53 protein-coding genes and 1 tRNA gene are annotated in these 45802 nt (G+C 68.1%); 25 read left to right on the plus strand and 29 right to left on the minus strand.

Going from position 1 to position 45802, the window contains the following annotated elements; all coding sequences use genetic code 11:
• Positions 1 to 283 precede the first annotated feature (283 nt).
• The 3 genes from FHD68_RS03195 to FHD68_RS03205 are packed head-to-tail and all read left to right on the plus strand — an operon-like array spanning position 284 to position 1871.
• Positions 284 to 529, plus strand: coding sequence for a hypothetical protein (locus tag FHD68_RS03195; protein ID WP_042246064.1), 246 nt, complete (start codon positions 284 to 286; stop codon positions 527 to 529).
• A 56-nt stretch (positions 530 to 585) separates the two neighbouring features.
• Positions 586 to 1158, plus strand: a complete 573-nt coding sequence (locus FHD68_RS03200; protein ID WP_127898921.1) for a nitroreductase family protein — start codon at positions 586 to 588, stop codon at positions 1156 to 1158.
• Positions 1155 to 1871, plus strand: a complete 717-nt coding sequence (locus FHD68_RS03205; protein ID WP_240542440.1) for an EI24 domain-containing protein — start codon at positions 1155 to 1157, stop codon at positions 1869 to 1871. Before FHD68_RS03200 ends, FHD68_RS03205 begins: the two co-directional genes overlap by 4 nt.
• On the opposite strand, the gene FHD68_RS03210 is transcribed toward FHD68_RS03205, so the two are convergent.
• Both FHD68_RS03210 and mce read right to left on the minus strand, forming a co-directional pair.
• Positions 1828 to 2097 carry a DUF1467 family protein gene (locus tag FHD68_RS03210; RefSeq protein WP_127898922.1) on the minus strand — a complete coding sequence of 90 codons (270 nt, stop codon included), beginning with the start codon at positions 2095 to 2097 and terminating at the stop codon, positions 1828 to 1830. The genes FHD68_RS03205 and FHD68_RS03210 overlap by 44 nt on opposite strands.
• Positions 2097 to 2501 carry a methylmalonyl-CoA epimerase gene (mce, locus tag FHD68_RS03215; protein ID WP_042246072.1) on the minus strand — a complete coding sequence of 135 codons (405 nt, stop codon included), beginning with the start codon at positions 2499 to 2501 and terminating at the stop codon, positions 2097 to 2099. The genes FHD68_RS03210 and mce overlap by 1 nt, the downstream gene beginning before the upstream one ends.
• A gap of 129 nt (positions 2502 to 2630) precedes the next feature.
• Here mce and FHD68_RS03220 point away from each other — a divergent pair, with 129 nt between their 5' ends.
• Entirely contained in the window at positions 2631 to 3365 is a 735-nt protein-coding gene (locus FHD68_RS03220; RefSeq protein ID WP_127898923.1) for a response regulator, read from the plus strand.
• A gap of 2 nt (positions 3366 to 3367) precedes the next feature.
• Here FHD68_RS03220 and FHD68_RS03225 read toward each other — a convergent pair whose 3' ends face one another.
• From FHD68_RS03225 to FHD68_RS03250, 6 genes are all read right to left on the minus strand, one after another.
• Positions 3368 to 4543, minus strand: a complete 1176-nt coding sequence (locus FHD68_RS03225; RefSeq protein WP_127898924.1) for a DUF1501 domain-containing protein — start codon at positions 4541 to 4543, stop codon at positions 3368 to 3370.
• Positions 4544 to 4547: 4 nt separating this feature from the next.
• Positions 4548 to 5915 carry a DUF1800 domain-containing protein gene (locus tag FHD68_RS03230; RefSeq protein WP_127898925.1) on the minus strand — a complete coding sequence of 456 codons (1368 nt, stop codon included), beginning with the start codon at positions 5913 to 5915 and terminating at the stop codon, positions 4548 to 4550.
• 65 nt (positions 5916 to 5980) lie between these two features.
• Positions 5981 to 7756, minus strand: coding sequence for an aspartate--tRNA ligase (gene aspS / locus FHD68_RS03235; protein WP_127898926.1), 1776 nt, complete (start codon positions 7754 to 7756; stop codon positions 5981 to 5983).
• 75 nt (positions 7757 to 7831) lie between these two features.
• Positions 7832 to 8494, minus strand: a complete 663-nt coding sequence (locus tag FHD68_RS03240; protein ID WP_127898927.1) for a CPBP family intramembrane glutamic endopeptidase — start codon at positions 8492 to 8494, stop codon at positions 7832 to 7834.
• Complete coding sequence (locus tag FHD68_RS03245; RefSeq protein ID WP_127898928.1) at positions 8467 to 9273, minus strand: glycoside hydrolase family 25 protein; 807 nt, start codon at positions 9271 to 9273, stop codon at positions 8467 to 8469. Before FHD68_RS03245 ends, FHD68_RS03240 begins: the two co-directional genes overlap by 28 nt.
• Positions 9274 to 9448: 175 nt before the next feature.
• The gene (locus FHD68_RS03250) at positions 9449 to 9757 is read right to left on the minus strand and encodes a tripartite tricarboxylate transporter TctB family protein (RefSeq protein ID WP_127898929.1); all 309 of its coding nucleotides are present in this window, start codon (positions 9755 to 9757) and stop codon (positions 9449 to 9451) included.
• 127 nt (positions 9758 to 9884) lie between these two features.
• Here FHD68_RS03250 and FHD68_RS03255 point away from each other — a divergent pair, with 127 nt between their 5' ends.
• Both FHD68_RS03255 and FHD68_RS03260 read left to right on the plus strand, forming a co-directional pair.
• Positions 9885 to 10733: a glycosyl transferase gene (locus tag FHD68_RS03255; RefSeq protein WP_127898930.1), complete on the plus strand. Its 849-nt coding sequence runs from the start codon at positions 9885 to 9887 to the stop codon at positions 10731 to 10733.
• Positions 10733 to 11545: an NAD-dependent epimerase/dehydratase family protein gene (locus FHD68_RS03260; protein WP_127899408.1), complete on the plus strand. Its 813-nt coding sequence runs from the start codon at positions 10733 to 10735 to the stop codon at positions 11543 to 11545. Before FHD68_RS03255 ends, FHD68_RS03260 begins: the two co-directional genes overlap by 1 nt.
• 65 nt (positions 11546 to 11610) lie before the next feature.
• Here FHD68_RS03260 and cobT read toward each other — a convergent pair whose 3' ends face one another.
• Both cobT and cobS read right to left on the minus strand, forming a co-directional pair.
• Complete coding sequence (gene cobT / locus FHD68_RS03265; protein ID WP_127898931.1) at positions 11611 to 13479, minus strand: cobaltochelatase subunit CobT; 1869 nt, start codon at positions 13477 to 13479, stop codon at positions 11611 to 11613.
• Between the two features lie 30 nt (positions 13480 to 13509).
• On the minus strand, positions 13510 to 14481 hold the full coding sequence (gene cobS / locus FHD68_RS03270) for a cobaltochelatase subunit CobS (RefSeq protein ID WP_045981614.1): 972 nt from the start codon (positions 14479 to 14481) through the stop codon (positions 13510 to 13512).
• A 154-nt stretch (positions 14482 to 14635) separates the two neighbouring features.
• Here cobS and FHD68_RS03275 point away from each other — a divergent pair, with 154 nt between their 5' ends.
• The 10 genes from FHD68_RS03275 (at position 14636) to FHD68_RS03320 (ending at position 23443) form a co-directional block, all read left to right on the plus strand.
• Positions 14636 to 15190, plus strand: coding sequence for a sigma-70 family RNA polymerase sigma factor (locus tag FHD68_RS03275; protein WP_045981615.1), 555 nt, complete (start codon positions 14636 to 14638; stop codon positions 15188 to 15190).
• Positions 15187 to 15891: an anti-sigma factor gene (locus FHD68_RS03280; protein ID WP_127898932.1), complete on the plus strand. Its 705-nt coding sequence runs from the start codon at positions 15187 to 15189 to the stop codon at positions 15889 to 15891. The genes FHD68_RS03275 and FHD68_RS03280 overlap by 4 nt, the downstream gene beginning before the upstream one ends.
• A 102-nt stretch (positions 15892 to 15993) precedes the next feature.
• Positions 15994 to 16560 carry a fasciclin domain-containing protein gene (locus FHD68_RS03285; protein ID WP_139085154.1) on the plus strand — a complete coding sequence of 189 codons (567 nt, stop codon included), beginning with the start codon at positions 15994 to 15996 and terminating at the stop codon, positions 16558 to 16560.
• Positions 16561 to 16744: 184 nt separating this feature from the next.
• Positions 16745 to 17746, plus strand: a complete 1002-nt coding sequence (locus FHD68_RS03290) for a DUF808 domain-containing protein (RefSeq protein WP_127898934.1) — start codon at positions 16745 to 16747, stop codon at positions 17744 to 17746.
• 107 nt (positions 17747 to 17853) lie between these two features.
• Positions 17854 to 19167, plus strand: a complete 1314-nt coding sequence (ugpB, locus tag FHD68_RS03295; RefSeq protein WP_127898935.1) for a sn-glycerol-3-phosphate ABC transporter substrate-binding protein UgpB — start codon at positions 17854 to 17856, stop codon at positions 19165 to 19167.
• 78 nt (positions 19168 to 19245) lie between these two features.
• Positions 19246 to 20124, plus strand: a complete 879-nt coding sequence (gene ugpA / locus FHD68_RS03300; RefSeq protein WP_045981620.1) for a sn-glycerol-3-phosphate ABC transporter permease UgpA — start codon at positions 19246 to 19248, stop codon at positions 20122 to 20124.
• Entirely contained in the window at positions 20124 to 20972 is an 849-nt protein-coding gene (gene ugpE / locus FHD68_RS03305; protein WP_046000989.1) for a sn-glycerol-3-phosphate ABC transporter permease UgpE, read from the plus strand. Before ugpA ends, ugpE begins: the two co-directional genes overlap by 1 nt.
• A gap of 1 nt (position 20973) precedes the next feature.
• The gene (locus tag FHD68_RS03310; RefSeq protein ID WP_045981622.1) at positions 20974 to 21981 is read left to right on the plus strand and encodes a sn-glycerol-3-phosphate import ATP-binding protein UgpC; all 1008 of its coding nucleotides are present in this window, start codon (positions 20974 to 20976) and stop codon (positions 21979 to 21981) included.
• A gap of 84 nt (positions 21982 to 22065) precedes the next feature.
• Entirely contained in the window at positions 22066 to 23136 is a 1071-nt protein-coding gene (locus tag FHD68_RS03315) for a M4 family metallopeptidase (protein ID WP_127898936.1), read from the plus strand.
• A gap of 28 nt (positions 23137 to 23164) precedes the next feature.
• Entirely contained in the window at positions 23165 to 23443 is a 279-nt protein-coding gene (locus FHD68_RS03320) for a protealysin inhibitor emfourin (RefSeq protein WP_045981624.1), read from the plus strand.
• On the opposite strand, the gene FHD68_RS03325 is transcribed toward FHD68_RS03320, so the two are convergent.
• The 6 genes from FHD68_RS03325 to FHD68_RS03350 form a co-directional block, all read right to left on the minus strand.
• Entirely contained in the window at positions 23440 to 24402 is a 963-nt protein-coding gene (locus tag FHD68_RS03325) for a magnesium transporter CorA family protein (RefSeq protein ID WP_045981625.1), read from the minus strand. The genes FHD68_RS03320 and FHD68_RS03325 overlap by 4 nt on opposite strands.
• Before the next feature lie 115 nt (positions 24403 to 24517).
• Entirely contained in the window at positions 24518 to 24715 is a 198-nt protein-coding gene (locus FHD68_RS03330; RefSeq protein WP_139085158.1) for a CsbD family protein, read from the minus strand.
• A gap of 59 nt (positions 24716 to 24774) precedes the next feature.
• A complete protein-coding gene (locus tag FHD68_RS03335; RefSeq protein ID WP_139085161.1) occupies positions 24775 to 25722 on the minus strand; it encodes a 2-hydroxyacid dehydrogenase in 948 nt (315 codons plus the stop codon).
• Positions 25719 to 26048 carry a tRNA-binding protein gene (locus FHD68_RS03340; protein ID WP_127898939.1) on the minus strand — a complete coding sequence of 110 codons (330 nt, stop codon included), beginning with the start codon at positions 26046 to 26048 and terminating at the stop codon, positions 25719 to 25721. The genes FHD68_RS03335 and FHD68_RS03340 overlap by 4 nt, the downstream gene beginning before the upstream one ends.
• A complete protein-coding gene (proC, locus tag FHD68_RS03345) occupies positions 26045 to 26854 on the minus strand; it encodes a pyrroline-5-carboxylate reductase (RefSeq protein ID WP_127898940.1) in 810 nt (269 codons plus the stop codon). Before proC ends, FHD68_RS03340 begins: the two co-directional genes overlap by 4 nt.
• Position 26855: 1 nt before the next feature.
• Positions 26856 to 27359, minus strand: a complete 504-nt coding sequence (locus tag FHD68_RS03350) for a type III secretion system chaperone family protein (RefSeq protein ID WP_046000997.1) — start codon at positions 27357 to 27359, stop codon at positions 26856 to 26858.
• 178 nt (positions 27360 to 27537) lie between these two features.
• On the opposite strand from FHD68_RS03350, the gene cobD reads away from it, so the two are divergent.
• On the plus strand, positions 27538 to 28500 hold the full coding sequence (gene cobD / locus FHD68_RS03355) for a threonine-phosphate decarboxylase CobD (RefSeq protein ID WP_127898941.1): 963 nt from the start codon (positions 27538 to 27540) through the stop codon (positions 28498 to 28500).
• Here the strand turns inward: cobD and FHD68_RS03360 are convergent.
• On the minus strand, positions 28497 to 28793 hold the full coding sequence (locus FHD68_RS03360; RefSeq protein ID WP_045981632.1) for an alkylphosphonate utilization protein: 297 nt from the start codon (positions 28791 to 28793) through the stop codon (positions 28497 to 28499). The genes cobD and FHD68_RS03360 overlap by 4 nt on opposite strands.
• 130 nt (positions 28794 to 28923) lie before the next feature.
• On the opposite strand from FHD68_RS03360, the gene FHD68_RS03365 reads away from it, so the two are divergent.
• From FHD68_RS03365 to FHD68_RS03385, 5 genes are read left to right on the plus strand one after another with little or no spacing between them, the layout of a single operon-like run.
• A complete protein-coding gene (locus FHD68_RS03365; RefSeq protein WP_205963150.1) occupies positions 28924 to 29391 on the plus strand; it encodes a hypothetical protein in 468 nt (155 codons plus the stop codon).
• A gap of 54 nt (positions 29392 to 29445) precedes the next feature.
• Positions 29446 to 30348 (plus strand): polyphosphate kinase 2, encoded by a 903-nt coding sequence (gene ppk2, locus FHD68_RS03370; RefSeq protein WP_045981633.1) that lies wholly within the window; start codon positions 29446 to 29448, stop codon positions 30346 to 30348.
• 12 nt (positions 30349 to 30360) lie between these two features.
• Positions 30361 to 31218, plus strand: a complete 858-nt coding sequence (locus FHD68_RS03375; RefSeq protein ID WP_127899409.1) for a PhzF family phenazine biosynthesis protein — start codon at positions 30361 to 30363, stop codon at positions 31216 to 31218.
• Complete coding sequence (locus tag FHD68_RS03380; RefSeq protein WP_127898942.1) at positions 31215 to 31508, plus strand: DUF1330 domain-containing protein; 294 nt, start codon at positions 31215 to 31217, stop codon at positions 31506 to 31508. The genes FHD68_RS03375 and FHD68_RS03380 overlap by 4 nt, the downstream gene beginning before the upstream one ends.
• Positions 31509 to 31540: 32 nt before the next feature.
• Positions 31541 to 31990, plus strand: coding sequence for a tellurite resistance TerB family protein (locus tag FHD68_RS03385; RefSeq protein WP_139085164.1), 450 nt, complete (start codon positions 31541 to 31543; stop codon positions 31988 to 31990).
• Here FHD68_RS03385 and FHD68_RS03390 read toward each other — a convergent pair.
• From FHD68_RS03390 to FHD68_RS03400, 3 genes are read right to left on the minus strand one after another with little or no spacing between them, the layout of a single operon-like run.
• Positions 31979 to 33274 (minus strand): NAD(P)/FAD-dependent oxidoreductase, encoded by a 1296-nt coding sequence (locus tag FHD68_RS03390; protein ID WP_127898943.1) that lies wholly within the window; start codon positions 33272 to 33274, stop codon positions 31979 to 31981. The two genes, FHD68_RS03385 and FHD68_RS03390, sit on opposite strands and share 12 nt — an antisense overlap.
• The gene (locus FHD68_RS03395; protein WP_127898944.1) at positions 33271 to 34626 is read right to left on the minus strand and encodes a glutamine synthetase family protein; all 1356 of its coding nucleotides are present in this window, start codon (positions 34624 to 34626) and stop codon (positions 33271 to 33273) included. The genes FHD68_RS03390 and FHD68_RS03395 overlap by 4 nt, the downstream gene beginning before the upstream one ends.
• On the minus strand, positions 34623 to 35330 hold the full coding sequence (locus FHD68_RS03400) for a type 1 glutamine amidotransferase (RefSeq protein WP_045981638.1): 708 nt from the start codon (positions 35328 to 35330) through the stop codon (positions 34623 to 34625). Before FHD68_RS03400 ends, FHD68_RS03395 begins: the two co-directional genes overlap by 4 nt.
• A 139-nt stretch (positions 35331 to 35469) precedes the next feature.
• Here FHD68_RS03400 and FHD68_RS03405 point away from each other — a divergent pair, with 139 nt between their 5' ends.
• Positions 35470 to 36609 carry an aminotransferase class V-fold PLP-dependent enzyme gene (locus FHD68_RS03405; RefSeq protein WP_127898945.1) on the plus strand — a complete coding sequence of 380 codons (1140 nt, stop codon included), beginning with the start codon at positions 35470 to 35472 and terminating at the stop codon, positions 36607 to 36609.
• Between the two features lie 66 nt (positions 36610 to 36675).
• Positions 36676 to 37137, plus strand: a complete 462-nt coding sequence (locus FHD68_RS03410) for a GNAT family N-acetyltransferase (RefSeq protein ID WP_046001007.1) — start codon at positions 36676 to 36678, stop codon at positions 37135 to 37137.
• Between the two features lie 51 nt (positions 37138 to 37188).
• On the opposite strand, the gene FHD68_RS03415 is transcribed toward FHD68_RS03410, so the two are convergent.
• On the minus strand, positions 37189 to 37485 hold the full coding sequence (locus FHD68_RS03415) for a hypothetical protein (RefSeq protein ID WP_045981641.1): 297 nt from the start codon (positions 37483 to 37485) through the stop codon (positions 37189 to 37191).
• A gap of 152 nt (positions 37486 to 37637) precedes the next feature.
• Between FHD68_RS03415 and FHD68_RS03420 the strand changes: the two genes are divergently transcribed.
• Positions 37638 to 37714: transfer RNA gene (locus tag FHD68_RS03420), tRNA-Arg, on the plus strand.
• A 169-nt stretch (positions 37715 to 37883) separates the two neighbouring features.
• On the opposite strand, the gene FHD68_RS03425 is transcribed toward FHD68_RS03420, so the two are convergent.
• The 8 genes from FHD68_RS03425 to FHD68_RS18885 form a co-directional block, all read right to left on the minus strand.
• The gene (locus tag FHD68_RS03425; protein WP_127898946.1) at positions 37884 to 39275 is read right to left on the minus strand and encodes a M20 family metallopeptidase; all 1392 of its coding nucleotides are present in this window, start codon (positions 39273 to 39275) and stop codon (positions 37884 to 37886) included.
• Complete coding sequence (locus FHD68_RS03430; RefSeq protein ID WP_127898947.1) at positions 39272 to 40033, minus strand: ABC transporter ATP-binding protein; 762 nt, start codon at positions 40031 to 40033, stop codon at positions 39272 to 39274. The genes FHD68_RS03425 and FHD68_RS03430 overlap by 4 nt, the downstream gene beginning before the upstream one ends.
• Position 40034: 1 nt before the next feature.
• Positions 40035 to 40889, minus strand: coding sequence for an ABC transporter ATP-binding protein (locus FHD68_RS03435; protein WP_046001011.1), 855 nt, complete (start codon positions 40887 to 40889; stop codon positions 40035 to 40037).
• The gene (gene nikC / locus FHD68_RS03440) at positions 40886 to 41794 is read right to left on the minus strand and encodes a nickel transporter permease (RefSeq protein WP_127898948.1); all 909 of its coding nucleotides are present in this window, start codon (positions 41792 to 41794) and stop codon (positions 40886 to 40888) included. Before nikC ends, FHD68_RS03435 begins: the two co-directional genes overlap by 4 nt.
• Positions 41791 to 42861 carry an ABC transporter permease gene (locus FHD68_RS03445; RefSeq protein WP_127898949.1) on the minus strand — a complete coding sequence of 357 codons (1071 nt, stop codon included), beginning with the start codon at positions 42859 to 42861 and terminating at the stop codon, positions 41791 to 41793. Before FHD68_RS03445 ends, nikC begins: the two co-directional genes overlap by 4 nt.
• Positions 42862 to 44460: an ABC transporter substrate-binding protein gene (locus FHD68_RS03450; protein WP_244297748.1), complete on the minus strand. Its 1599-nt coding sequence runs from the start codon at positions 44458 to 44460 to the stop codon at positions 42862 to 42864.
• A 117-nt stretch (positions 44461 to 44577) separates the two neighbouring features.
• The gene (locus FHD68_RS03455) at positions 44578 to 45552 is read right to left on the minus strand and encodes a diguanylate cyclase (protein WP_205963151.1); all 975 of its coding nucleotides are present in this window, start codon (positions 45550 to 45552) and stop codon (positions 44578 to 44580) included.
• Between the two features lie 2 nt (positions 45553 to 45554).
• Positions 45555 to 45802 (minus strand): hypothetical protein (locus FHD68_RS18885; protein WP_167550354.1); only part of this gene is annotated, 248 nt, incomplete at its 5' end.

Raw genomic sequence — 45802 nt, forward strand, 5'->3', positions numbered from 1 at the left:
CCGACGGGGCCGGCAGGACCGGGACCTGCGGGACGGGCGCGGGCATGGGGGCGGTGCCGGGTGCGGGCAGCGGCGCACAGCCCGCGACGGCCACTGCCGCGATCAACCCTGCCAGCCAGCTGCGCGCCATCATCTGTCCCATCGTCCCTGCCCTGTTGCGCCGCCCCGGCGTCGGCGCGATCCTGTCGGCGCAGAATACCCCCTGCCCGTCCGGCGTAAACCCCGACCGCTTGCCGCAGCCCCCCTTTCACGCGATTGTCGGGCCTTTCCCAAGGAGATTCGGATGTTCACTATCGAACACGACTTCGACGCGACCGTGATCACCCTGATCGACGAGGCCGAGGCCCAGACACGCCCGCTGAACGAGGACGTCGTCATCCTGGGCTTTGACGACCGGGTGATTCTGGAACAGATGAGCGATGACGGCGAAGAGGTCGTGCGCATCACCCTGTCCATGCATCAGCTGACCGAACTGCGCCTTGCGCTGAACCTGCCCGAGGGCAATTACCGCATCGAGAAGGAAGGCTGACCGCCCGCCCGCGGCCAGCCTCTCGGCTACCGCCCCTGATCTTACAGGAGATCCGCATGGACCACCGCAACGACGCCGCCCTGCAGTTTCTGGCCACCCGCCGGTCCCACCCGCCCAAGATGATGACCGGTCCGGGCCCGGACCCTGACCAGCTGGCCGATCTGCTGACCCTGGCGGCCCGCGTTCCCGATCATGGCAAGCTGGAGCCGTGGCGCTTTGTCGTGCTGGGCCGCCAAACCCTGGATGCGATGGCGCCGCGGCTGCGCGACGCGGTCCTGGCCGCGGGGCAGGATCAGACGGCGGCGGACAAGGCGGCCTCGGCCATGGCGTCGCCGGTGATCGTGGCGGTGGTCTTCTCCCCGGTCGACAGCCCCAAGGTTCCCGAATGGGAGCAGGTCCTGTCGACGGGCGCGCTGTGCCTGGGGCTGGTCAACGCGGCGCTGGCATCCGGTTGGGGCGCCGCCTGGCTCACGGGCTTTGCGGCGCTGGACCAATCCTTTGCGCAGGCGCATCTGGGCATCGCGGCGCATGAGCGCGTCGCGGGGCTGATCCATATCGGCACCCGCGGCGCGCAGCCCCCGGAACGCCCGCGCCCCGACATCGCCGCCAAGACCGAGTGGCGTCCATGATGCCCATTCGCGCGCTGCTGCGGGGTTGGGCCGACCTGCTGCGCCCATCGGTACTGCGGCTGGTGCTGCTGGGCATCGGGCTGACGCTGGTGCTGTTCGTGGCCCTGCAGGCGGCGATCTTCTGGACGCTGCGGCTGTGGCTGCCGGGCGGGGTCACCCTGCCCTGGCTGGGCCAGATCGAGTTCGGTCAGGTGCTGTCCTGGGGATCGCTGGCGCTGTTTCCGGTAATGGGGATCTTCCTGATGGCCCCGGTCGCCGCCGGTTTTGCGGGCCTCTTCGCGGAAACCGTTGCCGAAAAGGTCGAGGCGATCCATTACCCGGACCGCCGCGGCACGTCGCTGGACTTCTTCGACGGGCTGCTGGAATCCGTGGCGGTCGTGCTGGCGGTCCTGGGGGTGCTGGTGATCAGCCTGATCCTGACGCCCTTCATCGGCCCCTTTGCGCCCCTGCTGTTCCTGGGCGCGAACGGCTGGCTGCTGGGACGCGAGTTCTTTCAGATGGCCGCCCGTCGCCACCTGGACGAAGGCCCGGCCAGCGACCTGCGCCGCGCCCATTCGGCGCGCGTGACCCTGACGGGCGTGCTGGTCGCGGTGGGCCTGGTCATCCCCGTGGTCAACATCGCCGTGCCGCTGCTGGCGGCGGCGGCCTTCACCCACCTGTTCCAGATGATCAGCGGATCCACTGGTCCAGGTTCGAGATATCCGCGCGCGTGATCACGCCGCCCAGGACGATCCACGCCAGTACGGCCCAGATGGCGCTGGTGATGGCCGTGGTCCAGATCAGCTTGCGCCGCCAGTTCACGCCCGACGGCGCGCCCGCATGGGTGCCGGGAATGACCTCTCCGGCATCGGCCTGACTGCGCTGCCCGATGGGCATGACGCAGAACAGGGTCAGGAACCACAGCGAGGCGAACAGAACGATACCGCCGGTCAGGTTCATCAGATTTGCTCCAGTTCGATCAGGCAGCCGTTGAAATCCTTGGGGTGCAGGAACAGCACGGGCTTGCCATGGGCGCCGATCTTCGGCTCTCCGGTGCCCAGCACGCGGGCGCCTTGTGTCTTCATGTGGTCGCGCGCGGCGATGATGTCATCCACCTCGAAGCACATGTGATGGATGCCGCCCGACGGGTTCTTGTCCAGGAACCCGCGGATCGGGCTGTCGTCGCCCAGAGGGTACAAAAGCTCGATCTTGGTGTTCGGCAGTTCGATGAACACCACGGTCACGCCGTGGTCGGGTTCGTCCTGGGGCGGACCGACGGTGGCCCCCAGGGTGGTCTGGTACTGTGCCGCCGCCGCCTGCAGGTCGGGGACGGCAATGGCGACATGGTTCAGGCGACCGATCATCGTCACATCCTCCGTTTCAGGCGGTTCTAAGCCCTGGGCGCGCCGCGGGAAAGGAAAAGCATCGCCGTTAACCGGTTCTTAGCGAATCGGGGCTTAACTGGGCGTGAAGACGTGGATGGGGACACAGACATGCTGACGGATATCACGGCCGACACGCCCAAGCCCTTGCCGCAATGGCGTTTGTCGCTGCCCAACAGACCGCTGACAGGCCTGACGGTGCTGGTGATCGAGGATTCGCGCTTTGCCAGCGAGGCCGTGCGGCTGCTGTGTCTCAAGTCCGGTGCGCGGATTCGCCGCGCGGATTGCCTGCGGTCCGCGGCGCGTCATCTGCGCAGCTATCGTCCGGCGGTGGTGGTGATCGACCTGGGCCTGCCCGATGGCGACGGGGTCGCGCTGATCGCCGAACTGCATGCCGCCGAACTGCGGGTGCCGGTGATCCTGGCGATGTCCGGCGATCCCGACCGCGCGTCCGAGGCGCTGGCGGCGGGTGCGGACGGGTTCCTGCCCAAGCCGGTCGAGAGCCTGGCGGTGTTCCAGCAGGCGATCCTGCGGGTGCTGCCCGCCGATACCGGGGCGATGACGCTGCGGGCGCTGCCCGACGACATGATCCAGCCCGACCCCTCGGGCCTGCGCGACGACCTGGCCCACGTGGCGGAGGTGCTGTCCAGCGCCCATGACACGACCGAGATCGACTATATCGCCCGCTTCCTGGCCGGGGTGGCACGGTCCGCCCACGACCCCGCGCTGGAGGCTGCGGCCACGGCGCTGGCGCGCGACTACAACGCCGGGCACGCGCTGGCGACGGACCTGGCGCGTATCAGCGGCATGGTCCAGGACCGCCTGTCCCGCGTGGCCGAGATGTAGGATTAGGCGGTCATCCGCGGATCGGACCCCATGTCCAGTCCGGGAAAGACAGACCCCTCCAGGGTGGCACGATCGATGCCGAACTTGGCGTGCATCGCCCAGGCCGCATAGGCGCGAATGTCGCGCAGCGGCATCAGGTCGCGCCCGTCGTACAGATCGCCCTCTGCCAGACCCGGCCAATCGCCCATCATCCGCCCGCCGCGCACGGCGCCCCCCGCCACCAGCAGCGTGCCCCCGGTGCCGTGATCGGTCCCCGCCGATCCGTTCTCGCGGACGGTGCGTCCGAACTCTGTCATCGCCATGACGGTGGTGCGGTCCCAGTTCGCGCCCAGATCCGCCTTCAGCGTCAGAATCGTGTCGGCCAGCCGCCCCAGCATCCGCAGCAGCGACCCCGCCTGCCCCGCATGGGTGTCCCACCCGCCGATGGAAAAGCTGGCGATCCGCGTCTGGCCGTTCAGGCGGTCCGCGGCAAAACGCGCGATCTCCAGGTGGTCCTGTCCCGGCTTGCCGGTGGCAAGGTCCGGCGACAGGCTGGCCACGATCTCCATCGCCTGCGCACTGGCGTCGCGGAACAGCGGGTCATCGTGATAGATGCGCGTCAGCAGCTGCTCGGCCTGCGGGCTGAGGTCCATCTGCGCCTTGGGGGTCCAGCTTTTGGCCGGGGCCTGCCCCTGCAGGATGCGCATCTGCGAGACCCCTACAGAATAGGCGGTCTCCGACGCCTGCCCCGGCATCGCCTGCAGCAGCCGGTTCAGCCAGCCGTCCTGCTGGGCATCCAGGTCCAGGTCGGTGCCGGTGCCGGCCTCCAGCATGGTCTGGCCGTCGAAATGGCTGCGCTTGTCGCGATAGGGCGTCGAGACCGCGGGCGCGAAGGCCAGCTGCCCGGCCTGCCACAGCGGCAACAGGTCCGACAGGCCCGGATGCAGCGCAAAGAACCCGTCCAGATCAGTGGCGCCGTGATCGGGTCCAAGCGACAGGGTCTGGCGCAGCCCCCGAAGTGCGGGGTCGCCATAAGGCTGAAACGCGTCCATCCCGTCCATCGCGCCGCGCAGGATGATGACGACCAGGCGATTGTCGCCCGGCGCCGCCGCGAAGGTCGCCGACGACAGCAGCGGATGCGCGGCGGCCGAGCAGCCGATCAGCGCCGTCGATTTCAGGAACAGCCGCCGAGACAGCATCGCGTCACCTCCGGTTGAAATCGGCCGAGGCCAGGATCAGGGTCACGCCCTCGGCCTGGCTTTCGGCGCGCGGGACCGCCCAGGACAGCGCCTCGGACGCGGTGTCGCCCAAGGCCGCACGCAGCAGCTGGCGTGCGTCGGGCAGCGGGTCGGTCAGCCGCGACGGCGCGCTCAGCGCCCAGGTGATGCGCATCGCCAGACCTTGGGGGCTGGCCCAGGCCGCCTGATCCTCGGGCCAGCCGTCGGGCCCCAGGGGGCTGCCCCAGGCCTGCCCCATCGCAGTCATCGGTTGCAGCAACAGACGCTGCAGCTGGCCCGGCTTCATGTCGCGGACCTGACGCCCGTCGACGCCAAGTCCGCGCAGGGCGGCCACCAGAAAGTCGAAGGGCTGCCGCATCTTCTGGCGGAACTGCTGCCGCAGTTCCGGCGCCTCTGCCAGCGCCAGGTTCATCGCGCCCAGATCGCCGCCGGTATCGGCGAACACGGCCGCCAGCCGGTCGACCAGCGGCTGCGGCGGTTCGTCCGCGACGAAATGCACAGCCATCTTGCGGGCGATATGCCGGGCGGTCGCCGGATGGTGGGCCAGGTCGGCGATGACCCCGCGAATGTCGTCCAGACTGGCGCGCCCCCCGCCATAGCGGGCGCCCAGAACCGTCTCGGCCCCCGGTTCGGCCTGGCCGGGACGGAAGATGCCCGTCTGCCGGGGGTGATAGGCCAGTCCGGTCAGCAGTTCGGCCAGCTGCGTCACATCCTGCTGGGAGTAATCGGCCCCCACGCCAAGGCTGTGCAGTTCGATCATCTCGCGCGCCAGGTTCTCGTTCAATCCCAACGGCTTGTCGGGATTCCTGCGCGCGCGGGCCGAGTTGGGGCCGACCGACCGGTCCTGATCCAGATAGCGCACCATCGCCGGATGGATTTCGGCCGCCAGCATCATGTCGGCGAACCGACCGGTCAGATGCGGACGGATCGCATCCTGGACAAAGGCGTCGGTCATCAGGTTCCAATAGACCGTGCCACCGGTGACGGTGAAATGATCGGCCCAGAACCAGACCAGACGTTCCCCAAAGCCGGAAGGGTCATCGACTGCGCGCGCGAAACGGTTCTGGATCGCCGCACGATAGATGCCGCCCAGCCTGCGCCGATAGGCGACATCGCGATCGCGGGCGGCAGGATCGCCGGCGCGGGCGGCGGCGCCAAGGTCAAGGCCCTTGTCCTGCCAGGCGCGGACCTTGTCCAGCGTCACGGCCTGCGGCCCGATCCGCGTGGCCGCCGCAACCGATGCCGCCATTCCCGCCGGGTCGGCGGGCGGTGTCAGGCGCGGCGACAGGCCAAAGCCAAGGCGGATCGCGGCGATTTCAGCATAGGACGGCATCGGGCGACAGGCTCCGGCTGGTGCTGCTGTGCAGCATCATGCCATGTCCGCCGCCCGGGGTCAGGTCACTCTTTCGGCAACGCCCGCAGACGCAGGTCACGCATTTGCTCGTTGGTGGGCTCTGACGGGGCGCCCATCATCAGGTCCTCGGCGCGCTGGTTCATCGGGAACATGATGACCTCGCGGATGTTCTGCTCGTCGGCCAGCAGCATCACGATGCGGTCGATGCCCGCGGCACAGCCCCCGTGCGGCGGTGCGCCATAGCGGAACGCCTTGACCATGCCGCCGAACCGCTTCTCGACCTCGGATGCCGGATAGCCGGCCAGCTCGAACGCCTTGAACATGATCTCGGGCTTGTGGTTGCGGATCGCGCCGCTGATCAGCTCATAGCCGTTGCAGGCCAGGTCGTACTGGTATCCCAGAACCTCCAGCGGGTCGCCGTTCAGCGCCTCCATCCCGCCCTGCGGCATGCTGAAGGGGTTGTGGCTGAAGTCGATCTTGCCGTCGTCGGTCTTCTCGTACATCGGGAAATCGACGATCCAGGCGAACTTGAACTGGTTTTCGTCGATCAGGCCCAATTCACGGCCGATTTCCGTGCGGGCGCGGCCCGCGACGGCCTCGAACTGGTCGGGACGGCCGCCCAGGAAGAAGGCCGCATCACCCTCGGCCAAGCCCAGCTGCGTGCGGATCGCCTCGGTCTTCTCGACGCCAAGCGCCTTGGCGATGGGGCCGGCGGCCTCGGTCGAACCGTCCTCGGCGCGGCGCCAGATGATGTAGCCCATGCCAGGCAGGCCCTGCCCTTGCGCAAAGGCGTTCATGCGGTCGGCGAACTTTCGGCTGCCGCCGGTGGGCGCGGGAATGGCGCGGACCTGCGTGCCCTCCTGCTCCAGCAGCTTGGCGAAGATGCCGAAGCCCGACCCGCGGAAGTGATCGCTGACGATCTGCATCTCGATCGGGTTCCGGAGGTCGGGCTTGTCGGTGCCGTATTTCAGCAGGCTGTCGGCATAGGGGATCAGCGGCCAGTCGGCGTCCACGCGGCGGCCGCCACCGAACTCCTCGAACAGGCCTTGGATGACCGGCTGGACAGTGGCGAACACGTCCTCCTGCCGGACGAAGGACATCTCCATGTCCAGCTGATAGAAATCGGTCGGGCTGCGGTCGGCGCGCGGGTCCTCGTCGCGGAAGCAGGGGGCGATCTGGAAATACTTGTCGAAACCCGCGACCATGATCAGCTGCTTGAACTGCTGGGGCGCCTGCGGCAGGGCATAGAACTTGCCCGGATGCAGTCGCGACGGCACCAGGAAGTCGCGCGCGCCCTCGGGGCTGCTGGCCGTGATGATCGGCGTCTGGAATTCGGTGAAGTTCTGGTCCCACATGCGGTTGCGGATCGACCGGATGACCTTGGACCGCAGCATGATGTTGTTGTGCAGGCTGTCGCGGCGCAGGTCCAGAAAGCGATAGGCCAGCCGCGTCTCCTCGGGATAGTCCTGGTCGCCGAAGACCGGCAGGGGCAGTTCGTCCGCGGGCCCCAGCACCTCGATTTCGGTGGCATAGACCTCGATCTCGCCGGTGGGCAGCTTGGCGTTGACCAGCGACGCGTCACGCATCTTGACCCGGCCGTCGATGCGGATGACGGTCTCTGCCCGCAGCTTGTCCATCGCGGCAAAGGCGGGGCTGTCGCTGTCGGCCAGCACCTGCGTCATGCCGTAATGGTCGCGCAGGTCGACGAACAGCACGCCCCCGTGGTCGCGGACCCGGTGGACCCAGCCCGACAGGCGGACGGTGGTTCCGGCATCGGCGGCCTTCAGGTCGCCGCAGGTATGGCTGCGATAGGCGTGCATGAGCGTTTTCCCCAGTTTTTCAGCCCCCGCACAAAGCGCGGGCTGGGCGGGAAGTCAACCTCTTAGAGCAGGCCTTCAGAACGGCCGCACCACGTTGCCGCTGTAGAAATAGACGCCCATGCCAACAGCGAACAGCACGTTCCCGGCCACCGCGTGCAGCGCCCAAGCCGCCGGAAAGCCGTGCCGCAGATAGGCGCGGGCAAAGAACCAGCCGCCCACGAAGGTCATGATCGCCACGATCCAGGACCAGTACATCAGATGCGCGAACGAAAAGATGGCCGCGTTCAGCGCGATGGCCGCCCGCCCCTGGGGCAGGATCGCGCCGTAGCGGTGAAAGAACAGCGGGCGGAAGATCAGCTCCTGCGGCAGCGCCGACAGGATCGGATAGAAGGTCCAGATGACCAGCAGGAATTCGGGCCGGTTGCGGGGGATCGAGAACAGCGCCTCGGGGCGCATCCAGGCCAGGATCAGCCAGCCCGCCGCCAGCGTCGCCAGCGCGATGCCCGCCAGCTCCTGCCAGGGCATCCGCCGCCAGCCCCGCACCAGCACGCGCCAGCGGAACCCGCCGGTGATCCACAGCAGCGCCATCCCGGCCAGGCTGAACACCGCCAGCGCGGTGAACAGCTGATCGGGCGGCAGGAACAGTGCGATCGCCAGCGGCGCCCCGACATAGAGCGCCGCGAACTCGACCTGCAGCCAGCGCCGGGGGGCTAGCGAACCAGGCGCGCCTGCAACCATCGCGCCCAATCCGCAGCCGAGCCCGCAAAGGCGTTGATGTCCGTGTCACCGCGGATGCCCGGAACGATGCCCGTGCCGGTATACTGCCAGAACGTCCAGCGCTGGCCCGGATAGGTGACACTGGGATGATCCGCGACCGATCGCAGCCAGAACTCGGCGTTCATGCGGCCCATCTGGTTCTCGCGATAGAAATCGACGGTGGTGTAGATGATCGGGCGCTGGCCGTAATGGCGGCCGACGATCTGCATGAATACCTCGGCCTCGCGCAGAACCTCGGCGGCCGGGGGGCGGCGGGGGCAGTTGCGCGAATTGGTCCATTCCATGTCCAGCACGGGCGGCAGCGATCCGGCCTCGCGCGGGACGTTCTGGATGTACCAATATGCGTTCTCGGCGCCAGATCGGCAGAAATAGTAGAAATGATAGGCGCCCCGCGGGATCCGGGCCTGCGCGGCCTCGTACCAGTAGCGGCGGAAGTTCGGGTCGGAGTGATCGCCCCCTTCGGTCGCCTTGATGAAGGCGAAGCTGATGCCCGCACCGCGCACCCGGTTCCAGTCGATGTCCCCCTGCCAGCGCGAGATGTCGATGCCGTGCACCGCATGCCCATAGGGCGCGCCGTTGCGCCACTGGTGCGGCGCGCGGTCGCCCAGCTGCGGGTTCGCCCCGGGTCCGGGCGCGACCTGGTAGCCGCCAGGCGCCTGCCCCCGCGGCGGCGTCCGTCCGCAGGAGACGGCGAATGTCACCACCGCCAACCCCAGCAACAGCTTTGTCAGAAATTTCATGCCTGCCCCTTCTTCTGTCCGAAGATACCGCCCGCGGCGCTTTGCGCGCCATTCTGTGGCCGTTATCTCAAACCCGTGAGGCAATGTCATCGGCCCATGCCGGTCACGGTTGCGTCAGAAGAACGCCCGGACCGTTTCAGGTCCGGGCGCGGGGAACACGGAATGTGGGCGCGGCTCAGTTCGCGGGCGCGGGGGCATCGTCGCCTGCGGGCCGGTCGGCGGTGCCGGTGGGGGCGGTGGTGCCATCGGCCGGGGTATCCGCGCCGGGCGTGGTGGGTTCGCCGACATCCTCGCCCAGGCCCTCGGCATCGCTGATCGGCGTGTCGGCGGGCGGGGCGGTCATGGCGATGCCGTCTTCCTGTTCGTCCACGCCAGGCGTGAAGACGAAGAACACCAGTGCCGCCACGACCAGCGCGACGATGATGGCGATGATCGCGGGCTTGTGATTGCGCGCGGCTTTTTCCGGCTCGTGGTTGTGGGACATGGGATCACTTTCCTGTTGGACTCGCAAGGAAACGTGGCCGGGGGTGGGCGGTTCCGCAACAGCTTGGCAAACCCCGCGCCCGTCTGCCATGAAGGCCCGACACCCGCCCCGATCAGGACCCGCGCAGATGACCGATCCTACGCTACCCCCCGGACTAGTCGCGGACGGACCTGCGACAGCACGCCGCGCCTTCGTCACCCTGGTCAGCAATGCCGCCTACCTGCCCGGCGCCGAGGCGCTCCTGCGTTCCCTCAGGCTGACCGGAACCTCCGCCGATCTGGCGGTGATGCATCGCGGCCTCGATGCGGATGCGCTGGCGCGCCTGTCCGCGCTTGGCGCCCGGCTGATCCGGGCCGACCTGCTGCCCACGTCGGACGCCTTCGACCAGGCCCATGCCCGCGACGCGCTGCACGCACGGGCCGCATTCCTCAAGGGCGGAAAGCCGGATTTCCATACCCCCTTGGACAATTTCATCAAGCTGCGCCTATGGCAGCTGGACTACGACGCCTGCGTCTTCATCGACGCCGACGCGATCGTGCTGCGCCCGGTCGACAAGCTGTTCGATTTCCCGGAATTCTGCGCCGCGCCCAATGTCTATGACGGGCTGGACGGGTTCGGCCGGATGAATTCGGGTGTCTTCACCGCACGCCCCGATCCCGCGACCTTCGCCGCGATGATGGCCCGTCTGGACCGGCCGGGCGCCTTCTGGCGGCGCACGGATCAGACCTTCCTGCAGGAGTACTTTCCCGACTGGCAGGGGCTGTCGATCCACCACAACCTGCTGCAATACGTCTGGACGCACATGCCGCAACTTTGGGACTGGACCCAGATCCGCATCCTGCATTTCCAGTACGAGAAGCCGTGGCAGGATCACCCCAAGGCCGACAGTCTGCGCCCGCTGATCGACCTGTGGCGCCAGATCGCGGCGGGCGGACCCGTGCCCGACCTGAACGCCCTGCCCGGCCCGCCCGCCTGATGCGCGTGGCCCTGACCGGCGCGTCCGGGATCGTCGGGCGCTATGCCGCGCGCGCCCTGGGCCGGGCGGGCCACGACGTGACGCCCCTGGACCGGGCCCATGGCTGGGCGTTGGGCGACCCTGCGCCGCTGCAGGGCCATGACGCGCTGATCCACTGTGCCTTCGCCCACGCGCCGGGCCGCTATCGCGGCGGAGAGGGCGACGACCCCGCGGCCTTCATCGCTGCCAACCTGGACGGTACGCGTGCCCTGTTCGATCAAGCCGTGCGGCAGGGGGTCGGGCGGGTGCTGTTCCTGTCCTCGCGCGCGGTGCATGACGGTCATCCGCCGGGGATGCGCCTGCCCGACGACCTGCCTGCCGCGCCGACCACGCTCTACGGCCAGGTCAAGGCCGGGGCAGAGGCGTTTCTGGCATCGCTGCCGCTGGCCGGCTGCGCGATCCGCGCGACCGGCGTCTATGGTCCCGGCCCCGCGCATAAATGGCGGACGTTGTTCGCCGATTACCTGTCCGGTCGCCCCATCGCCCCGCGCATCGCGACCGAGGTCCACGCCGCCGACCTCGCCCGGGCGCTGGTCCTGCTTCTGTCGACGGGGGTGCTGCCATCCACCGTCAACTGCAGTGATCTTGTGCTGGATCACCACGACCTACTGGCGATCGTCCGCGACGCCACCGGCAGCCGTCACCCGTTGCCCCCGCGTGCCGATGCGTCACGCCTGCGCGTCCCGGACTGCACCGCACTGATCGGTGCCGGATGGCAACCCGGGGGTGATCGCCTGCTGCGCCACACGATCCGTCGATTGCTGCGGGACTAGGTCACGGATCAGCGATGCCTTCGGGGGGTCCGGGGGGCGGCGCCCCCCGGCGTCGCGGGACGCAATCAGCCTCGCCGGATCGACGCCATGCCCAGCACCCGCGCCCGCTTGCGCGGATCGCTGTCGAACAGCGCCGCCAGCTGCTCGGTGATCGCCCCGGCCAACTGCTCCGCATCGGTGATCGTCACGGCCCGCTGGTAATAGCGGGTGACGTCATGGCCGATGCCGATCGCCAGCAGCTCGACGGCGCGGCGCTTCTCGACCATGGCGATCACGTCGCGCAGGTGGCGTTCCAGGAAGTTGGCAGGGTTGACCGACAGGGTGCTGTCATCGACCGGCGCGCCGTCCGAGATCACCATCAGGATCTTGCGTGCCTCGGGGCGGCGGGTCAGGCGCTTGTGCGCCCATTCCAGCGCCTCGCCGTCGATGTTCTCCTTGAGCAGCCCCTCCTTCATCATCAGCCCCAGATTGGGACGGACACGGCGCCAGGGCGCATCGGCGGACTTGTAGACGATGTGGCGCAGGTCGTTCAGGCGCCCGGGCTGGGCCGGACGGCCCGCGGCCAGCCACGCCTCGCGCGACTGCCCGCCCTTCCAGGCGCGCGTGGTAAAGCCCAGGATCTCGACCTTGACGTTGCACCGCTCCAGCGTGCGGGCCAGCACGTCGGCGCAGATCGCCGCGATGCTGATCGGACGCCCGCGCATCGACCCGGAATTGTCGATCAGCAGCGTGACGACCGTGTCGCGGAACTCGGTGTCCTTCTCGATCTTGAAGGACAGCGGCATGGTCGGGTTTGCCACCACGCGGGCCAGGCGGCCGGCGTCCAGGACGCCCTCCTCCTTGTCGAACTCCCAGCTGCGGTTCTGCTGGGCCTGCAGGCGGCGCTGCAGCTTGTTGGCCAGGCGGCTGACGGCCCCGCGCAGGGGCTCCAGCTGCTTGTCCAGATAGGCGCGCAGGCGCTCCAGCTCGGCGATGTCGGCCAGATCCTCCGCGCGGATCTCCTCGTCCCAGGTCTGGGCAAAGACGCGGTAATCGGGGCTGGCCTCGCTGACCGGGGGCGGCAGGTCGGGCGGGCTGTCCTGATCGGGCATCTCCGCCTCGTCCGCCATCTCGTCCTCGGCGGTGTCGTCCATGCCGACCTGGGCCTGGCGCTCGTCCTGGGTCTGCTCCTGGCTGCGCTCGGGGCTGGCGTCGCTCTCCTCGCTGTCGTCCTGATCCTGCGATTCGCTGTCGCCGGATTCCTCGTCCTGCTCGGCGTTCTCGTCGCTGTCGTCATCCTCGGGCTGGTCCGGATCCTCGCCCAGCTGGTCGCCATAACCCAGGTCGGTGATGATCCGCCGCGACAGCCGAGAGAACGCGGCCTGATCCGCCAGCGCATCGTTCACGTCCGCCAGCGCCCCCGAGGCCTGGCTCTCGACAAAGGGCCGCCACAGGTCGGCGACATGCTGCGCGCCCGCGGGCAGCGCACGCCCGGTCGCCGCCTGGCGCAGGATGTAACCCGCCGCCACCGACAGCGGCGCATCGGCCGGGGCCTTGATCTGGGCATAGCCCTTCTTGTCGGCCTCGGCGCCGATCTTGGCGTCGATGTTGGACAGCGCCCCCGGCATGTCCCGCGCGCCAAGCGCCTCGCAGCGCGCGGTCTCCAGCGCCTCGTACAGCTCGCGGGCCATCGGGCCCGCGGGGGAATAGTGGGCATGGGTGCCCGCATCGTGGTGGCGCATCCGCATGGCCAGCGCGTCGGCCGTGCCGCGCGCCAACAGCACCTCGTCGCGGCCCATGCGGCGGCTGATCTGCGGCAGGCGCATCGTGTCGCCCGCAACCCCGGCCGGGTCCGCGCTGAAGGTCACGTTCAGTTCGTGTTCGCCCGCCAGCGCGCGCGTCGCCTCGGTCAAGGCCTTCTTGAACGGGTCGGCGGGGTTGTCGGATTTCTTCATCTGCGGATGGCCCCCTTGGCCGCGCGGGCCTCAGCCCGCCTTGGCGGCTGCGCTTTCCGGCAATTCCTCGTCGAACAGGCGCTGATAGAACTCTGCCACGGTCTGGCGCTCCAGCTCGTCGCATTTGTTCAGGAAGGTCAGGCGGAACGCGTATCCCACGTTGTCAAAGATGCGCGCGTTCTGCGCCCAGGAAATGACCGTGCGCGGGCTCATGACGGTGGACAGATCGCCCTGCATGAAGGCGGTCCGCGTCAGGTCGGCCAGCGTCACCATCTGGTTGATGGTCTTGCGGCCCTTCTCGGTGTTGTAATGCGGCACCTTGGCCAGCACGATCGCGGCTTCGGCGTCGTGACGCAGATAGTTCAGCGTCGCGACCAGCGACCAGCGGTCCATCTGGCCCTGGTTGATCTGCTGGGTGCCATGGTAGAGGCCGGTCGTGTCGCCCAGGCCCACCGTGTTGGCGGTGGCGAACAGGCGGAAATAGGGGTTCGGCGTGATGACCTCGTTCTGGTCCAGAAGCGTCAGCTTGCCGTCGGCCTCCAGCACGCGCTGGATCACGAACATCACGTCCGCGCGGCCCGCGTCGTATTCGTCAAAGACGATCGCGGTCGGGTTCCTCAGCGCCCAGGGCAGGATGCCCTCGTGGAACACGGTGACCTGCTTGCCGTCGACCAGTTTGATCGCATCCTTGCCGATCAGGTCGATCCGGCTGACATGACTGTCCAGGTTCACGCGCACGCAGGGCCAGTTCAGGCGCGCCGCGATCTGTTCGATATGGGTGGACTTGCCCGTCCCGTGATAGCCCTGGACCATGACGCGGCGGTTGTAGGCAAAGCCTGCCAGGATCGCCATCGTCGTGTCGGGATCGAACTTGTAGGTGCTGTCGATCTCGGGGACGCGATCCGTGCGGTCGGCAAAGCCCTTGACCTTCATGTCGCTGTCCAGACCGAACACCTCGCGCAGGTCGATCTCTTCGGTGGGTTTCGCGTTCATGTCCAGCATCGGCCCTAGCCCTTTCCATCACATCGGCGCATTGATCGCGCATTCGGGCAACGGGTGCAAGGCACGGCGCGGGCGGCCGCCACCCCGTGCGCGCGTTGACGCGCGAGGGTGTGCTTCATAAGGTGCCCACAACCCTTGGAAGGATGCCCCGGTTTTGACAGACGCACGCCGTTCCGAACTGGAAACCCTGATCGCCCGCACCGCCATGGGTGATCGCGACGCCTTTGACCGCCTGTACGACGCGACATCGGCCAAGCTGCACGCCGTGTGCCTGTCGGTCCTCAAGGACCGCCCCGAGGCCGAGGAGACCTTGCAGGAGGTCTATATCCGCGTGTGGCAAAGCGCCGCGCGCTATGCCTCGAACGGGCTGTCGCCGATGACCTGGCTGATCACCATCGCCCGCAACCGATCCATCGACAGGCTGCGCGCCCGCGGATCACGACCGGTAACCGCGCCCGAAGATGCCGCGGCCTTCGTCGCCTGCAGTGCGCCGGGTCCCGAATCGGCGACGATCATGGCCCAGGAACGCCGCATGCTGGACGACTGCCTGGCCAGGCTGGCCGAGGCGCAGGCGGGCGCCGTGCGTGCCGTCTACCTCGAGGGGGTCAGCTATGCCGACCTGGCCGCGCGTGAGGGGCTTCCCATCAACACCGTGCGCAGCTGGCTGCGCCGCAGCCTGCTGCGACTGAAGGATTGCGTAAGCCAATGACCGACGACGCCCCGCTGACCCCGTCCCAGGAAGACCAGGCGCTGGCGGCCGAGCTGGCGCTTGGCCTCTTGGACGGACCCGAGGCCGCCGCCGCGACGGCCCGCATGTCCACCGACCCGGATTTCGCCCGCATCGTCCACGACTGGTACGAACGCATGGCCGGCATCGCCGAGGCGCTGACCCCGGTCATGGCCCCTGCCCGCGCACGCCAGGCGATCCGCGAACGGTTGGGCCACGTCACCCCGCCCCTGGCCAACGACCCGACCGAACGGCGGGCCTGGTGGCGCGGTCCGATGGGCGCGCTGGCCGGGTTGCTGGCCGTCGCGGCGACCGCCGCGTTCCTGTGGCTGCCCGGGCTGCAGCAGCCCGCCGCCCCCGCCTATCAGGCACAGCTTGCGACCCAGGATCAGGCCCTGCGCGTCGCTGCCCGCATCGACGGGCGCGACATGGAGATCGCGCTGGAAAGCGGCGCCGCCCCCGATGACCGCGACTGGGAAATCTGGTGGGTGAAACCCGACGGCTCGGCCCCGGTATCGATCGGGCTGGTCCCGCGCGACGGCACCCTGCGCATGACACTGCCGGACGGGCTGGATCCCTCGGCGGATATCCAGATTGCGCTGTCGGACGAACCGGCGGGCGGATCGCCGACCGGCCAGGCGACCGGGCCGGTGGTGGCCATCGCGCCGCTCACGTCCTTGTGATCGCGGATTGACCGGTTGGTTGCGCAACTAACCCGCGCCTGCCGCGTGTTTGGGACTGTCGGGCGCAGAAATGCCGCCCAGAACCAAAACCGGAGGAAGTCCATGACCACCCGCTTTACCAAAGTCGGCGCTTCGATCATCGCTGCCACCATCGCGCTTGGCGCACCGGCCTTTGCCCAGAACACCATGGTCGGCGGCGCCGAGATGCTGCCGTCGCGCAACATCGTCGAGAACGCCGTGAACTCGGCCGACCACACCACGCTGGTCGCCGCCGTGCAGGCCGCGGGCCTGGTCGAGACGCTGTCGGGCGCCGGCCCGTTCACCGTCTTCGCCCCCACCAACGCGGCCTTCGAAAAGCTGCCCGACGGCACCGTCGAGGACCTGCTGAAGCCCGAGAGCCTGCAGACCCTGCAGACCATCCTGACCTGCCACGTCGTCCCGACCGAGGCGATGTCGTCCGCCGTGGGCCGCATGATCCAGCAGGGCGGCGGTTCGGCCGCGCTGGAGACCGTGGGTGGCTGCACGCTGACCGCCAGCATCCGCGCCAGCGACAACGCCCTGCAGATCACCGACGAGAACGGCAACGTCGCCACCGTGCTGATCCCCGACGTGGACCAGTCGAACGGCGTGATCCACTCGATCGACACCGTGCTGCTGCCGGCGTCCTAAGACGCCCCGCAGGACCTGCCGTCCCCCGACAGGCAGGTCATGGCCCGCGCAGTCCCCTCTGCGCGGGCCTTTTTGCATGCCGATCCGTGAGTGATGGTGAAACCGCTTGCCTCGACGCGCGTTGCCGGGTGCTGATGGGCTGCGGCACGGCGCCGCATCGGGCCAATTTCCGAAGGGACACTGCATGAGCGGGTTGATCGCGCTTCTTGACGACGTAGCGGCAATTTCAAAGGTGGCGGCGGCATCGATCGACGACGTGGCGGGCCAGGCGGCCAAGGCGGGCGCCAAGGCCGCGGGCGCGGTCATCGACGACGCGGCGGTGACGCCGAAATACGTCCACGGTTTCGACGCCAGCCGCGAGATCCCCATCGTCTGGAAGATCGCGCGCGGATCGTTGTTCAACAAGATGGTCATCCTGTTGCCGGTCGCGCTGCTGCTGTCGGCCCTTGCGCCTTGGGCCATTCCGCCCCTGCTGATGCTGGGCGGCGCCTATCTGTGCTACGAGGGCGCTCACAAGGTCGCGCACCTGTTCCACAAGACCGACACCCATGACAGCGAAAAGCACACCCATCCCGACACCGACGGTGCCGCGCTGGAGGAGGCCCGCGTCGCCGGCGCCATCAAGACCGACTTCATCCTGTCGGCCGAGATCATGACAATCGCCCTGTCCACCATCCCGACCGACGACAGCTTGCTGATGAAGGCCGTCATCCTGGCGCTGGTCGCTGTGGCGATCACCGTCGCGGTCTATGGGTTCGTGGCGCTGGTGGTGAAGGCCGACGATGTCGGGGTGCATCTGGCACAGCGCCGCACCGGCGCCGTCGCCGCTCTGGGCCGCGGCATCGTCAAGGTCATGCCCGGCTTCATGAAGACGCTGACCGTGGTCGGCACCGCCGCGATGATCTGGGTCGGCGGGCAGATCATCGTGCACGGCCTGGAGCAGCTGGGCTGGGGCGCGCCCTATCACCTGATTCATGACTGGGCCGAGGCCGCCGCCGCCGCCGTGCCCGCCGCCCCCGGCGTGGTCGCATGGGTCGTCACCGCCTTCTGCGACGGCGTCATCGGCCTGATCCTGGGGCTGGCCCTGCTGCCGGTGGCGACCAAGGTCATCAACCCGATCATCGGCGCGGTGATGGGGGCATTCGCGCAACTTCGTAAAAAACCGAACGCCAACGAAACCCGTTGACCCAAACCTCCCGACGTCACAAGACTGTCACATGAGCGTTGCGATGCTGTCGTGAACTGCCGATAGGCGGGGTCAGCATCGCAACTCTGTAAGGGAGGGAAGACAACATGATCCGATACGGAACCGCATCCGCGGTGGCGCTGGTGGCGTCGCTGACTGCCGCGCAGGCAGAAACGAACATCGAATGGTGGCACGCCATGGGCGGCGAGCTGGGCGCGAAGCTGGAGGAGATCGCCCAGGGCTTCAACGACAGCCAGGACGAATACACCGTCACCCCCGCCTACAAGGGCACCTACCCCGAGACGATGACCGCCGCGATCGCCGCGTTCCGCGCGAACCAGCAGCCCGCCATCGTCCAGGTGTTCGAGGTCGGCACCGGCACCATGATGGCCGCCCAGGGCGCCATCGTCCCGGTCCACGAACTGATGGAGCAGCACGGCCAGGCCTTCGACCAGGCGGCGTTCCTGCCGGCCGTCGTCGGCTATTACACCGATTCCGACGGCAACATGCTATCGATGCCCTTCAACAGCTCGACGCCGATCCTGTACTACAACAAGACCGTGTTCGAGAAGGCGGGCCTGGACCCGAACACCCCTCCCAAGACCTGGGCCGAGCTGGAGCAGTTCAGCAAGCAGATCATGGAATCGGGCGCCGCGACCTGCGGTTTCACCACGCAATGGATCAGCTGGATCCAGACCGAGAACCTGTCGGCTTGGCACAACCAGCCGATCGGCACGCTGGAGAACGGCATGGGTGGCCTTGATGCGCGCCTGTCGCTGAACGGGCCCGTTCAGGTCAAGCACTGGGAGAACCTCAAGCGCTGGTCCGACGAGGGCATCTTCAAGTACGGTGGCCCGGTGGGCGCCGACAATGCGGGGCCGATGCTGTACTCGCAGGAATGCGCGATGCTGATGGGCAGCTCGGGCAGCCGTGCCGGCGTCATCGCCAACTCGACCGCGTACGAGGTCGGCTATGGCATGCTGCCCTATTACGACGACGTCGAGGGCGCGCCGCAGAACTCGATCATCGGGGGCGCCTCGCTGTGGGTGCTGTCGGGCAAGACGGACGAGGAATACGCGGCGACCGCGGCGTTCTTCGAATACCTGACCCAGCCCGAGGTGCAGGCCGATTGGGCGTCCTTCACCGGCTACCTGCCCATCACTGCCGCCGCGCGTGAGCAGATGGCCGGCTATTATGCCGAGAACCCCGGCGCCGACACCGGCATCAACCAGATCACCCTGAACGAGCCGACCGGGAACTCCAAGGGTCTGCGCTTTGGCAGCTATGTCCAGATCCGCGGCATCATCGACGAAGAGTTCGAACAGCTTCTGTCGGGCGACAAGGACGCGCAGGGCGCGCTGGACGCGGTCGTCAGCCGCGGCGACGCGCTGCTGGAAGAGTTCCAGGCGCAGAACCAGTAACCGCCCCACCCCCTTCGGCCGGGGCCGCGCATCACGCGCGGCCCCGGTCTTTTCCCGTTTTCGCCCCAAGGTCCCGCGATGAAGCGCACCATTTTCCGAAACCAGTTGCTGCCATGGCTGCTGCTGGCCCCCCAGCTGATCATCACCTTCATCTTTTTCCTGTGGCCCGCCGGTCAGGCCATCCGTCAAAGCTTTCTGCGCGAGGATGCCTTCGGCACCCGGACGACCTTTGTCGGGCTGGAGAATTTCGCCCGCCTGTGGGGCAGCCCCGAATATCTCAACAGCCTGCAGGTGACGGCGGTCTTCGCCATCTCGGTCACGGTGCTGTCGATGGGGCTGTCGCTGCTGCTGGCGATCGCGGTGGACCGGATGATCCGCAGCACGCGGGTCTATACGACGCTGCTGGTCTGGCCCTATGCGGTGGCGCCTGCGGTCGCGGGCATCCTGTGGTGGTTCATCTTCAACCCGACCATCGGCATCATGCCCTATCTGCTGGGGGGCTTGGGCTATGACTGGAACCACATCCAGGACAAGGGCGACGCCATGACGCTGGTCGTGATCGCCAGCGCGTGGAAACAGATCAGCTACAACTTCCTGTTCTTCCTGGCAGGGCTGCAGGCGATCCCGGCCAGCCTGCGCGAGGCCGCGGCCATCGACGGGGCGGGTCCGGTGCGGCGGTTCTTCGACATCACCTTTCCGCTGCTGTCGCCGACGACGTTCTTCCTGCTGGTCGTCAACATCGTCTATGCGATGTTCGACACGTTCGGCGTGATCGACGCCACGACCGAGGGCGGCCCGGCACAGGCCACCAACATCATGGTCTACAAGGTCTATTTCGACGGCTTCGTCGGGCAGAACCTGGGCTCGTCCGCCGCGCAGTCGGTGGTCCTGATGGCGCTGGTCCTGGTGCTGACGGTGATCCAGTTCCGGTTCGTTGAGAAGAAGGTGGCCTACTGATGATCGAGAACCGTCCCTTCCTGAACCTGGCCGCCCACCTGACGCTGATCCTGGGCGTCTGCGTCGTGGCGCTGCCGGTCTGGGTGGCCTTCGTGGCCTCGACCCACAGCGCGACCGCCTTCATGTCGGGCACCATCCCGATGTGGCCGGGTGACCAGATGATCCAGAACTACAGCCAGATGCTGGGCGCGGGCGTGTCCACCAGCGGCACGCCCCCGGTCGGCGTGATGATGTTCAACAGCCTGGTCATGGCGCTGGCCATCGCCATCGGCAAGATCGTCATCTCGGTCCTGTCGGCCTTCGCGGTGGTCTATTTCCGCTTTCCGCTGCGCGGCCTGGCCTTCTGGTGCATCTTCATCACGCTGATGCTGCCGGTCGAGGTGCGCATCGTGCCCACCTTCCAGGTGGTGGCCGATCTGGGCATGCTGAACAGCTATGCCGGCCTGTCGATCCCGCTGATCGCGTCGGCCACGGCCACGTTCCTGTTCCGCCAGGTCTTCCTGACCATCCCGGACGAACTGACCGAGGCCGCCCGCATCGACGGCGCCGGGCCCATGAAGTTCTTTCGCGACATCCTGCTGCCTTTGTCGCGCACCAATATCGCAGCCCTGTTCGTGATCCTGTTCATCTATGGCTGGAACCAGTATCTTTGGCCGCTGCTGATCACGACCAGTTCGGACTATTACACCATCGTTGCGGGGATCAAGCGCATGGCGGATGCCGTGGACGGTCTGCCGCAATGGCACCTGGTCATGGCGACCGCGATGCTGGCGATGATCCCACCCGTGATCGTGGTGGTCGCCATGCAGCGCCTGTTCGTCAAAGGTCTTGTCGAGACGGAGAAATAAGATGGCATCCATCACCCTCAACAATGTCGGCAAGGTCTATGCCGGCGGCGCCCGCGCCGTGGGCGGCGTCAATATCGACATCGCGGATGGCGAATTCCTGGTCCTGGTCGGCCCGTCGGGCTGCGGAAAATCCACGCTGCTGCGCATGGTCGCGGGGCTGGAGAGCATCACCGAGGGCGAGGTCCGCATCGGCGACCGCGTGGTCAACGAGATCGAGCCCGCCGATCGCGACATCGCCATGGTGTTCCAGAACTATGCCCTGTACCCACACATGTCGGTGCGACAGAACCTGGCATACGGCCTGAAGAACCGCGGCACCCCCAAGGCCGAGATCGAGCGGCGCGTGGGCATCGCCTCGGACATCCTGCAGATCGGCCCGTTCCTGGACCGCAAGCCGCGCGCCCTGTCGGGCGGCCAGCGTCAGCGCGTCGCCATGGGCCGCGCCATCGTGCGCGAACCGGCCGCGTTCCTCTTTGACGAGCCGCTGTCGAACCTGGACGCGAAACTGCGCGTCGCCATGCGCCTTGAGATCAAGGAGCTGCAGAAGCGCCTGCGCACGACCTCGATCTATGTGACTCATGACCAGCTGGAGGCGATGACGCTGGCCGACCGGCTGGTGGTGCTGAACGGCGGGCAGATCGAACAGATCGGCACGCCGCTGGAGGTCTATCGCCGCCCGGCATCGGCCTTCGTCGCCAGCTTCATCGGCAGTCCGGCCATGAACCTGATCGAGGCCAGCGCCGTCCCGCACCTGCCCGGAACCGGGCATGCGGGCCATGTGGGCATCCGCCCCGAGGATCTGAGCGTCACCGCCGACGGCCCGATCGAGATGTCGGTGCTGGCGGTCGAGGAACTGGGCGCGCAGCGGCTGGTCCACGGCAAGACCGGCGATGCCCGCATCACCATCACCCTGCCGTCCGATGCCCCCCTGTCCGATCACATGCGCCTGTCCTATCGCCCCGGCGGGCTGCACCTGTTTGACAAGGTCAGCGGCAAGCGCATGGACTGACTAGAATGAAACGTGAACATCCGACCCTTGCGGGTCGGGCGTTCCGTGCTACCTTGGGGTGAACCAACGCGGAAAGGTCGCCCCATGTGCCTGTCGTTCGGCTGCTCTCACCACAATCCCATCGCCTGCATCGTGCCGCCCTATATGCTGCGGGTGCTGGCGCTGCGGGGTGACCCCGCGACGGCGGACATGGCGCGCACGCTGCTGCGCCATGACGAACAGCTGCGCGAGGAGCGCGCGGCCTGGGCCAGCCTGCCGCCCGCGCTGCAGGGCATCGCCCCCGATCCCGAGCTGTGCTGCCCCGACCGCCGCATCCATGACGGCGAATTCCGCGCCGCCCTTCCCGGCCGCCTGGTCCGGGCCGAAGGCGACGCGCCGTCCGGCATCGCGGATGCCGACCTGGCCTATGACAGCGCCGGCCAGGTCTTCGCGATGTTCGCCGAGGAATACGGCCGCAATTCGCTGGACGGACGCGGCATGCCGCTGGTGGCGACGGTCCAGCACCGCCGCAACTACAACAACGCCTTCTGGGACGGGCAGCAGATGGCCTATGGCACGGGCGACGGCAAGATCTTCCGGACCTTCCTGCAGCTGTCGGTCATCGCGCATGAGATGACCCATGGTGTCATCCAGCATTCCGGCGGGCTGATCTACGAGAACCAGTCCGGTGCGCTGAACGAACATGTGGCCGACGTCTTCGGCGCGCTGGCCGAACAGCGCGTGCTGGGCCAGACCGCTCATCAGGCCGACTGGCTGATCGGGCGCGGCATCCTGGGCGCGGGCATCAACGGCGTGGCGCTGCGCAGCATGAAGGCACCGGGCACGGCCTATGCCGACGACCTGCTGGGCACCGACCCCCAGCCCTGGCACATGGATCAGTTCAACACCACGACCGACGACAATGGCGGCGTGCACATCAATTCGGGCATTCCGAACCACGCCTTCTACCTGTTCTGCAGCTATCTGGGCGGCAACGCGTGGGAGCTGCCGGGCCGCATCTGGTACCGGACGCTGCAGGACCTGAACAACCCGATGGCCAGCTTTTCCGACTTTGCCGACCAGACCCTGCGCAGCGCGGCGGCACTGGCGGGCGCGGGCAGCCAACAGGCGGTGCTGTTGCGGCGCGCTTGGAAACTTGTGGGAATCGCGGTCTGATCCTATGATCCGCGGACCGGAGGACCGCATGATCATAGAGATCCGCAGCCATGGCGGCTTTGGCGGCATCACTGCCGCCACCTCGCGCCGCATCGACACCGATGCCCAACCCGAACCCCGGGCGCAGGAACTGTGCGCGGCCTTCCACCCCAAGGCGTTGGCCGACATGGCGGCCACCCCCTGTCCCGGCTGCCCGGATCGGATGCGCTATGCGATCACCGTGACGGACGCGACCGGCCCGCACGCCATCACCCTCTCCGAGGGCCAGATGCCCCCCGAGATGCTAGACCTGCTGGACGATCTTTAGATCCAGCCCTTCCAACGCAGGAACAGCCACGTCCCCAGGGTCGTCCCGCCCATCAGGATCAGGGCGAAGGCATAGCCCCAGGGTTCGTCCAGTTCTGGCATGTTCGTGAAGTTCATCCCATAGACGCTGGCGATCAGCGTCGGCGGCAGGAACAACGCCGCGACGACCGACAGGATGCGGACCGTGTTGTTCTGTTGCAGGTTGATCAGGCCAAGCGTGGTGTCCACCGCCAGGCTGACCCGCCCGCCCAGAAAATCGGCATGCACCTCCAGCGCCTGGATGTCGCGCATCTGGGCACGGGTGGCGGCGCGCAGGCGGCCCTCCTCGGGGCGGTCCTCCAGCGTGGCGGTATAGAACGCCTGCATCCGCTCGACCGTCAGCAGGGCCAGGCGGACGCGCGCCATCGTCTCGGCCTCGCGTCCGACATCTTGCAGTGCGGCCTGCAGCCTGTCCGAGGCCGCGGCGACCGCGCGGCGTTCGAACACCGCGGCGGTGGTCTGGTCCAGCGTGCGGCCCGCCCCTTCCAGGATGTCGGCCAGCCGGGCGATGATCTCCTCGACAAGGCCTAGGAACAGGCGGTCGGGCGTGCCGCAGCCCAGGGTCGAGCGTTCGGCGCGTTCGGGATAGGTCAGGAACGGCCGCGGCGAATGGTGGCGCACCGTCACCAGCCGGTCCGTCGACAGGATGAACGTCACCGGCATCGAGATCCGGTCACCCCCGGCGCGCTCTCCCGGCAGCATCGCGGTCATGTAGTCCAGCCCGTCCTCGCGATAGAGGCGGTTGGACAGCTCGATCTCCTCCATCTCGGCCAGGCTGGGAACAGGCACGCCAAGCACGCGCAGCTGCGCGATCTCGGCGTCGTTCGGCTGGATCAGGTCAATCCATGCCGCGTCCGCGACATCGCGTTCTGCGGCAAGGCGCACCAGGCGACCGTTCTCGATGGAATAGGCGTAATACATGCGACGCTCCGGTCGGTTCGCCCCCGTGGTGCCCTACCGCGGACAAACGATCAAGCGGATGTGGAAAGGGGCGCCCCGGATGGGACGCCCCTTACTGGCGGTTGCGGCAGGGCGATCACTTGTCGCGATAGTAATCGTCGATCTCGCGGTCAGCCTCGTCCTTGGTCCAACCGTATTTTTCCTGCAGCTTGCCGGCCAGCTTGTCCTTGTTGCCGTCGATCTGATCCAGCTCGTCGTCGGTCAGTTCGCTCCATTTGACCTTGGTCGCGCCTTTCAGCTGCTTCCATTTGCCTTCGATGATATCCCAGTTCATTTCCGCCTCCTTTTCAGACGTTCATATGCCGGAATAACGCCCGCAGCCGTGGCAGGTTCCTAGCGGACAAGGTCCGGCGGAACGCCGCCGTCGATATGGGCCTGCAGGTTCGCCAGCGCGCGCAGGCCCATGCGGGTGCGCGTGTCGTCGGTGGCCGTTCCCAGATGCGGCAGCAGCGTGGCATTGGGGGCATCCAGCAGGGCCTGGGGCACATGCGGCTCTTGCGCATAGACGTCCAGGCCTGCGCCCGCGATGCGGCCGTCCACCAAGGCTGCGATCAAGGCGTCCTCGTCCACCACGTCGCCGCGGGCGATGTTGACCAGCACGCTTTGGGGGCCCAGGGCCTCCAGTTCGGCCGCGCCGATCAGGCCGCGCGTGGCAGCACCCCCCGGCACGGCGATAACCGCCACGTCGCAGGCCGCCAGCATGGCGCGCAGATCACCGATCTGGCGGGCCGGAAAGTCCAGCCCCGCGACGGTCGAGCGGTTGAAGAACACCACCTCCATCCCAAAGCCCAGATGCGCGCGCCGCGCGATGGCCTGGCCGATCCGGCCCATACCGACGATGCCCACGGTGCGACCCGACATCTCCGCGCCCAGCAGCTGCGTGGGGTTCCACCCGGTCCAGCCGCCCGCGCGCAGCAGGCGTTCGCCCTCGGATGCGCGGCGCAGCACCATCAGCATCAGCGTCAGCGCAATGTCGGCGGTGGCGTCCGTCACCACGTCGGGCGTGTTCGTGACCGCCACACCGGCGGCGCGGGCCGCGACGATGTCGATATGGTTGAACCCCGCGCCGAAATTGGCCAGCAGCCTGCAGCGCAGATCGCCCTGGAAGGCCTCGGCCCCGAACGCATCGCCAATCGTCGGGATGATCGCGTCATAATCGCGCATCGCCTGGCCCGCCTGATCGACGGTCAGGGGCGTGTTGTCACGGAATGTCGCATCGCAGGCCGCGCGGATGGCGGCGGTGGCGCGGTCGGTCATCGGGCGGGTGACAAGAACCTTCAATAGAGGCGGCCTCCGTTGGGGACGGTCAGGTCGGGGCGGATCAGCACGACCTCATTGTCGGGGTCGGGCACGCCCAGGACCAGCACCTCGGACATGACGGGGCCGATCTGGCGGGGCGGAAAGTTCACGACGCACAGCACCTGCGTACCGACCAGCGTCTGGGGGTCGTAATGACGGGTGATCTGGGCCGAGGACTTGCGCTCTCCCAGATCGCCCAGGTCCAGCCACAGCTTGAACGCGGGCTTGCGCGCCTCGGGGAAGGGTTCGGCGCGGGTGATGGTGCCGACGCGGATGTCGACCTTCAGGAAATCGTCAAAGGTGATCATCCGCGACCCAGCTCCCGCCCGCGTTCGGTCGCGGCCGCCACGGTGCGGATCATCAGCGGCGTGAGGCCCGCACCCTCGTCCATCAGCACCGCCAGCCCCGCAGCAGTCGTCCCGTTGGGCGAGGTCACGTTGCGACGCAGCACGGCCGGGTCCTCGTCCGCATGGACAGCCAGCGCACCTGCGCCGGCCACGGTCATGCGCGCCAGTTCCAGCGACAGCGCGGGCGAAAGGCCCTGCGCCGCGCCCGCGGCGGCCATCGCCTCGATCAGGTGGAACACATAGGCCGGGCCGCTGCCCGACAGGCCGGTGACGGCGTCCATCTGGCCCTCATGCTCCAGCCGGACGACGCGGCCCACGGCGCGCATCAGCGCCTCGGCCAGGTCCAGATGCGCAGGCGTTGCGGCACCATTGCCGATCATCGCGGAAATGCCCTGACCGATGGCCGCGGGCGTGTTGGGCATCACCCGGATCACGGGGGCGCCGGGAAAGGCCGCCTCGAAGGTCGCGATGGTCGTGCCTGCCGCGACCGATATCACCAGGCTGCCCGACAGGTCCGGCATGGCAGACAGCGCGCCGCCCATCATCTGCGGCTTGACCGCCAGCACGACCACGGCCGGATCAGCCGGCAGGTCCGCATTCACGCGCAACCCGCGGTCCTGCCATTCGGGTGCCAGGTTCGGGTCGATGACCGTGACCGCGCCCGCGTCCAGCCCGCGCGCCAGCCACCCCTGCAGCATCGCCCCGCCCATGCGGCCGCATCCGACCAGGACCAGTCCGCGCGCGTTGATGTCGTCGAAATCGTTCATGTCAGGCCCGTCCGTAGGTTTCGCCCAAGGCAATCTCCAGCGCCGCGGCGGGCGATGTGCCGCCCCATCCGGCCAACTGGAACGAAGGATAGAACCGCTCGCACGCGGCCAGGGCGGTGCCGATCATCCGGTCCACCTGTTCCGGCAGCGCGATCGCGTCCCCCGCCAGCACCAGCCCGTACCGCCAGACCATCTGCCGCTGCGGCGCGCAGAAGGTGAAGGCCCCGTCCCAGACCCGGTCGTTGGCCAGGTTGATCGTCTGATAGATGGCCGGCATGCGGTCCGCCGGCGGGTCCATGTCGAAGCTGCAGATCAGCCGCAGGACCGCGTCGCGGGGCGACCATGCCAGGGTCAGCGCATAGCGGCGCCACTGGCCGTCCACATCCATGACGATCTGATCCTCGGCCAGGCGGTCGAACTCCCAGGCGTGATGCGTGGCCACGGCCTCGACGATGTCGATCGGGTGGATGTCGTCGATGCGCATGGAGGAATCGATCTGCGTCATGGTCTGCCTGTGGCTGCGGTCTTGCGCCGTGGTGGTCCTTGGGTGGCCACACAACACCGGGGGTCGGCGGCCATGGCGCTTACAACATATCGTGGTCGGCTTTACCACTGGTGTAAAGTCCGAATTGCCCCCGCGGCGGTGGTGTCCTAGCAGGGGCGGACAGGACCAAGGGGGCGGCATGGCACGCGATCACGGCGGCAATCTGGATGCGGCGCAGGCACGTTTCGGCACGGGCGACTGGATCGACCTGTCGACCGGCATCAACCGCAGGCCCTGGTCGGTCCAGCCCCTGTCGGACACGGCCTTTCGCGCGTTGCCGATGGCCAGGGCGGAACGGGCGCTGATCCGGGTCGCCGCAGAATGGTTCGGCTGCGCGGACGACCATGTCCTGCCGATGGCGGGGGCCACGGCCGCGATCCAGTTGGTGCCGCGCCTGCGGCCCGCGGGCCACGCGGCGGTGCTGACGCCCAGCTACAACGAACATGCGGCCAGCCTGACCGCCGCGGGCTGGCGTGTCACCCCCGCCCCCGACCTGGACAGGATGGATGGCGCCGACCTGGCCGTCGTCGTGAACCCCAACAACCCCGACGGGCGGGAATGGTCGCCCCTGGTCCTGGCCGCGCTGGCACGGCGGGTCGGCCTGTTGGTCGTAGACGAAAGTTTCGCAGATGCGCGCCCCGACCTGTCGCTGGCCCGGTCCCTGCCCGTCAATGCGGTGGTGCTGCGCAGCTTTGGCAAGTTCTGGGGTCTGGCCGGGCTGCGGCTTGGCTTTGCGCTGGCGGACCCGGCCCTGCTGTCGCCGCTGCGCGAGGCCGCGGGCCCCTGGTCCGTCAGCGGCCCCGCACTGGAGATCGCGACCGCCGCCATGGCCGACCGGGCCTGGGCCGACGACACCGTGACCTATCACGCCGAAGCCGCGCTGAACCTTGACCGGCTGGCCGCGCGCGCGGGCTGGCGGCCCTTGGGCGGGACGCACCTGTTCCGTCTGTACGAGACGCCGGACGCGCAGGCGGCCCAGGACACGCTGGCCCGCGCACATGTCTGGACCCGGCGCTTTCCCTATTCGGACCGCTGGCTGCGGCTTGGCATTCCCGGCAGCCGGGACGAGTTCGCCCGCGCCGGGCAGGCCATGACCCGCTAGCGCTTGCGCAGGAATTCCGTGCGCAGGACCAGGCCCCTGATGCCGTCGTGGCGACAGTCGACCTCTGCCGGGTCGTCGGTCAGGCGGATGCCGCGGATCACGGTGCCCTGCTTGATCACGGTGCTGCTGCCCTTGACCTTCAGGTCCTTGATGACGACCACCTGGTCGCCGTCGGCCAGCGGCGTGCCCGCGCTGTCGCGCACGATGCCTGCGGCGGCGGCCTCGGCCGCGACCTCGGCGGCGGGGCGCCATTCGCCCGTGGCCTCGTCATAGACATAGTCGTCATCGGCCATGGTCTGCCCTTTCGCGGCTGGCGGCGCAGGGTGCCGCCCGTCACGCCTTAGGCCGCAGGGGCGGGCCGCGCAACCTCTGGCGCAGGGCGCGGGGTTTGGCCATGATGGGCCTGCGAAAAGGATGCCCCCGATGATGCGACTTTCCCTGTTCCTGACGATGCTGGCCGCCCCCCCCGCGGCCTTGGCCGACGCGCCGCTGATGGTGCTGGACCGCACGCAGCTGCCGTTCGACCTGGGGCCCGGGAACCCCGCCAACAGCCCCGCTCGGCCGGGCAATGCGCCCCATGCGGCCTGGAACTCGGCCGGAAATACCGCGAACGCGCCGACCGCACCGGGCAACCGCCCCAGCGACCGCGTGAACGAGGGGAGAGTGATCTTCACCTCGGACGGGTCGGTGGTGGGCTATTACGCGCCGAACGCGGTCGGGGTGCTGAACCTGTTCGACACCCAGGGCCGGCGCATCGCCTATCGCCCGGCGCGGGGCACGAAAAGCCTGTTCACTGTGCAGGGCGCCTGGTGCGGCACGGTTGACGGGCTGCGCGACGGCAGTCTGGTGCTGGCGGTCACGCCCGATTGCGCGCGCCAGTTCATGCGCTGACACCCTATCGTCACATTCCGTCCCTAGACCGCAGCAAAGCCATCGGAGACGCAGATGAACGACTACAAGGACTGGCTGCAGGCAGAGCTGCAGGAGACCCTGGACGAAGATATCGAGCTGGAGATGGAGGACGCCGCCCTGTCGGCCGAAATCCGGCGCATCTATCGCAGCCACCATCCCGACCAGATGGACCGCAAGCTGTATTTCCGCGAACTGCTGCGCCTTCAATCCGAACTGATCCGCCTTCAGGACTGGGTCAGCCACAACAACGAACGCGTCGTGGTCCTATTCGAGGGGCGCGACAGCGCCGGCAAGGGCGGCGCCATCAAGCGCATCACGCAGCGGCTGAACCCGCGCGTGGCCCGCGTCGTCGCCCTGCCCGCCCCGTCCGACCGGGAGAAGACGCAATGGTATTTCCAGCGCTATGTCCCCCACCTGCCGGCGGGCGGAGAGATCGTGCTGTTCGACCGCAGCTGGTACAACCGTGCGGGCGTCGAACGCGTCATGGGCTTTGCCACCGAGGATCAGGTCGAACAGTTCTTCCAGGACGTGCCCGAATTCGAACGCATGCTGGTCCGGTCGGGCATCCGGCTGGTCAAGTACTGGTTCTCGATCACGGACGAGGAGCAGCAGATGCGGTTCCAGATGCGCATCCACGACCCCCTCAAGCAGTGGAAGCTGTCGCCCATGGACCTGCAGTCCCGCGTCCGGTGGGAGGCCTATACCAAGGCCAAGGAGGACATGTTCGAACGCACGAACATCCCCGAGGCGCCCTGGTACATCGTGCCCGGCAATGACAAGAAGCGCGCACGGCTGAACTGCATCGACCACCTGCTGGGCCTGATTCCCTATGGCGACGTGGACCATGAACAGATCACCCTGCCCGATCGCGTCTTCAACCCCGATTATGAGCGCGACGCCGTCCCCCGCGAGCTGTATGTTCCGCAAAAATACTGAACCGGGGCGATGATGCTGGAATATCATGTCTATGACGTCTTCACCGACCGGCCCTTTGCGGGCAATCCGCTGGCCGTGGTCATGGGGGCCGATGCGCTGAGCACGCGGCAGATGCAGACCATCGCCCGCCAGTTCAACCTGTCCGAGACGATCTTCGTCATGGCGCCGCGCGATCCCGCGCACCGCGCCCGCGTCCGCATTTTCCTGCCGCTGGCGGAGATCCCCTTCGCGGGTCACCCCACCATTGGCTGCGCGCTGCACCTGTCGGCGGGCGACGGCGATCTGGTGCTGGAGGAGGAGGCCGGGCCGGTCCCGGTGACCATCCGCGACGGCTTGGCCGAATTCGCGGCCCCCGTGCTGCCGCAGTTGGGCGATGCGGTCGCGACCGACCTGGCCGCTGCGGGCCTGGGCCTTGGCGCGGACCGGATCGGCTTTGGCAACCATCGGCCGGTCGTGGCCCATGCGGGTCCGGCCTTCATCTTCGTGCCACTGCGCGACGCGCAGGCCTTGTCCGATGCCCGCCCCGCGGGGGCCGCGTTCGAGGCGCTGACGGCCAAGGTCGGCAAGGTCTATGCCTATGCCCCCGACGGCGCGGGGTTCCGCGCGCGCATGTTCGCCCCCGGCAGCGGCGTCCCCGAGGACCCCGCCACCGGATCGGCCACCGCGACCCTTGCCGCGCCCCTGCTGGCCGCAGGCGTCCTGCCCGAGGGAGAGACGCGCCTGTCCCTGCGCCAGGGGGTCGAGATGGGGCGCCCGTCCCTGCTGGGCCTGCGCATCGCCGTCAAGGGCGGCGCGCTGGCGCAGGTCTGCGTGTCCGGCCGTGCCGTTCCCGTGGCCCAAGGCCGCACCCGCATTCCGGAGGACACATGACCAAGGCTTATTGGATCGCCCATGTGACGATCGACGACCCCGACGCCTATGATGCCTATCGCCGGGCCAATGCCGCCCCCTTTGCCGGATACGGCGCGCGCTTTCTGGTGCGCGGCGGGCCGCAGCAGGTGGTCGAGGGCCAGGCCCGCCCCCGCAGCGTCGTGATCGAGTTCCCGTCGCTGGAGGCGGCGCAGGCCTGTTACGACAGTCCCGGCTATCAGGCGGCCAAGGCGCTGCGCGAGCCGGTCTCTGCCGCAGATGTGATCATCGTCGAGGGCTGGCCCGGCTAGACCGCGGCCGTCTGCAGGGGCATCCTTCGGCCATGTTCATGGACCTACTGACACGCCTGATGGGCGATACCGCCGCGCCGATCGACCGCGACGATGCCGAGCTGGCCATCGCCGCGCTGCTGGTGCGCGTGGCGCGGGCCGACGATCATTACGATCAGGCCGAACGCGACCGCATCGAGCAGGTCCTGTCCCGCCGCGGCCTGACTGCGGCCGAGGCCGCCGCCCGCCGCTCCCAGGCCGAGGCGCTGGAGGCGGAGGCCAGCGACACCGTCCGCTTCACCCGCCAGATCAAGGACCGCATCGCGCTGGAGGATCGTCGTGCCGTTCTGGCCGCGCTGTGGGAGGTCGCCTATGCCGACAACAGCCGCGGCGCGGATGAGGACAGCCTGATCCGCCTAGTCTCCAGCCTTCTGGGCATGACCGACCGCGAATCGGCCGAAATCCGTCAGCATGTGCTGGCCCGGATCGGCCTAGAACCCTAACCGGTCGCGCAGCCCGAACCACGCCATCCCCGCCACCAGCAGCGGCTTGCGCAGGGCCGCACCGCCCGGAAAGGGCCGGGTGGGAACGGCGGCCATGGCGTCGAACCGTTCGGCCTGGCCCGCCACGGCCTCGGCCATCAACTGCCCCGCCAGCGTGGCCATCGCCACGCCATGCCCGGAATAGCCGCTGGCCGACAGGCAGTTCGGCGCGGGCCGGGTGAAGCAGGGCATGCGGTTCATGGTGATGGCCAGCGTCCCGCCCCAGGCATGGGTCAGGGGCACGTCCTGCAGCTGCGGATAGACTGACAGCAGATGCGGGCGGACCACCGCCGCAATGTCGCGCGGAAAGCGGTAGGTGACCGTCTCTCCACCGCCGAAGACCAGCCGCCGGTCGTCGTCGACGCGCCAGTAGTTCACGACGAACTTCGTGTCCGCCACCGCGATGCGGTCCGGCAGGATCTCGGGGTGATCATCCAGCGGCGGGGTCGCGACGATATAGTTGTTGATGGGCATGACCCGCGCGGCGACTGCCCGGTCCAGATCGCCCAGATAGCCGTTGCAGGCCAGGATGACGTGATCGGCCCGCAGCACGCCCTGATCGGTGCGGATGATGCTGGGCGCACCATGGGTCAGGCCAGTGACCTGCGCGCGCTCATGGATCACGACGCCCGCATCCTGCGCCAGCCGCGCCATCCCCAGGGCCAGCGCCAGCGGCTGCACATGCCCCGCGCCGCGGTCCAGATCGCCGCCGACATAGGCAGTGCTGCCCAAGGCCGCCGCCAGCCCGTCGCGATCCAGGGGCGTGACCCGGTCGTAGCCGTAATGCCGTGCCAGATGGTCGGCCATGTGGCGGGCGTGATCGACCTCGGACGCGGTACGGCAGGCATGTGCGATGCCGTCGCGGACCCGCACGCCCGCTTCGGCGGCGATGCTGCGGACGGCGGCCTTGGCCTCCTCGGCCAGGTCCCACAGGCGGCGGGCCGTGTCGCGGCCCAGCTGCGCCTCCAGCCAGTCGACCTCCTGCCGCTGGCCGGACCCGATCTGTCCGCCGTTGCGACCCGACGCGCCAAAGCCCACGCGCTGCGCCTCCAGCACCCGGACCGACAGGCCCCGCCGTGCCAGATGCAGCGCGGCCGACAGGCCGGTATAGCCCGCCCCGATCACCGCAACATCCGCCCGCGCCTCGCCCCGCAGGGGCGGCAGGTCGGGCTGCGGCCCGCACTGGTCGGCATAGAGGCTGGGCGGATAGGCCCCTAGCCCGTCGTTCAGGTGCAGCAGGTTCATACGTTCAGCAGCAGATGTTCGCGTTCCCACGGGCTGATGACCTGCAGGAACTCCTTGTATTCATTGCGCTTGACCGATTCGTAGACGGCGCAGAAATCCTCGCCCAGAACGCCGCGCATGGGCGCGCTCTCCGACATCAGGTCCAGCGCGTCGCCGAGGTTGTAGGGCAGCTCGTCCTCGGACATGTAGGCGTCGCCCAGGCATTCGGCGCGCGGGTTCTCGGCCTCCAGAAGGCCCAGATAGCCACAGGCCAGGCTGGCCGCGATCCCCAGATAGGGGTTGCAGTCCATGCCCGCCAGCCGATTCTCCAGCCGCCGCGCCTCCGGCCCCGAGATCGGCACGCGCAGGCCCGTGGTACGGTTGTCGCGCCCCCATTCCAGGTTGATCGGCGCCGCGAAGTCCGGGACATAGCGGCGATAGCTGTTCACATAGGGTGCCAGCAGCGCGATGGCCGCGGGCAGGTGCTTCTGCATGCCGGCGATGAAATGCAGGAAGGCCGGCGTCTCGCGGCCCTTGTCGTCGGAAAAGATGTTCCGGCCCGTCTCGATATCCGTGATCGAATGATGGATGTGCATGGCGCTGCCCGGCTCGCCCTCAATGGGCTTGGCCATGAAGGTGGCAAAGCAGTCGTGGCGCAGCGCGGCCTCGCGGATCAGCCGCTTGAAGTAGAAGATCTCGTCGGCCAGGGCCACCGGATCGCCATGGTTCAGGTTGATCTCGACCTGGCCCGCGCCGCCCTCCTGCAGGATGCCGTCGATCTCGAAACCCTGCGCCTCGGCAAAGTCATAGATGTCGTCGATGACCTTGCCGTATTCGTCCACCGCAGACATGGAATAGGCCTGTTTCGCCGCAGCCCGCCTGCCCGTCCGGCCCATGGGCGGGATGATCGGCTGGTTCGGGTCGATGTTGCGCGCGACGAGGAAGAACTCCATCTCGGGCGCCACGACCGGGTTCCAGCCCTTGTCACGGTACAGCTGCACCACGCGTTTCAGCACATTGCGCGGCGCGATGGGCATGGGGTTGCCCTGCTGGTCGGTCGCGTCATGGATGACCTGGATGGTCCAGTCGGCGGTCCAGGGCGCGGCGGTGGCGGTGGAATAATCCGGCACCATCACCATGTCCGGTTCGGTGAAGGCGCCCGACGGGTTGTCGGCCCATTCCCCGGTGATCGTCTGCAGGAAGATCGAATTGGGCAGATAGAACTGGTTCTGCCGCGCGAATTTCGACGCGGGCATGGCCTTGCCACGGGCGACGCCCGCCATGTCGGCCACGATGCATTCGACCTCGTCCAGGCGGCGCCCGGACATGAAGTCGCGCGCGGCCTGGGGCAGTTTCTCGGTCCAGTCGCTCATGCGGCACCTTTGTCGGCTTGCGCCAGGGCGCGGGGTTGCTTGAAGAAGGCCTCGATCCGGTCGGCCAGCAGGGACGCGCCATCGGCCTGCCCCATGCGGGCCGCAGCCCCGGCCAGCAGGTCGTCCGGCACGACACCCTTGGCGCGGGTGTCCATCAGGCCTTGGATGAAATCGTCGCCGAATTCCGGATGTGCCTGCACGGTGAAGGCCCGGTCGCCATAGATCAGCGCGGCATTTTCGCAGAACGCGTTCCGGCCCGCGACCTGCGCGCCGGGCGGCAGGGCCACGACCTGATCCTGGTGCCAGGCGTTCAGCGTGACGGGCTGGCCGCCGAAATCGTAATCCTGCGCGCCCACGGCCCAACCGCCGGGATGCTTGACCACGGTGCCGCCCAGGGCCTGCGCGATGATCTGATGACCAAAGCAGATGCCGACCATCGGCACGCCCGCATCGTGGACGCGGCGGATGAAATCCTCCAGCGGCGGGATGAAGGCGTGATCCTCATAGGCCCCGTGGCGCGAACCGGTCAGCAGCCAGCCGTCGGCATCGTGGATGTCCTGTGGAAACTCCATCCCCTCGACATGCCAGGTGGTGAAGTCGAATCCGCGCCCGGCCAGCAGGCGCACGAACATGTCCGGATAGTCGCCCAAATCCCGCTTCAGCTGCGCCGGCGACTGGCCGCATTGAAGGATGCCGATCCGCATGAAAAACCTTGATGTTGCTTGTGTCCGAAGCCTAGTCGCCCCGCAGGGGGGGCCGCAAGGGGGGGCGTTTGCGCCTTTTGGCGGTCTGGCCGCGCGGACGCACAAGCGCTAGGCTGCGCGCAACGGAAAGGATGCACCCATGCCCCATCAGCGCCCCGAGATCGACCCGGACGGCCTTGACGAATTCTCGGTCGTGTTCACCGACCGGTCACTGAACCATATGTCGAAACGCTTTCAGCAGGTCATGCGCGACCTGTCGGCGGGTCTGTGCGAGGTCTATGGCGCGGCCCAGGTGGCGATCGTACCGGGCGGCGGCAGCTATGCGATGGAATCGGTCGCGCGCCAGTTCGGGCGCGACGCGCATGCGCTGATCGTCAGGAACGGCTGGTTCAGCTATCGCTGGAGCCAGATCTTCGACGCGGGCGCATTCGCGCGCGAGGTGACCGTGGTCAAGGCCCGCCCGCAAGGGAACGCGCCCCAGCCCGCCTATGCGCCCCCGCCCATCGACGAGGTCGTGGCCCGCATCCGCGAGACGCGCCCCGACGCGGTCTTTGCCCCGCATGTGGAGACCTCGGCCGGGCTGATCCTGCCCGACGACTATATCACCGCGCTGGCCGATGCCGCGCATGAGGTGGGTGCCCTGATGGTGCTGGACTGCATCGCGTCGGGTGCGATCTGGGTCGACATGCGGGCCACGGGCGTCGACGTGCTGATCTCGGCCCCGCAAAAGGGCTGGTCGACGTCACCCGCCGCAGGCCTTGTCATGTTGTCCGATCGCGCCGCCGAACGACTGGCCACCACCGACAGCGACAGCTTTGCGCTGGATCTGAAGAAATGGCGCGCGATCATGCAGGCCTATCTGGATGGCGGCCATGCCTATCACGCGACCATGCCCACCGACGCGCTGCTGGGCCTGCGCGACGCGATGGAGGAGACCCGCGCGATGGGGTTCGCCGCCGCGCGCGACGCGCAATGGCGCCTTGGCCGGGCGGTCCGCGACGAACTGTCCGCGCGCGGCATCCGCTCGGTGGCGGCCGAGGGGTTCCAGGCGCCGGGCGTCGTGGTCAGCTATACCGACGACCCCGAGGTCAAGTCTGGCAAGGCCTTTGCCGCCCTCGGCACCCAGATCGCGGCGGGCGTGCCGTTGGCCGTGGATGAGGGGGCCGACTTCTCGACCTTCCGCATCGGGCTGTTCGGTCTGGACAAGCTGCGCGATGTCGACGGCACGATGGCCCGGCTTGTGCCGGTGCTGGACCAGGCGACCGCCCCGCGCGGCTAAGCCTTTGACGCGCGCGTCACGGCGGGATAGTGCCCCGCCGTGACCATGTGGCGACAGGACCCCGACATGACGCTGACGATCGACCTGGAAAGCCCGCTTGGGCCCGACCTGGACCTGCTGTTCCAACGCCACACCGCCGAGATGCATGCCGATACCCCGCCGGGATCGATTCACATGATGCCCAAGGAGGCATTGGAGAACCCCGCCATCGCTTTTTTCGTGGTGCGCGACGCGGGCCAACCTGTCGCCATGGGCGCCATCAAGGATCTGGGCGCATCCGAGGGAGAGCTTAAATCCATGCACGTGCTGTCCGAACAGCGCGGGCGGGGTGTCTCGCGGATGCTGCTGCGGCACATGCTGGGTCACGCGCGGAACGCGGGCTATGCCAAGCTGTCGCTGGAAACCGGCGTGCAGCCGGGATTTGTCGCGGCGCGCGGCCTCTACGCCCGCGAGGGGTTCACGGAGTGCCCGCCCTTTGGCAGCTATCGCGCCGACCCGCATTCGGTCTTCATGACGCTGATGTTGTAATGCAAACGGCGCGCATCTTGCGATGCGCGCCGTCGTCTTCCTGTCGATCATTCAGTGCTCGTGCGTGGGCAGAGCCTTCAGATCATCCTTGGTCCAGTTGGTCCGGGCATGCACGGTGCCGCTTTCGTCGCGCATGAAGTCCAGGTCGGTCGCCGGAACCATGACCGGCTTGGCGCCGATGCCCAGGAACCCGCCGACGTCCAGAACGACCTTGGCCGATGCTCCCATGCCGTGCGTGTGCGACACGCTGCCGACGGTTTCGTCGCCCGGGCCATAGACGGTGGCGCCGTCCAGAACGGCCTCGGTCAGTTCGTCGTGGGTCAGTCGCGTGTGATTTGCGTGGTCCATGTCGACCTCCTTCAGGTGGTGTGGCACATCAACACCGGCCCAGCGGGCGCCGTTCCATCGTCATGGGATGGCCCTGCGCACAAGTTCGTGCTTGCCGGGGCGATTATGTCTGGATTGCCGATGCGCCTGCCGCTAAGAAAGGCCAGCCCGCGGGCCCCGTAGCTCAACTGGATAGAGCAATTGACTTCTAATCAATAGGTTGCAGGTTCGAATCCTGCCGGGGTCGCCATTTTCCGTTTTAGCTCAGACCCTTACCGCACCAATCGGTGCATCTTCTCCTGTCCATAAGGACAGGATGACGCCGCCGCAGACTTCAGACAAAAGAGGCTTATCGGCCGGGCGTCCTTGGTGGTTGGTTTAAAGAGTTCAGACGCCCGGCCGATCTGTCACCCCTGCGGTCAAGTGCCATCCGCGGGCGTCCCCAGATCCCACCACAGCCCCGCCATGATCGCCAGCGCCTGTCGCGACAGGCTTTGCAACGCATGTTCGTCGGGCGCGTGCTGACAGCAGCCGCGATAGGAATGGGGCACCCAGATCGTCGGCAGGCCCAGGATTTCCGCAAAACATTCGTTGGGCAGCGATCCGGCCAGGTTCGGCAGCAGATGCGGGTCCTGCCCGGTCGTCCGCCGGACCGACCCCGCGACCCGGCGCACCCAGTCATGGTCGGGCATCAGCCGCGTGGCATGGGCGGGATCGCCGTCCCGCGGCACGATGCGCACCGCGTGATGGCCGTGGCGGTCCAGGTGGCGACGCAGCGCCGGCAGGATGTCGTCCGGATCGGTCCCCACGACATAGCGCAGCTGGCAGGTCGCCCGCGCGCGGCCCGCGATGGCGTTCACGGGTGCGTCGGGCACACCGGCGGTCATCGCCAGCACCGCAAAACTGTTCCACCCAAAGGCGCGTTCGGTGGGTGTCAGCCCGACCTCTCCCCAGTCGGCATCGACCTGGGGGCCGCCCGCCTCGATCACCGGCAGGTCGCGCAGGGCGTCTCGCAGCGCGGGCGTTAGGCTGTCGGGGCGCCATTCCGGGACCTGGATCTGGCCGCGCCCGTCGCAGATCGTGGCCAGCGCATGGGCAAGGATCATCGCCGGATCGGCCAGAAGACCGCCCCAGTTGCCCGAATGATGCGCCCCCGGCCGCAGCTCCAGCACCAGGTCAAAGGCCAGCGCGGCGCGCGATCCCATGAACAGCGTCGGCACGTCGGACTGCAGGCGCGGGCCGTCGGACGCGATCAGCACATCGGCCGCCAGCGCATCGGCATGATCCCGGCAGACCTGGGCCAGGCCGGGCGATCCGGTCTCCTCGGACATCTCGAAGATGATCCGCATGTTGGAGCCCAGATGCCCGCGCGTATCGATGACCGCCTGCAGCGCGGCCAGGTTGATCAGGTGCTGCCCCTTGTTGTCGGCCGCGCCACGGCCATACAGGCGGTCACCCTCGGCGGTCAGGACAAATGGCGACAGCCCGTCGCGCCACTGGTCGGTCTGGGCGCGGACCACGTCGCCATGACCATAGGTCAGGACCGTGGTCAGGGCCGGATCCTCGATCCGTTCCGCGATCAGCAGGGGGCCGCCGCGCGGGTCGGGGTTGTCCAGCACCCGCGTGGCGAAACCCAGACCGGACAGGCGCGGTATCATCGCCTCGGTCAGATAGCGGTCCAGATGGGACCGCTGCGTCGGGTTCTGGCTTTCGGTCGGATGCGCCACCAGGGCCGCCAGATCGGCCTGGAATCCGCCCTGGTCGAAATAGCCTTCGGCGCGGGCGACCGCATCCTGTCGCGCATCGGTCATGGGCGAACCTCCGGGCGGTATCCGGCGGACGCCTCGATCAGGTGGGTGGTATAGGGCTGGGCGCCCTGCCCCGCCCGCAGATGGGACGCCGGCAGGATCTCGACGATGCGGCCGCGCTGCATCACGGCCAGCCGGTCGCACATATGGGCGATCACCGACAGGTCGTGGCTGACCATCAGATAGGTCAGCCCGTGTTCGTCGCGCAGATCGGCCAGCAGGTTCAAGATCTCGGCCTGGACGCTGACGTCCAGCGCGCTGGTCGGCTCGTCCAGCAGCAACAGGCGCGGCTCCGCCGCCAAGGCGCGGGCGATCGCCACGCGCTGACGCTGTCCCCCGGACAGCTGGTGCGGATAGCGGAAGCGGAACCCCCGGCCCAGACCCACGTCGTCCAGCAGCTTGACGATGCGCTGGTCGATCCGGTCCATGCCCTGCAGACGCAGGGTTTCCGCCAGGACGGCATCGACGGAATGGCGCGGATGCAGGCTGGCATAGGGGTCCTGGAACACCATCTGGACGGTGCGAAAGAACGCCCGGTCGCGCCGCTCTCCCTTCTGAGCCTGACCGTCGACCGCGATCCGGCCGGACCAGCCGGGGATCAGACCTGCGATGGCGCGCAGGATGGTCGACTTGCCCGAACCGCTTTCGCCGACCAGGCCAAAGCTTTCGCCCTGCGCCACGTCGAAGGCCGCATCGTGGACGGCGGTGACGCGGTCGGGCTCCTGCCCGAACCAAACGGTCAGATCGGCAACGCTCAGCATCTCAGGGGCCTTTCACGACGGGGTCGCGCCAGCTGTCCTGGCGCTGGAGGACCGACAGGCGCGACACCGGCGCGTCCAGCCGCGGCAGGCTGTCCAGAAGCCCGCGGGTATAGGGGTGCTGCGCCCGGTGCAGGTCGCGGGCGGGCAGCGTCTCGACCACGCGGCCGGCATACATGATCAGCACGCGGTCGCAGAACTGCGCCACCAGGTTCAGGTCGTGGCTGATGAAGATCAGTCCCATGCCCCGGTCGCGGACCAGCCGGTCCATGATGTGCAGCACCTCGGTCCGGACCGACACGTCCAACGCGCTGGTCGGTTCGTCCGCGATCAGGATCTGCGGGTCGGGGGCCAGCATCATGGCGATCATGATGCGCTGACCCATGCCGCCCGACACCTCGTGGGGATAGCTGTCCATGACGCGTTCGGGGTCGCGGATCTGCACGGCCTCAAGCATCTCCAGGGCCTTCGCGCGGGCGGCGGCGCGGGGCGCGCGGGCGTGCAGGCGATAGGCCTCGATGATCTGCTGGCCCACGGTCATCACCGGGTTCAGGCTGAACTTGGGGTCCTGCATGACCATGCTGATGCGCCCGCCGCGGACGCTGCGCATCTGCCGGTCGGGCAGGTTCAGGATGGACTGGCCCTCCAGCTCCATCCGGGCGGCCTCGACCCGGCCGGGCGGACGCACCAGGCCCAGGATCGCGCGGCCGGTCATGGACTTGCCCGACCCGCTTTCGCCCACGACGCCAAGGCGTTCGCGGCCAAGGTCGAAATCGATGCCGCGCACGGCCTGAAACTCGCCCTGCCGGGTCGGGAAGGTGACGCGCAGGTCGCGCACGGACAGAAGAGGTTCGGTCACGACTTGTCTCCCTTGGGGTCCAGCACGTCGCGCAGCCCGTCACCCAGCAGGTTGAAGGCCATCGACACCAGGAAGATCGCGATGCCCGGCATGGCGGCGACCCACCAGAAATCCAGGATATAGCCCCGCCCGCCCGAGATCATCGCACCCCATTCGGGCAGCGGCGGCTGTGCGCCGAGGCCCAGAAAGCCCAGGCCCGCCGCCGACAGGATGATCCCAGCCATGTCCAGCGCCACCCGCACGATCAGCGACGACAGGCACAGGGGCCAGATGTGGCGGATCAGCAGGCGCAGCCGCCCCGCCCCCTGCAGGCGCGCGGCGGCGATGAAGTCGGCGTTGCGGATGGTCAGCGTCTCGGCCCGCGCCAGGCGCGCATAGGGCGGCCAGGCGGTCAGCGCCAACGCCAGCACCGCGTTGCCGATGCTGGGCCCCAGGGCCGCGACGAAGGCCAGCGCCAGGATCAGCTTGGGGAAGGCCAGGAAAATGTCGGTCACCCGCATCAGCACTTGGTCCACCCAGCCCCCGGCGAACCCCGCCACCGTGCCGATCAGCAGCCCGATGACCGGCGCGATCAGCGCGACCGTGCCCACGATGAACAGCGTGATACGCGAGCCGTGGATCAGCCGCGAGAGGATGTCGCGCCCCAAGGCGTCGGTGCCCAGCCAATGCGTGGCCGACGGCGGCTGCAGCCGGTCGGCCAGGTTCTGGGCATAGGGGTCCTGCGGCGCGATCCAGGGTGCCAGGATCGCCATGCCGATCAGCAGCACCAGGATGATCAGCCCGACCATCGCCAGCTTGTTGGCGCGGAAGGTCAGCCAGCCCTGATAGATCGCGCCAAGCCGCGCCTGGCGGCGGGTCTGGGGCGCGTCGGACAGCAACCAATCGCGGCGTGTCATGGCGCTCATGTCGACCTCGGATCCAGGAAACGGTACAGGATGTCGCTGAACAGGTTCAGCACGACGAAGCACACGCCCACGACCACCGTTCCGCCCAGCACCGCGTTCATGTCGCCCGACAAAAGGCCGCGGGTGATATAGCTGCCCAGGCCCGGCCAGGTGAAGATGATCTCGGTCAGGACCGACCCTTCCAGCAGAGAGCCGAAGGACAGCGCGATGACCGTCACCAGCGGGATCGCGATGTTGCGGAAGGCGTGGCCCCAGATGACGGCGCGTTCGGACAGGCCCTTGACCCGGGCGGTGGTGATGTATTCCGCCGACAGCTGTTCCAGCATGAAGCTGCGCGTCATGCGGCTGATATAGGCCAGCGAATAATAGCCCAGCAGGCTGGCCGGCAGGATGATGTGAGAGAACGCGTCGCGGAATGCGGCCCAGTCCCCGGCGATCAGGCTGTCGACCAGGATCATGCCGGTCACGTTCGGCACCATCCCGTCATAGATGATCCCCTGCCGCCCCGGCCCCCCGACCCAACCCAGCATGCCATAGAAGATCAACAGGCCCATCAGTCCCAGCCAGAAGATCGGCATCGAATAGCCAACCAGCGCTACGACGCGGGCAACCTGGTCGATGACGCCGCCGCGCCGCGCCGCCGCGATCACGCCCAGGGGCACGCCGATCACGACGCCGATGAATGTCCCCAGGGCCGCCAGTTCGAAGGTCGCGGGAAAGACGCGGGCGATGTCCTGTGCCACCGGCTGCCCGGTGGAGATGGAGCGCCCGAAATCGCCGCGCAGCACGTCGCCCACATAGGACAGGAACTGCACGATCAGCGGCTGATCCAGACCCATCGCCACATAGGCGGCGTCGTACTGGGCCTGGGTGGCGCGGTCGCCCACCACCTTCAGCACCGGGTCGATCGGCATGACCCGCCCGATGATGAAGGTGACCAGCAGCAGCCCCAAGAGCGTCAGCGCCAGCGACAGGACGGTCCCCGCCACGCTGCGCACGCGCCTGCGGGTCAGGGCGCGGCGCCGCGACGGTGCGGTCGCGGCGCCGGTCGGATCGGTCGGGGCCATTTATTCGCTCTTCGTCACCTGACGATACATGACCGACGAAATGGCGCCGCCGCTCCACCAGTTCTGGACGCCGTCGCGCAGGCCGACCTGTTCGATGCGCTGGAACAGCGGCACGATCGGGGCCTCGGCCTGGTACTGGCGCTGGATGTCCTGGTACATCGCGGCGCGGGCGTCGGCGTCCTGCTCCAGGGTGGCTGCGACAGTGGCCTCGTTCATCTCGGCCGGCACCTCATAGGCGTTGCGCCAGGCCAGCAGGCCCACGGCCGCCGCCTCGTCGCTGTTGTCGGGGTTATAGGCGAAGGTCGCGGCATTAGTGTTCGGGTCCGAGTAATCCGGCCCCCATTCGCCCAGGAAGATCGGAACCTCGCGGGCGCGATAGGCGTCCAGCACCTGCGCGCCGGTCATCTGCTCGATCTCCAGGGTCAGGCCGACCTGGGCCATCGACGCCTGCAGGGTCTGGGCCACGTCCACGTATTCGCGCAGGTCGCGCACGCGGGTGGTGATGGTGCCGCCCTCGATCCCCGCATCGGTCAGGATCTGGCGGGCCTTCTCCACGTCATAGGTCCAGGGTTGCTCGTCCAGCACGCCCAAATAGCCCTGGGGCAGGAAGGTCTGGTGGGTGACGAACTGACCCTTCAGGAAGCTGCCGGTGATGCCCTCGTAATCGACGAGGTGCTTCATCGCCTCGACAACGGCGGGGTTCGACAGCAGTTCGTCCTTCTGGTTCAGGCCCATGTAGAGGATACGGCCGCGCGGCTCGTCCTGGATGGTCACGCCCTCGACCGCGGCGATGGATTCCACGTCCGTCGGCGTCAGGTTGCGCGCCACGTCGATGTCGCCCTGCTCCAGCAGCAGCCGTTGCGCGCTGGATTCGGCGACGTTGCGCACGATCACGCGCTTCATCTCGGGGGCGCCCTGCCAGTATTCCTCATAGGCGGTCAGCTGCACCGCCTCGTTCGGACGCCAGGCCGACAGCACATAGGCGCCCGACCCGGCCTCGTTCGTGTTCAGCCAGGCATTGCCCATGTCGCCGTCGACCTCGTTGGCCATGACGGTCTTCATGTCGACCACGCTGGCGATGTTGGCGGTCAGGCAGTTCAGCACGAAGGTCGGCGCATAGGGCTTGTCCATCGTCAGCGTCAGCGTGTTGCCGTCGGCGGTGATCATCTGATCGACGTTGTCGGCGGTAAAGCCGAACTGGGTCAGGATGAAGGCCGGGGTCTTGTCCAGCTTGACCGCGCGCTGCAGCGACCAGGCGGCGTCCGCGGCGCGCACGGGGTTGCCGGAATGGAAGGTCGCATCCTCGCGCAGCGTGAAGGTGATGGACAGGCCGTCCTCGGACACCGCCCATTCGGTCGCAAGGCTGGGCTGGAAGCCCGCGTCCGGGTCCAGCGGATTGAAATCGACCAGCCGGTCATAGGTGTTGTTGTTGACGTCGTTGCCCGCGAATTCGAAGCTTACCGCCGGGTCCAGGCTGATGATGTCGTCGATCGTGTGGGCCACGACCAGGGTGTCGGCCGGCGTCTCGGCCCAGGCCGCGGGTGCAAGCGCCAGCGCCGAGGCCAGAAGCATGGCGCGCATGGTCAGGGGATATGTCATGTGAGGTTCCTGTCGGTGATCGGCCCCCGCTGTGTCGCGGGGTTGCATGTCATGCAGCCTGCCGCAGGCCCGTCCGGCATTCAATGCCAATCTGACGGCCTGCCCGACGGGAAGGGCCTAGCCCGCCCTGACATCCCCGACGACCGGCCCGTCCAGCGCGGACGCGTCGCGCAGCGGGTGATCGGCGCTCATCACCTGCCCGCTGACGCGGTTCCGCCCGGCCAGCTTGCTGCGATACAGCATCCGGTCGGCCCCGGTCAGCCAGAAGGCGTTGTCGCTGCCCATGTCGCAACGCCCCGACGCCACGCCGATGCTGATCGTCACCACCTGCCCCACCTGCGACGCGCGGTGCGGGATGGCCAGCGCCTCGACACCGGCGCGCATCGTCTCGGCCAGGTGAAGGGCGCCGTCCAGGTCGGTGCCGGGCAGGATGCAGGCGAACTCCTCGCCGCCGTAGCGCGCGCACAGGTCGCCCGACCGGCGGATCGACTGCGCCAGCGCCTGCGACACGGCCTTGAGGCAGATGTCCCCCTCGGGGTGGCCATAGCTGTCGTTGAAGCCCTTGAAGTGATCGATATCCAGCATCAGCACCGCGATCAGACCGCCGTCGCGCGCCTGCCGGTGCAGCTCCGCCTGCAGGCGGCGTTCCAGCATGCGCCGGTTGGCCAGCCCCGTCAGCGGATCGCGCAGCGCCTGTTCGGTCAACTGGTCGCGCATCCGCTTCATCTGGACGTGGTTGCGCACGCGCCGCTGCAGGGCGGCCGGGCGGACCGGCTTGGTGACATAGTCGATCGCACCGACCGCCAACCCGCGCAACTCGGCCTCGTCATCGCCCAGGGCGGTGGCGAAGATCACCGGAATGTCGCTGAGCAGCGGGTCGGCCTTGAAGATGCGGCACAGCTGATAGCCGTCCATGCCGGGCATCACCACGTCCAGCAGGATCAGGTCCGGCCTGCTTTCGCGGGCCACCTGCACGGCCTGTTCGCCGGACAGGGCAAAGCAGATCTCGTACTCGTCCTCCAGCACGGCGGTGACGATCTCGATGTTGGCGGGTTCGTCGTCGATCACAAGGATGACGGGGCGGTTGTCCATGTTCATATCCCTGGTTGACCGGTGTCGGGGTGGGGGCGGTTCAGCAGCGCATCCGCCGCGGCATAATCCAGCCGCAGCAGCGCGCGGCGCACGGGATGGTCGTCCATCGCCATGCGGTCCAGCTGCAGCGCCTCGGCCAGCGCGTCAAAGCTGGCACGGGCGGCCATGCTGCGACGGCGGACCTGGTCGCGCAGATGGCCGCGCAGCTGGGCGATCCGCGCGCTGTCGCCGGCCGGGGTGGGCGGCGACG

It is taken from the genome of Paracoccus marcusii (genome assembly GCF_006151785.1).
Lineage (GTDB): Bacteria > Pseudomonadota > Alphaproteobacteria > Rhodobacterales > Rhodobacteraceae > Paracoccus > Paracoccus marcusii.

Bases quoted from the DNA above. Each gene is read 5' to 3' on its own strand.
- FHD68_RS03195 (WP_042246064.1), top strand. From the start codon at position 284: ATGTTCACTATCGAACACGACTTCGACGCGACCGTGATCACCCTGATC.
- FHD68_RS03200 (WP_127898921.1), top strand. From the start codon at position 586: ATGGACCACCGCAACGACGCCGCCCTGCAGTTTCTGGCCACCCGCCGG.
- FHD68_RS03205 (WP_240542440.1), top strand. From the start codon at position 1,155: ATGATGCCCATTCGCGCGCTGCTGCGGGGTTGGGCCGACCTGCTGCGC.
- FHD68_RS03210 (WP_127898922.1), bottom strand. From the start codon at position 2,097: ATGAACCTGACCGGCGGTATCGTTCTGTTCGCCTCGCTGTGGTTCCTG.
- mce (WP_042246072.1), bottom strand. From the start codon at position 2,501: ATGATCGGTCGCCTGAACCATGTCGCCATTGCCGTCCCCGACCTGCAG.
- FHD68_RS03220 (WP_127898923.1), top strand. From the start codon at position 2,631: ATGCTGACGGATATCACGGCCGACACGCCCAAGCCCTTGCCGCAATGG.
- FHD68_RS03225 (WP_127898924.1), bottom strand. From the start codon at position 4,543: ATGCTGTCTCGGCGGCTGTTCCTGAAATCGACGGCGCTGATCGGCTGC.
- FHD68_RS03230 (WP_127898925.1), bottom strand. From the start codon at position 5,915: ATGCCGTCCTATGCTGAAATCGCCGCGATCCGCCTTGGCTTTGGCCTG.
- aspS (WP_127898926.1), bottom strand. From the start codon at position 7,756: ATGCACGCCTATCGCAGCCATACCTGCGGCGACCTGAAGGCCGCCGAT.
- FHD68_RS03240 (WP_127898927.1), bottom strand. From the start codon at position 8,494: ATGGTTGCAGGCGCGCCTGGTTCGCTAGCCCCCCGGCGCTGGCTGCAG.
- FHD68_RS03245 (WP_127898928.1), bottom strand. From the start codon at position 9,273: ATGAAATTTCTGACAAAGCTGTTGCTGGGGTTGGCGGTGGTGACATTC.
- FHD68_RS03250 (WP_127898929.1), bottom strand. From the start codon at position 9,757: ATGTCCCACAACCACGAGCCGGAAAAAGCCGCGCGCAATCACAAGCCC.
- FHD68_RS03255 (WP_127898930.1), top strand. From the start codon at position 9,885: ATGACCGATCCTACGCTACCCCCCGGACTAGTCGCGGACGGACCTGCG.
- FHD68_RS03260 (WP_127899408.1), top strand. From the start codon at position 10,733: ATGCGCGTGGCCCTGACCGGCGCGTCCGGGATCGTCGGGCGCTATGCC.
- cobT (WP_127898931.1), bottom strand. From the start codon at position 13,479: ATGAAGAAATCCGACAACCCCGCCGACCCGTTCAAGAAGGCCTTGACC.
- cobS (WP_045981614.1), bottom strand. From the start codon at position 14,481: ATGCTGGACATGAACGCGAAACCCACCGAAGAGATCGACCTGCGCGAG.
- FHD68_RS03280 (WP_127898932.1), top strand. From the start codon at position 15,187: ATGACCGACGACGCCCCGCTGACCCCGTCCCAGGAAGACCAGGCGCTG.
- FHD68_RS03285 (WP_139085154.1), top strand. From the start codon at position 15,994: ATGACCACCCGCTTTACCAAAGTCGGCGCTTCGATCATCGCTGCCACC.
- FHD68_RS03290 (WP_127898934.1), top strand. From the start codon at position 16,745: ATGAGCGGGTTGATCGCGCTTCTTGACGACGTAGCGGCAATTTCAAAG.
- ugpB (WP_127898935.1), top strand. From the start codon at position 17,854: ATGATCCGATACGGAACCGCATCCGCGGTGGCGCTGGTGGCGTCGCTG.
- ugpA (WP_045981620.1), top strand. From the start codon at position 19,246: ATGAAGCGCACCATTTTCCGAAACCAGTTGCTGCCATGGCTGCTGCTG.
- ugpE (WP_046000989.1), top strand. From the start codon at position 20,124: ATGATCGAGAACCGTCCCTTCCTGAACCTGGCCGCCCACCTGACGCTG.
- FHD68_RS03310 (WP_045981622.1), top strand. From the start codon at position 20,974: ATGGCATCCATCACCCTCAACAATGTCGGCAAGGTCTATGCCGGCGGC.
- FHD68_RS03315 (WP_127898936.1), top strand. From the start codon at position 22,066: ATGTGCCTGTCGTTCGGCTGCTCTCACCACAATCCCATCGCCTGCATC.
- FHD68_RS03320 (WP_045981624.1), top strand. From the start codon at position 23,165: ATGATCATAGAGATCCGCAGCCATGGCGGCTTTGGCGGCATCACTGCC.
- FHD68_RS03325 (WP_045981625.1), bottom strand. From the start codon at position 24,402: ATGTATTACGCCTATTCCATCGAGAACGGTCGCCTGGTGCGCCTTGCC.
- FHD68_RS03330 (WP_139085158.1), bottom strand. From the start codon at position 24,715: ATGAACTGGGATATCATCGAAGGCAAATGGAAGCAGCTGAAAGGCGCG.
- FHD68_RS03340 (WP_127898939.1), bottom strand. From the start codon at position 26,048: ATGATCACCTTTGACGATTTCCTGAAGGTCGACATCCGCGTCGGCACC.
- proC (WP_127898940.1), bottom strand. From the start codon at position 26,854: ATGAACGATTTCGACGACATCAACGCGCGCGGACTGGTCCTGGTCGGA.
- FHD68_RS03350 (WP_046000997.1), bottom strand. From the start codon at position 27,359: ATGACGCAGATCGATTCCTCCATGCGCATCGACGACATCCACCCGATC.
- cobD (WP_127898941.1), top strand. From the start codon at position 27,538: ATGGCACGCGATCACGGCGGCAATCTGGATGCGGCGCAGGCACGTTTC.
- FHD68_RS03360 (WP_045981632.1), bottom strand. From the start codon at position 28,793: ATGGCCGATGACGACTATGTCTATGACGAGGCCACGGGCGAATGGCGC.
- FHD68_RS03365 (WP_205963150.1), top strand. From the start codon at position 28,924: ATGATGCGACTTTCCCTGTTCCTGACGATGCTGGCCGCCCCCCCCGCG.
- ppk2 (WP_045981633.1), top strand. From the start codon at position 29,446: ATGAACGACTACAAGGACTGGCTGCAGGCAGAGCTGCAGGAGACCCTG.
- FHD68_RS03375 (WP_127899409.1), top strand. From the start codon at position 30,361: ATGCTGGAATATCATGTCTATGACGTCTTCACCGACCGGCCCTTTGCG.
- FHD68_RS03380 (WP_127898942.1), top strand. From the start codon at position 31,215: ATGACCAAGGCTTATTGGATCGCCCATGTGACGATCGACGACCCCGAC.
- FHD68_RS03385 (WP_139085164.1), top strand. From the start codon at position 31,541: ATGTTCATGGACCTACTGACACGCCTGATGGGCGATACCGCCGCGCCG.
- FHD68_RS03390 (WP_127898943.1), bottom strand. From the start codon at position 33,274: ATGAACCTGCTGCACCTGAACGACGGGCTAGGGGCCTATCCGCCCAGC.
- FHD68_RS03395 (WP_127898944.1), bottom strand. From the start codon at position 34,626: ATGAGCGACTGGACCGAGAAACTGCCCCAGGCCGCGCGCGACTTCATG.
- FHD68_RS03400 (WP_045981638.1), bottom strand. From the start codon at position 35,330: ATGCGGATCGGCATCCTTCAATGCGGCCAGTCGCCGGCGCAGCTGAAG.
- FHD68_RS03405 (WP_127898945.1), top strand. From the start codon at position 35,470: ATGCCCCATCAGCGCCCCGAGATCGACCCGGACGGCCTTGACGAATTC.
- FHD68_RS03410 (WP_046001007.1), top strand. From the start codon at position 36,676: ATGACGCTGACGATCGACCTGGAAAGCCCGCTTGGGCCCGACCTGGAC.
- FHD68_RS03415 (WP_045981641.1), bottom strand. From the start codon at position 37,485: ATGGACCACGCAAATCACACGCGACTGACCCACGACGAACTGACCGAG.
- FHD68_RS03425 (WP_127898946.1), bottom strand. From the start codon at position 39,275: ATGACCGATGCGCGACAGGATGCGGTCGCCCGCGCCGAAGGCTATTTC.
- FHD68_RS03430 (WP_127898947.1), bottom strand. From the start codon at position 40,033: ATGCTGAGCGTTGCCGATCTGACCGTTTGGTTCGGGCAGGAGCCCGAC.
- nikC (WP_127898948.1), bottom strand. From the start codon at position 41,794: ATGAGCGCCATGACACGCCGCGATTGGTTGCTGTCCGACGCGCCCCAG.
- FHD68_RS03445 (WP_127898949.1), bottom strand. From the start codon at position 42,861: ATGGCCCCGACCGATCCGACCGGCGCCGCGACCGCACCGTCGCGGCGC.
- FHD68_RS03450 (WP_244297748.1), bottom strand. From the start codon at position 44,460: ATGACATATCCCCTGACCATGCGCGCCATGCTTCTGGCCTCGGCGCTG.
- FHD68_RS03455 (WP_205963151.1), bottom strand. From the start codon at position 45,552: ATGGACAACCGCCCCGTCATCCTTGTGATCGACGACGAACCCGCCAAC.